Annotated in this window: 65 protein-coding genes and 1 riboswitch (2 of these 66 only partly in view); of the genes, 16 read left to right on the forward strand and 49 right to left on the reverse strand. The window is 35.4% G+C overall.

What is annotated here, in order from left to right; all coding sequences use genetic code 11:
* The 7 genes from O3617_RS01060 to O3617_RS01090 all read left to right on the forward strand — a co-directional run.
* On the forward strand, positions 1 to 754 hold the 3' portion of the coding sequence (locus tag O3617_RS01060; protein WP_371448135.1) for a bifunctional 3,4-dihydroxy-2-butanone-4-phosphate synthase/GTP cyclohydrolase II. 449 nt of this gene lie to the left of the window's left edge; 754 of the gene's 1,203 nt are visible here — the last part of the coding sequence; its start codon lies beyond the left edge, outside the window; the stop codon is at positions 752 to 754.
* Between the two features lie 53 nt (positions 755 to 807).
* Complete coding sequence (gene ribE / locus O3617_RS01065; RefSeq protein ID WP_371448136.1) at positions 808 to 1,269, forward strand: 6,7-dimethyl-8-ribityllumazine synthase; 462 nt, start codon at positions 808 to 810, stop codon at positions 1,267 to 1,269.
* 195 nt (positions 1,270 to 1,464) lie between these two features.
* Positions 1,465 to 2,343 carry an Hsp33 family molecular chaperone HslO gene (gene hslO / locus O3617_RS01070; protein WP_371448137.1) on the forward strand — a complete coding sequence of 293 codons (879 nt, stop codon included), beginning with the start codon at positions 1,465 to 1,467 and terminating at the stop codon, positions 2,341 to 2,343.
* A 76-nt stretch (positions 2,344 to 2,419) separates the two neighbouring features.
* Positions 2,420 to 3,214, forward strand: coding sequence for an S-methyl-5'-thioadenosine phosphorylase (mtnP, locus tag O3617_RS01075; RefSeq protein WP_371448139.1), 795 nt, complete (start codon positions 2,420 to 2,422; stop codon positions 3,212 to 3,214).
* Positions 3,215 to 3,257: 43 nt separating this feature from the next.
* A complete protein-coding gene (gene mtnA, locus O3617_RS01080) occupies positions 3,258 to 4,316 on the forward strand; it encodes an S-methyl-5-thioribose-1-phosphate isomerase (RefSeq protein WP_371448141.1) in 1,059 nt (352 codons plus the stop codon).
* A gap of 91 nt (positions 4,317 to 4,407) precedes the next feature.
* Positions 4,408 to 5,652 carry an adenosylhomocysteinase gene (locus O3617_RS01085; protein ID WP_371448143.1) on the forward strand — a complete coding sequence of 415 codons (1,245 nt, stop codon included), beginning with the start codon at positions 4,408 to 4,410 and terminating at the stop codon, positions 5,650 to 5,652.
* 72 nt (positions 5,653 to 5,724) lie between these two features.
* Complete coding sequence (locus O3617_RS01090) at positions 5,725 to 7,008, forward strand: amidohydrolase (protein ID WP_371448144.1); 1,284 nt, start codon at positions 5,725 to 5,727, stop codon at positions 7,006 to 7,008.
* A gap of 82 nt (positions 7,009 to 7,090) precedes the next feature.
* Here O3617_RS01090 and O3617_RS01095 read toward each other — a convergent pair whose 3' ends face one another.
* Positions 7,091 to 7,840: a class I SAM-dependent methyltransferase gene (locus O3617_RS01095; RefSeq protein ID WP_009661072.1), complete on the reverse strand. Its 750-nt coding sequence runs from the start codon at positions 7,838 to 7,840 to the stop codon at positions 7,091 to 7,093.
* Between the two features lie 148 nt (positions 7,841 to 7,988).
* Here O3617_RS01095 and O3617_RS01100 point away from each other — a divergent pair, with 148 nt between their 5' ends.
* The 3 genes from O3617_RS01100 to O3617_RS01110 all read left to right on the forward strand — a co-directional run bounded on the left by O3617_RS01100 (position 7,989) and on the right by O3617_RS01110 (position 10,746).
* Positions 7,989 to 8,927: a DUF1848 domain-containing protein gene (locus O3617_RS01100; protein ID WP_371448146.1), complete on the forward strand. Its 939-nt coding sequence runs from the start codon at positions 7,989 to 7,991 to the stop codon at positions 8,925 to 8,927.
* Between the two features lie 149 nt (positions 8,928 to 9,076).
* Positions 9,077 to 9,991 (forward strand): HAD family hydrolase, encoded by a 915-nt coding sequence (locus O3617_RS01105; protein ID WP_371448147.1) that lies wholly within the window; start codon positions 9,077 to 9,079, stop codon positions 9,989 to 9,991.
* Between the two features lie 11 nt (positions 9,992 to 10,002).
* On the forward strand, positions 10,003 to 10,746 hold the full coding sequence (locus O3617_RS01110; RefSeq protein ID WP_371448149.1) for a DUF4241 domain-containing protein: 744 nt from the start codon (positions 10,003 to 10,005) through the stop codon (positions 10,744 to 10,746).
* Between the two features lie 90 nt (positions 10,747 to 10,836).
* Here O3617_RS01110 and O3617_RS01115 read toward each other — a convergent pair whose 3' ends face one another.
* Positions 10,837 to 10,986 carry a hypothetical protein gene (locus O3617_RS01115; RefSeq protein ID WP_005377529.1) on the reverse strand — a complete coding sequence of 50 codons (150 nt, stop codon included), beginning with the start codon at positions 10,984 to 10,986 and terminating at the stop codon, positions 10,837 to 10,839.
* A 222-nt stretch (positions 10,987 to 11,208) separates the two neighbouring features.
* On the opposite strand from O3617_RS01115, the gene O3617_RS01120 reads away from it, so the two are divergent.
* Positions 11,209 to 12,510 (forward strand): WG repeat-containing protein, encoded by a 1,302-nt coding sequence (locus tag O3617_RS01120; protein WP_371448288.1) that lies wholly within the window; start codon positions 11,209 to 11,211, stop codon positions 12,508 to 12,510.
* A 170-nt stretch (positions 12,511 to 12,680) separates the two neighbouring features.
* Here the strand turns inward: O3617_RS01120 and O3617_RS01125 are convergent, their stop codons facing one another.
* The gene (locus tag O3617_RS01125; RefSeq protein ID WP_371448151.1) at positions 12,681 to 13,295 is read right to left on the reverse strand and encodes a phosphatase PAP2 family protein; all 615 of its coding nucleotides are present in this window, start codon (positions 13,293 to 13,295) and stop codon (positions 12,681 to 12,683) included.
* Between the two features lie 157 nt (positions 13,296 to 13,452).
* Complete coding sequence (locus O3617_RS01130) at positions 13,453 to 14,811, reverse strand: VanW family protein (RefSeq protein WP_371448152.1); 1,359 nt, start codon at positions 14,809 to 14,811, stop codon at positions 13,453 to 13,455.
* Positions 14,812 to 14,923: 112 nt separating this feature from the next.
* Here O3617_RS01130 and O3617_RS01135 point away from each other — a divergent pair, with 112 nt between their 5' ends.
* Complete coding sequence (locus O3617_RS01135; RefSeq protein WP_371448153.1) at positions 14,924 to 15,934, forward strand: site-specific integrase; 1,011 nt, start codon at positions 14,924 to 14,926, stop codon at positions 15,932 to 15,934.
* Between the two features lie 75 nt (positions 15,935 to 16,009).
* On the opposite strand, the gene O3617_RS01140 is transcribed toward O3617_RS01135, so the two are convergent.
* A complete protein-coding gene (locus O3617_RS01140; protein WP_371448154.1) occupies positions 16,010 to 16,312 on the reverse strand; it encodes a LysM peptidoglycan-binding domain-containing protein in 303 nt (100 codons plus the stop codon).
* A gap of 212 nt (positions 16,313 to 16,524) precedes the next feature.
* Here O3617_RS01140 and lexA point away from each other — a divergent pair, with 212 nt between their 5' ends.
* Positions 16,525 to 17,202, forward strand: coding sequence for a transcriptional repressor LexA (lexA, locus tag O3617_RS01145; RefSeq protein ID WP_371448155.1), 678 nt, complete (start codon positions 16,525 to 16,527; stop codon positions 17,200 to 17,202).
* Between the two features lie 33 nt (positions 17,203 to 17,235).
* Here lexA and O3617_RS01150 read toward each other — a convergent pair whose 3' ends face one another.
* The 29 genes from O3617_RS01150 to cobU all read right to left on the reverse strand — a co-directional run bounded on the left by O3617_RS01150 (position 17,236) and on the right by cobU (position 41,787).
* Positions 17,236 to 18,171 (reverse strand): bile acid:sodium symporter family protein, encoded by a 936-nt coding sequence (locus O3617_RS01150; RefSeq protein WP_371448157.1) that lies wholly within the window; start codon positions 18,169 to 18,171, stop codon positions 17,236 to 17,238.
* 12 nt (positions 18,172 to 18,183) lie between these two features.
* Positions 18,184 to 19,026, reverse strand: a complete 843-nt coding sequence (gene panC, locus O3617_RS01155; RefSeq protein ID WP_371448158.1) for a pantoate--beta-alanine ligase — start codon at positions 19,024 to 19,026, stop codon at positions 18,184 to 18,186.
* Between the two features lie 69 nt (positions 19,027 to 19,095).
* Positions 19,096 to 19,488 carry an aspartate 1-decarboxylase gene (gene panD, locus O3617_RS01160; protein ID WP_371448159.1) on the reverse strand — a complete coding sequence of 131 codons (393 nt, stop codon included), beginning with the start codon at positions 19,486 to 19,488 and terminating at the stop codon, positions 19,096 to 19,098.
* A 258-nt stretch (positions 19,489 to 19,746) separates the two neighbouring features.
* Entirely contained in the window at positions 19,747 to 20,634 is an 888-nt protein-coding gene (gene dapA / locus O3617_RS01165) for a 4-hydroxy-tetrahydrodipicolinate synthase (RefSeq protein WP_371448161.1), read from the reverse strand.
* A gap of 23 nt (positions 20,635 to 20,657) precedes the next feature.
* The gene (locus tag O3617_RS01170) at positions 20,658 to 21,689 is read right to left on the reverse strand and encodes an aspartate-semialdehyde dehydrogenase (RefSeq protein WP_371448162.1); all 1,032 of its coding nucleotides are present in this window, start codon (positions 21,687 to 21,689) and stop codon (positions 20,658 to 20,660) included.
* Between the two features lie 36 nt (positions 21,690 to 21,725).
* Positions 21,726 to 22,523 (reverse strand): 4-hydroxy-tetrahydrodipicolinate reductase, encoded by a 798-nt coding sequence (dapB, locus tag O3617_RS01175; protein ID WP_371448164.1) that lies wholly within the window; start codon positions 22,521 to 22,523, stop codon positions 21,726 to 21,728.
* A gap of 78 nt (positions 22,524 to 22,601) precedes the next feature.
* A riboswitch (Lysine riboswitch) is annotated at positions 22,602 to 22,775 on the reverse strand.
* Between the two features lie 41 nt (positions 22,776 to 22,816).
* Entirely contained in the window at positions 22,817 to 24,481 is a 1,665-nt protein-coding gene (gene recN, locus O3617_RS01180; RefSeq protein WP_371448165.1) for a DNA repair protein RecN, read from the reverse strand.
* 4 nt (positions 24,482 to 24,485) lie between these two features.
* Positions 24,486 to 24,941, reverse strand: coding sequence for an arginine repressor (gene argR / locus O3617_RS01185; RefSeq protein ID WP_005378897.1), 456 nt, complete (start codon positions 24,939 to 24,941; stop codon positions 24,486 to 24,488).
* 340 nt (positions 24,942 to 25,281) lie between these two features.
* The gene (locus O3617_RS01190) at positions 25,282 to 25,857 is read right to left on the reverse strand and encodes a class I SAM-dependent methyltransferase (RefSeq protein ID WP_371448166.1); all 576 of its coding nucleotides are present in this window, start codon (positions 25,855 to 25,857) and stop codon (positions 25,282 to 25,284) included.
* A gap of 15 nt (positions 25,858 to 25,872) precedes the next feature.
* The gene (locus O3617_RS01195) at positions 25,873 to 26,757 is read right to left on the reverse strand and encodes an NAD(+)/NADH kinase (protein ID WP_371448167.1); all 885 of its coding nucleotides are present in this window, start codon (positions 26,755 to 26,757) and stop codon (positions 25,873 to 25,875) included.
* Positions 26,758 to 26,768: 11 nt separating this feature from the next.
* Positions 26,769 to 27,572 (reverse strand): TlyA family RNA methyltransferase, encoded by an 804-nt coding sequence (locus O3617_RS01200; protein ID WP_371448168.1) that lies wholly within the window; start codon positions 27,570 to 27,572, stop codon positions 26,769 to 26,771.
* Positions 27,569 to 28,054, reverse strand: coding sequence for a divergent PAP2 family protein (locus O3617_RS01205; protein WP_371448170.1), 486 nt, complete (start codon positions 28,052 to 28,054; stop codon positions 27,569 to 27,571). Before O3617_RS01205 ends, O3617_RS01200 begins: the two co-directional genes overlap by 4 nt.
* 20 nt (positions 28,055 to 28,074) lie before the next feature.
* Positions 28,075 to 28,953 carry a polyprenyl synthetase family protein gene (locus O3617_RS01210; protein ID WP_371448172.1) on the reverse strand — a complete coding sequence of 293 codons (879 nt, stop codon included), beginning with the start codon at positions 28,951 to 28,953 and terminating at the stop codon, positions 28,075 to 28,077.
* A 6-nt stretch (positions 28,954 to 28,959) separates the two neighbouring features.
* Positions 28,960 to 29,166 (reverse strand): exodeoxyribonuclease VII small subunit, encoded by a 207-nt coding sequence (gene xseB, locus O3617_RS01215; RefSeq protein ID WP_005378912.1) that lies wholly within the window; start codon positions 29,164 to 29,166, stop codon positions 28,960 to 28,962.
* Positions 29,141 to 30,364 carry an exodeoxyribonuclease VII large subunit gene (gene xseA / locus O3617_RS01220; RefSeq protein WP_371448173.1) on the reverse strand — a complete coding sequence of 408 codons (1,224 nt, stop codon included), beginning with the start codon at positions 30,362 to 30,364 and terminating at the stop codon, positions 29,141 to 29,143. Before xseA ends, xseB begins: the two co-directional genes overlap by 26 nt.
* 7 nt (positions 30,365 to 30,371) lie before the next feature.
* The gene (locus tag O3617_RS01225; protein ID WP_371448175.1) at positions 30,372 to 31,310 is read right to left on the reverse strand and encodes a metallohydrolase; all 939 of its coding nucleotides are present in this window, start codon (positions 31,308 to 31,310) and stop codon (positions 30,372 to 30,374) included.
* Positions 31,310 to 31,714 (reverse strand): transcription antitermination factor NusB, encoded by a 405-nt coding sequence (gene nusB / locus O3617_RS01230; protein ID WP_371448176.1) that lies wholly within the window; start codon positions 31,712 to 31,714, stop codon positions 31,310 to 31,312. The genes O3617_RS01225 and nusB overlap by 1 nt, the downstream gene beginning before the upstream one ends.
* 9 nt (positions 31,715 to 31,723) lie before the next feature.
* Positions 31,724 to 32,095 (reverse strand): Asp23/Gls24 family envelope stress response protein, encoded by a 372-nt coding sequence (locus O3617_RS01235; RefSeq protein WP_105084117.1) that lies wholly within the window; start codon positions 32,093 to 32,095, stop codon positions 31,724 to 31,726.
* Positions 32,096 to 32,106: 11 nt separating this feature from the next.
* Positions 32,107 to 32,496 carry an Asp23/Gls24 family envelope stress response protein gene (locus O3617_RS01240; RefSeq protein ID WP_371448178.1) on the reverse strand — a complete coding sequence of 130 codons (390 nt, stop codon included), beginning with the start codon at positions 32,494 to 32,496 and terminating at the stop codon, positions 32,107 to 32,109.
* A 131-nt stretch (positions 32,497 to 32,627) separates the two neighbouring features.
* The gene (gene efp / locus O3617_RS01245; RefSeq protein ID WP_005378924.1) at positions 32,628 to 33,185 is read right to left on the reverse strand and encodes an elongation factor P; all 558 of its coding nucleotides are present in this window, start codon (positions 33,183 to 33,185) and stop codon (positions 32,628 to 32,630) included.
* Between the two features lie 15 nt (positions 33,186 to 33,200).
* Positions 33,201 to 34,274: a M24 family metallopeptidase gene (locus O3617_RS01250; protein ID WP_371448179.1), complete on the reverse strand. Its 1,074-nt coding sequence runs from the start codon at positions 34,272 to 34,274 to the stop codon at positions 33,201 to 33,203.
* Positions 34,275 to 34,344: 70 nt separating this feature from the next.
* Positions 34,345 to 35,043: a pseudouridine synthase gene (locus O3617_RS01255; RefSeq protein WP_371448181.1), complete on the reverse strand. Its 699-nt coding sequence runs from the start codon at positions 35,041 to 35,043 to the stop codon at positions 34,345 to 34,347.
* Between the two features lie 35 nt (positions 35,044 to 35,078).
* A complete protein-coding gene (gene cobC / locus O3617_RS01260; protein WP_371448182.1) occupies positions 35,079 to 35,717 on the reverse strand; it encodes an alpha-ribazole phosphatase in 639 nt (212 codons plus the stop codon).
* A gap of 9 nt (positions 35,718 to 35,726) precedes the next feature.
* A complete protein-coding gene (locus O3617_RS01265; RefSeq protein ID WP_371448183.1) occupies positions 35,727 to 36,857 on the reverse strand; it encodes a histidinol-phosphate transaminase in 1,131 nt (376 codons plus the stop codon).
* A gap of 13 nt (positions 36,858 to 36,870) precedes the next feature.
* Positions 36,871 to 37,749 (reverse strand): GHMP kinase, encoded by an 879-nt coding sequence (locus O3617_RS01270; RefSeq protein WP_371448184.1) that lies wholly within the window; start codon positions 37,747 to 37,749, stop codon positions 36,871 to 36,873.
* 47 nt (positions 37,750 to 37,796) lie between these two features.
* Positions 37,797 to 38,684 (reverse strand): adenosylcobinamide-GDP ribazoletransferase, encoded by an 888-nt coding sequence (cobS, locus tag O3617_RS01275; protein WP_371448186.1) that lies wholly within the window; start codon positions 38,682 to 38,684, stop codon positions 37,797 to 37,799.
* A 7-nt stretch (positions 38,685 to 38,691) separates the two neighbouring features.
* Complete coding sequence (gene cbiB, locus O3617_RS01280; protein WP_371448187.1) at positions 38,692 to 39,684, reverse strand: adenosylcobinamide-phosphate synthase CbiB; 993 nt, start codon at positions 39,682 to 39,684, stop codon at positions 38,692 to 38,694.
* Positions 39,685 to 39,689: 5 nt separating this feature from the next.
* The gene (locus tag O3617_RS01285; RefSeq protein WP_371448188.1) at positions 39,690 to 41,216 is read right to left on the reverse strand and encodes a cobyric acid synthase; all 1,527 of its coding nucleotides are present in this window, start codon (positions 41,214 to 41,216) and stop codon (positions 39,690 to 39,692) included.
* Positions 41,209 to 41,787 carry a bifunctional adenosylcobinamide kinase/adenosylcobinamide-phosphate guanylyltransferase gene (gene cobU / locus O3617_RS01290; RefSeq protein WP_371448190.1) on the reverse strand — a complete coding sequence of 193 codons (579 nt, stop codon included), beginning with the start codon at positions 41,785 to 41,787 and terminating at the stop codon, positions 41,209 to 41,211. Before cobU ends, O3617_RS01285 begins: the two co-directional genes overlap by 8 nt.
* A gap of 64 nt (positions 41,788 to 41,851) precedes the next feature.
* Here cobU and O3617_RS01295 point away from each other — a divergent pair, with 64 nt between their 5' ends.
* A complete protein-coding gene (locus O3617_RS01295) occupies positions 41,852 to 42,190 on the forward strand; it encodes a hypothetical protein (protein WP_371448191.1) in 339 nt (112 codons plus the stop codon).
* Positions 42,191 to 42,232: 42 nt separating this feature from the next.
* Here the strand turns inward: O3617_RS01295 and O3617_RS01300 are convergent, their stop codons facing one another.
* From O3617_RS01300 to O3617_RS01350, 11 genes are all read right to left on the reverse strand, one after another.
* On the reverse strand, positions 42,233 to 42,748 hold the full coding sequence (locus O3617_RS01300; RefSeq protein WP_371448192.1) for a cob(I)yrinic acid a,c-diamide adenosyltransferase: 516 nt from the start codon (positions 42,746 to 42,748) through the stop codon (positions 42,233 to 42,235).
* Between the two features lie 21 nt (positions 42,749 to 42,769).
* On the reverse strand, positions 42,770 to 43,177 hold the full coding sequence (gene ndk, locus O3617_RS01305; RefSeq protein ID WP_371448194.1) for a nucleoside-diphosphate kinase: 408 nt from the start codon (positions 43,175 to 43,177) through the stop codon (positions 42,770 to 42,772).
* 18 nt (positions 43,178 to 43,195) lie between these two features.
* Entirely contained in the window at positions 43,196 to 44,056 is an 861-nt protein-coding gene (gene htpX, locus O3617_RS01310; RefSeq protein ID WP_371448195.1) for a zinc metalloprotease HtpX, read from the reverse strand.
* Between the two features lie 47 nt (positions 44,057 to 44,103).
* Positions 44,104 to 45,030 (reverse strand): homoserine kinase, encoded by a 927-nt coding sequence (gene thrB / locus O3617_RS01315; protein WP_371448197.1) that lies wholly within the window; start codon positions 45,028 to 45,030, stop codon positions 44,104 to 44,106.
* Positions 45,031 to 45,034: 4 nt separating this feature from the next.
* Positions 45,035 to 46,324, reverse strand: a complete 1,290-nt coding sequence (locus O3617_RS01320) for a homoserine dehydrogenase (protein WP_371448198.1) — start codon at positions 46,322 to 46,324, stop codon at positions 45,035 to 45,037.
* Between the two features lie 43 nt (positions 46,325 to 46,367).
* Complete coding sequence (locus tag O3617_RS01325) at positions 46,368 to 46,817, reverse strand: ACT domain-containing protein (RefSeq protein ID WP_059362422.1); 450 nt, start codon at positions 46,815 to 46,817, stop codon at positions 46,368 to 46,370.
* A 16-nt stretch (positions 46,818 to 46,833) separates the two neighbouring features.
* The gene (locus O3617_RS01330; RefSeq protein WP_371448200.1) at positions 46,834 to 47,820 is read right to left on the reverse strand and encodes a YbhN family protein; all 987 of its coding nucleotides are present in this window, start codon (positions 47,818 to 47,820) and stop codon (positions 46,834 to 46,836) included.
* A complete protein-coding gene (locus O3617_RS01335) occupies positions 47,817 to 48,671 on the reverse strand; it encodes a ChbG/HpnK family deacetylase (protein ID WP_371448202.1) in 855 nt (284 codons plus the stop codon). Before O3617_RS01335 ends, O3617_RS01330 begins: the two co-directional genes overlap by 4 nt.
* Positions 48,672 to 48,924: 253 nt before the next feature.
* Positions 48,925 to 49,719 (reverse strand): TrmH family RNA methyltransferase, encoded by a 795-nt coding sequence (locus O3617_RS01340; RefSeq protein WP_371448203.1) that lies wholly within the window; start codon positions 49,717 to 49,719, stop codon positions 48,925 to 48,927.
* Positions 49,701 to 51,431, reverse strand: coding sequence for an ABC transporter ATP-binding protein (locus tag O3617_RS01345; protein WP_371448204.1), 1,731 nt, complete (start codon positions 51,429 to 51,431; stop codon positions 49,701 to 49,703). Before O3617_RS01345 ends, O3617_RS01340 begins: the two co-directional genes overlap by 19 nt.
* The gene (locus O3617_RS01350) at positions 51,431 to 53,146 is read right to left on the reverse strand and encodes an ABC transporter ATP-binding protein (RefSeq protein WP_371448206.1); all 1,716 of its coding nucleotides are present in this window, start codon (positions 53,144 to 53,146) and stop codon (positions 51,431 to 51,433) included. Before O3617_RS01350 ends, O3617_RS01345 begins: the two co-directional genes overlap by 1 nt.
* 197 nt (positions 53,147 to 53,343) lie before the next feature.
* Here O3617_RS01350 and tpx point away from each other — a divergent pair, with 197 nt between their 5' ends.
* Together tpx and O3617_RS01360 are read left to right on the forward strand one after the other, a co-directional pair.
* Positions 53,344 to 53,859, forward strand: a complete 516-nt coding sequence (gene tpx / locus O3617_RS01355; RefSeq protein ID WP_371448207.1) for a thiol peroxidase — start codon at positions 53,344 to 53,346, stop codon at positions 53,857 to 53,859.
* Positions 53,860 to 53,918: 59 nt separating this feature from the next.
* A complete protein-coding gene (locus O3617_RS01360; RefSeq protein ID WP_371447085.1) occupies positions 53,919 to 54,314 on the forward strand; it encodes a phosphate-starvation-inducible protein PsiE in 396 nt (131 codons plus the stop codon).
* A 77-nt stretch (positions 54,315 to 54,391) separates the two neighbouring features.
* Here O3617_RS01360 and O3617_RS01365 read toward each other — a convergent pair whose 3' ends face one another.
* From O3617_RS01365 to O3617_RS01380, 4 genes are all read right to left on the reverse strand, one after another.
* Positions 54,392 to 56,293 (reverse strand): glutamine synthetase, encoded by a 1,902-nt coding sequence (locus O3617_RS01365; RefSeq protein ID WP_323725814.1) that lies wholly within the window; start codon positions 56,291 to 56,293, stop codon positions 54,392 to 54,394.
* A 161-nt stretch (positions 56,294 to 56,454) separates the two neighbouring features.
* Positions 56,455 to 56,898, reverse strand: coding sequence for a GatB/YqeY domain-containing protein (locus O3617_RS01370; RefSeq protein ID WP_005379010.1), 444 nt, complete (start codon positions 56,896 to 56,898; stop codon positions 56,455 to 56,457).
* Between the two features lie 122 nt (positions 56,899 to 57,020).
* On the reverse strand, positions 57,021 to 57,200 hold the full coding sequence (rpsU, locus tag O3617_RS01375) for a 30S ribosomal protein S21 (RefSeq protein WP_004695751.1): 180 nt from the start codon (positions 57,198 to 57,200) through the stop codon (positions 57,021 to 57,023).
* Between the two features lie 189 nt (positions 57,201 to 57,389).
* Positions 57,390 to 57,671, reverse strand: partial view of a histidine triad nucleotide-binding protein gene (locus O3617_RS01380; protein ID WP_316580245.1) — the 3' portion only. The gene runs 63 nt beyond the window's last position; the window shows 282 of its 345 coding nt (coding positions 64–345); its start codon lies beyond the right edge, outside the window; its stop codon occupies positions 57,390 to 57,392.

Raw genomic sequence — 57,671 nt, forward strand, 5'->3', positions numbered from 1 at the left:
CCTTTGTCGTCTTGCTGGTTTACAAGAAGCTGCTGTTATCTGTGAAATCACTAAAGATGATGGCGATATGGCACGTTTACCAGACTTAATCGAATTTGCTAAGGAACATGATTTAAAAATTGCATCCGTAGCAGAACTCATCGAATATCGTAAACAACATGAAGACATGATTGAATTGGGCGCTTGCTCCAAATTACCAACAAAATTTGGCAATTTCAATATTTTCGTATTTAAAAATGATTTGGATCATAAAGAACATCTTGCAATCGTTAAGGGCGATGTACAAGATTGTGAAGATGTGCTTGTACGCATTCACTCCGAATGTTTAACAGGTGATGTATTTGGTTCTAAACGCTGCGACTGTGGCGAACAATTAGAAAATGCATTACGCTCCATCGAAAAAGAAGGCAAAGGCGTTGTTGTGTATATGCGTCAAGAAGGCCGTGGCATTGGCTTAACAAATAAAATTAAGGCCTATGCATTGCAAGAACAAGGCCTTGATACGGTAGAAGCGAATGAACAATTAGGTTTTCCTGCAGATATGCGCGAGTATTCCTTAGCGGCTCAAATTGTTCGATTCCTAGGTATTAAGAGTATCCGTTTATTGACGAATAACCCTGAAAAACGCCATGGATTAGAACATTGGGGTGTTGATGTACACAAACGTGTACCTCTCATTATTCCTGCCAACAAATTTAATGCAGGCTATTTAAAAACAAAAGAAGAAAAAATGGGTCATATGTTAGAGGACTAATTTTTCTTTACTAACTTAGATATGTAAACTAATCATTCATAGGAGGCTATAACATGATGGTTCAAGAAGGTAATTTGGTTGGTACTGGTAAAAAATTTGCTATTATCGGTTCTCGTTTTAATGAGTTCATTACATCTAAATTAATTGGTGGCGCAGAAGATTGTTTATTGCGTCATGATGTTAAACAAGAAGATATTACAGTCATTTGGGTTCCTGGTGCTTATGAAATTCCTTTGATTGCAAAAAAGGCAGCTTTATCTGGTCGTTATGATGCTGTTATTTGTGTAGGTGCTGTAATTCGTGGGTCTACTACACATTATGACTATGTTTGTAATGAAGTGGCAAAAGGTATTGCTCATGTTTCTTTAGAAACAGGTATCCCTGTTATGTTCGGTGTAGTAACAACTGAAAATATCGAACAAGCTATCGAACGTGCTGGTACAAAAGCGGGTAATAAAGGTTACGATTGCGCTATGGGTGCTATCGAAATGGTTAATCTTATCGATCAAATCTAAATCAACCTTTGAAAACACTCGGTATCGTATGATACTGAGTGTTTTTTATATCGAAAGTTTGTTCTTTTATTTAAAAAATCATCTAAACAAACATATGTTCCTATATAATGGAAAATATACATATATCATGCTATACTATATAGGCACTAAAGAGTGTAATACATAATAATTTGATTATACATAAGGAATGATTGAATGGATTATATAAAACGTTTTACTACCCGTGAAGGGGTTCGTATGTCATTAGCCGTTACGACGGATACGGTAGAGACCGCTCGCGTACATCATGATTTATGGCCGGTCGCAACAGCTGCTCTAGGACGTGTCATGACGGGCGCTCTATTATTGGCTGGTGATTTTAAAAATCATGAAAATGTAAGTCTTCGCATTAAAGGTGATGGCCCGCTCGGTGTTGTACATGTCGATGCATTTTCCGATAATACTGTTCGCGGTTATGTAGATGAGCCACATGTGGATGTGCCATTAAAACGTGCTGGAAAACTCGATGTAGGTGGTGCAGTCGGCCACCATGGGGAAGTACAAGTTACAAGATTCACTAAATTGGCCCAAGATTATACATCTACTAGCCCTATTCAAAGTGGTGAAGTAGCAGAGGATTTAGCGTACTATCTTTATACATCTGAACAGGTGCCATCTACGATTAGCTTAGGCGTTCTCGTAGATCCCGATTATCATACCATTGTAGCTGGTGGTTTTATTGTTCAAGCTTTACCTGATGCTACCGATGCTGCATTGGCTATGGTAGAAAAGAATATCAATGAATTAGGACCTGTTACAGAATATTTAAAAGAACATCCTGATGGTAAGGGCCTTGTTGAAAAAGTGCTAGACGGCCTTACTGTTAATGAAGTTTATAATGAACCAGTATCTTTTAAATGTCGTTGTAGTCGAGATCGATTCGCTGGCGTTCTTATGACATTGCGTGAAGATGATAAGAAATCCCTTTTAGAAGATGAAACAACAGAGCTAGTTTGTCATTACTGTAATGAAAAGTATCATTTCTCTAAAAAAGAACTAGAAGATATGTTTACGCCTAAAGGACCCATTCAATAATAGATCTTTTTCTATAGATTGTTTTATCATTATGTGAGAAAATATAAAAATAGAGTATTTTTAATAGGAGGCAACTATGAGTGCAATCGGTGTAATTGGCGGAACAGGTGTTTATGATCCGTCTATATTTGAAAATATTCATGAAGAATCCTTGATGACTCCTTATGGAGAGATTGATTATGTTCAAGGAACATATAAAGGTAAAACTGTAATTTTTGTGGCTCGTCATGGTAAAGACCATACGATTCCTCCACATAAAATTAATTATCGTGCCAATATTTGGGGCCTAAAAAAGCTAGGTGTTAAATTCATTATTTCTACAACTGCTGTAGGTTCTTTGAATAAGAATTTTGAGCCTGGTCATTTTGTCTTAACAGATCAATTTCTTGATTTTACAAAAAACCGCGTCACTACATTCTATGAAGGTGGCGATCGTCCAGTAGCACATTTAGATGTGACCAATCCATATTGCCCTGAGCTTCGTCAAATCATTGAATCTGTAGGTAAAGAACAAAAGTTATCTATCCATAATGGCGGTACCTATGTATGTACAGAAGGTCCACGTTTTGAAACACCTGCAGAGATTAAAATGTTCCATATGCTTGGTGGTGATACGGTTGGTATGACGAATGTACCAGAGGTTAATCTAGCAAACGAAGCTGAAATGGCGTACACAACAATCTCCATGATTACGAACTACGCTGCTGGCATTTCTGAAAGTGCCCTTACTCACAGCGAAGTTGTGGAAATGATGGGCGAAATGGCATCTCAATTGAAAGCGCTTATCTTAGGCACAATTGAGGCTATTGATATGAATGCAGACTATGCAGCTCATCATCGCATGGCTGAATACGGCGGATTTAAATTATAAGAGATCGTATCCATTTTGATATGACAATGTGGAGGGAGGTCTCATGAAAAATATCGAATGGCGTGATGGTACGCTCATTTTATTAGATCAAACAAAATTGCCAACTGAGGTGAAATATATACATTGTACTGATTGGCGACAAGTGGCCGAGGCTATAAAGATGCTTCGTGTCCGTGGAGCTCCTGCTATCGGCGTTGCTGCTGGTTATGGTCTTATTTTAGCGGCTGTAGAGGCAAATCGTTTAGAGGTTCCCTTTTCTGAACAGCTATCAACCTTTTATGAGTGGAGTGAAGAATTAAAGGAAACTCGACCGACGGCCATTAATTTAGCTTGGGCTGTTAATCGTATTATAGCGATTGTGAAAGCTGGTCCATTTGCGTCTATGCATGAAATTATAGACCGCATCACGCATGAGGCCATTGTTATCCATGAAGAGGATGTACAACTTAACACACGCATGGCTATTAATGGGGCCACTTTATTTAAAGGAAAACAGAATTTACGAATTTTAACGCATTGTAATGCTGGTGCTTTAGCGACAGGTGGCCTTGGCACTGCACTTGGTGTGATTCGTAAACTACATGAACAGGGTCAATTGGAAATGGTGTATGCCGATGAAACACGTCCGTTGTTGCAAGGTGCCCGTTTAACGGCTTTTGAACTCCATGAGGATGGAATTCCTGTTACATTAGAGACTGATAATATGGCGGCCTATGCAATGCAACAAGGTTTAATTGATGCCATCATAGTTGGTGCTGATCGCATCACAACGGAAGGTGATGTAGCTAATAAAATTGGTACTTATGGATTAGCAGTGCTTGCAAAATTCCATAATATTCCATTTTATGTAGCTGCTCCATATAGTACATTTGACTTTACACTCAAAGATGGTAAGGATATTCCTATTGAAATGCGCGCTGATGATGAAGTGATGGCGTTCCAAGGTGTGCCATCTGCGCCTACGGGTATTCATGTATTAAATCCTGCTTTTGATGTAACACCTCATGAACTAGTAACAGCTATTATTACTGAAGAAGGTGTTTTAACACCAAACTATCAAGAGTCTATTGCTCGCTTGCAATCCGTTGTTGATAACAAGTAGATGTTATTACGGATGTATATAAAACTTATCATGTTAAAGTAAGTTCTTTTCACAACCTGTATATTATTAATTGAAGAATGAAGGGGTACATATGCAATCATTAATTAAAGATATAAATCTCGCTGCTGAAGGCCGTAAAAAAATCGACTGGGTTTCTAATTTTATGCCTACACTAAATACATTGGGCGATCGTTTTGAAAAAGAACAAACTTTCAAAGGCCAAACAATTGTTGTTTCCGTTCACTTGGAAGCTAAAACTGCATACCTTGCAACTGTGTTAAAGCGCGGTGGTGCTGATGTTATCGTTACAGGTTCAAACCCTCTTTCTACACAAGATGATGTAGCAGCAGGACTTGTTGACATGGGTCTTACTGTATATGCTTGGTACGATTGCACCGATGAAGAATATTTTATGTTCCTTAATAAAGCATTAGATCATAAACCTCATATTATCATCGATGACGGTGGTGATCTTGTTAACCTATTACATACAACACGTACTGATGCTAAAGAACGTTTGTTAGGTGGTAGTGAAGAAACTACAACAGGTGTTCATCGTTTGTATGCATTGGAACACGCTAAACAATTGACATTCCCTATGATTGCTGTTAATGATTCTAACTGCAAATACTTATTCGATAACCGCTATGGTACAGGTCAATCTGTATGGGATGGTATCATGCGTACTACCAACCTTACAGTAGCAGGTAAAAACGTTGTAGTTGCTGGTTATGGCTGGTGCGGTAAAGGCGTTGCAATGCGTGCTAAAGGTTTAGGCGCTCACGTATTCGTTACAGAAGTTGACCCTATTAAAGCTATTGAAGCTGTATTTGATGGTTTCACTGTATTGCCTATGATAGAAGCTGCTAAAATTGGCGATATCTTCTGTACGGTAACAGGTTGTAAAGATGTTATCGTAAAAGAACATTATGAAGTTATGAAAGATAAAGCTGTTCTTTGTAATGCTGGTCATTTTGATTGCGAAGTTAATGTTCACGATTTAGAACATGTTGCAGTTAGCCATGAACGTGTTCGTCAAAATATTGAAGGCTATACAATGGCTGATGGCCGTAAACTCTATGTATTGGCTGAAGGCCGTCTTGTAAACTTAGCAGCAGGCGATGGTCATCCTGCTGAAATCATGGACTTGTCCTTTGCTATGCAAGCATTGGCTGCTGAACATGTATTAAACAATGGTAAAAACATGGAACCAAAAGTGTATGTATTGCCTCGTGAACTTGATGAAGAAGTAGCAAAAATTAAATTACACTCCATGGGCTACGATTTAGATGCATTAACACAAGACCAAATCGATTACTTAACAAAGGTAAACTAATATAATCTTTAACTTGAACATCTTATTAACCGAGTCTATATAGACTCGGTTATACCTATACAAGGAGGCATTATGTCAGATTTATTAATTACCAATGTAGATGTTCTTACCGACAATGGAACATTAAAAAATCATGCTGTTGCAATCGAAAATGGTTATATTACTGCTATCTTAACCGGAGAAGAAGCAAAATCTGCACAATCAAAGGAAACACTAGACGGTAAAGGTCAATTGGCCGCTCCAGGTCTCGTCAATACACATACGCATATAGCGATGGGATTATTCCGTAATTATGCGGATGATTTAGAACTTATGGATTGGCTTGAAACAGCGATTTGGCCAACAGAGGCTAAATTGAATGACAATCTGGTTAAATGGGGGACACAACTAGGTATTGCAGAGATGCTACGTTCTGGTACGACTACATTTAGCGATATGTATTTCTTTATGAATACAACAGCTGACGTGGTGAAAGAAACCGGTATTCGTGCTGTATTGTCCCGTGGTCTTGCCGGTGTTTCTCCTACAGCTGATCAAGCGCTTGTGGAAAATGCAGATTTGTTCCATACCTATCATGGTTATGATAACGACCGCATCAAGGTTCTATTAGGACCACATGCGCCATATACTTGTCCAGATGCGTATATGGAAAAGGTTATTGCTTTATCTCATGAACTAAATTGTGGCATTCATATGCACTTATCCGAAACAAAAGGGGAAGTGGAGAATGTTATAAAAGCGACTGGCAAGACACCAATCGATCATATGCATGATTTAGGTTTGTTCTGGAATACTACATTAGCAGCTCACTGCGTACATGTAACAGAAGAAGATATGGCTATTATGGCTGAAAATAATGTAGCTGTAGCTCATAATCCACAATCTAACTTGAAATTAGCTAGCGGTATTGCGCCTATTCCTGAAATGATAGAAAAAGGGATTACTGTAGGTCTTGGTACAGATGGTTCTGCATCAAATAACAATGCGGATATGCTTGAAGAAGTTCGTTTAGCAGCTACTTTACATAAAGCTCGTCTCTATGATCCAAAGGCTATTCCTGCACAAGCGGCTTGGAATATGGGGACTGTAAAAGGGGCCAAAGCTCTTGGTTATAATGACCTCGGTAAAATTGCAGTAGGTCAACGTGCCGATATCGTGTTGTATGATGTATCTGGTATGCATTGGATGCCTCGATATAATGATGTGGCAGCACTTGTATACTCAGCTAATAGCTCTGATGCGAATACAGTTATTGTAGCCGGCAAGGTTCTTATGAAAAATAAAGAACTATTGACTATCGATGAAGAGAAATTGCGTAGCGAAATCGGTAAGGCTCAAGAGTATTTTAAAAACTAAAATTATATACCTCATATAACGAAAACCCACTCATGATATAGTTCATAGAGTGGGTTTTGTGTTGTCTAGCGTAATACGAATTCTATTTAATAGCTTTCACCAAAAACATAGGCACTGGGATATAAAATTCATCCTCTTCGCTGTATATACGAGGACCTACAGTAGGATCAATAGATACAGAACTAGCACCCATCTTAGTGAGCAATTCTATGTCCCATTGTGGACGTGTAAAGGAAGAAATATCGAGCATATGATAAATGGTATGACAACGTTCCTTTAGTTCATTACTCACATGTTCATGTGCATGATGTACAGATTGTGGTAAATTATGATGATTGCGTGCATGTTCCGCATCATAGTTTAAAATTAATCCGCCAGGACGGATGACACGCAACCATTCAGCATAGGCTTTATCTGGATGTGGTAAATTCCATGTTACATTACGAGCTACAACGATATCAAATGTATTCGTATCAAAACTTAAATTTTCAGCATCCATAACAGAGAAGGTAGCATCAGAATCTAAGGATTGGGCTAATTGCTTTGCCTCTTCAATCATATTAGGTGTGATGTCAATACCATGTACTGTATGACCCAATTCAGAGAGAATAATACTGAAAAAACCTGCACCACAACCAATATCTAAGATACGTAAAGAACGGTCAGAATCAAAAATATGACTCATTAACTCATCACGCCAAAGTTTAAGTTTAGGGCTTTCTAATTCTTTAGCTCGTAAAGAGCCAAAATCACGAGCACGGTCACTCCAATAGGATGTAATAAACTTTTTATCATCTTTCATAGGATGATTTTTTTCAAATATATCATTCATTTTTTCAGTTCTCCTCATTTTTAATACACTTAATAGTACCATAAAATGAGAATGTACCATACTATAAATATCACACTTACTCCATAAATAATTAATATTGAGTATGATATAATACATCTATATTTTTGTTTTATGAAAGGACAGGATAATGATTTTACAGACTGGACAGCGCACGGATATTCCTGCCTTTTATGGGCAATGGTTAATTAATCGCGTCCGCCAAGGATTTGTAGATGTACGCAATCCCTATAATCCGATACATATAACACGATATCCTATCAATCATGAGGTTGTAGATGGTATTGCGTTTTGTACAAAGAATCCGTTGCCTTTCATTCCGCTCTTACATGAAATAAATGATTATAGACAGTATTGGCATATGACTATAACTCCGTATGGAGCAGATATAGAGACTAATGTACCACAAGTGGATTTAGTAATAGACGGATTTAAACGAATATCTACAAAATGTAACCCTCAGTCCATGGTGTGGCGTTATGATCCTATTATTTTAACCCACAACTATACAGTTGATTTTCATTTTGAAAGCTTTTATAAAATGGCTAAGTCTTTAAAAGGATACACAGATACTGTAGTTGTCAGTTTCATAGATATATTTGATAAGGTAGCTCATAATTTTCCTGAAGGTTATAGACCAAGTTTAGATATTCAAAAGAAGATCATTAAAGAATTAGTATCTATAGCGCATTCTCATCATATGATACTTAAAACCTGTGGAGAAGGGAACGTTTTCAAAGAATTAGGTGTTAATACGGAGGGCTGTCTTACGCTAGATTGTTATGAACGGGCCTGGAACGTAAAATTAAAAGCTCCTAAACGTACACCAGCTAGACCTGAGTGTAATTGTTATCTACATGGTGATATAGGTGCCTATGATACTTGTAGCCATTTTTGTCGCTATTGTTATGCTAATAGGAATCAGGCTGCAGTTCATCAAAATCGCTTATTACATGATCCGAACTCTAGCTTGCTTATTGGTACACTTTCAAAAACAGCAATTATTAAAGAGAGTGTGGAAAAAAGCTGGATTGTAGATACAAATTACACACAAGATTCTTTATTTTAAGGAGAATTATAAACTGCTTTTACGCCTATAGCGTTGACGTATCGTGTAAAATATAGACAAAAGGGCTTATCAAAGGGACATCTCAGGAATATAAGAGGGTGTAAAGCCTATTTTTTGTTTATTGTTTTATTATTACAAGGAGGTGGAGTATGATCACCTATAAGAATGAAAGTAAAGATTCATTACAATCACTAGAATCATCTATGCCAGTTCTTGCCATGTGTTATGATTTTGATAAGACCTTAACACCTGATGATATGCAGGCACAAGGCTTTATCCAATCTGTTGGCTATGATGAAGAGCAAATCAAACAGTTCTGGCAAGAATCTAATCAACTGGCTAAGAAAAATGATATGGATAATAACTTGGCTTATATGTACAAGATGATTCAAGAAGCAGTGGGCCGTTTTTATGTAACTCGAGAAAAGCTTATGGAATATGGCAATCAAGTGGAACTATATGAAGGTGTTCGCACTTGGTTTGAACGTATTCGTGAATATGGTTTAGAACACGGTGTACGCATTGAACATTACATCATATCTTCTGGTTTAAAAGAGATGATTGAAGGCACTGAAATGGCAAAAAATGGGGCTTTCAAAAAAATCTATGCCAGCGCATTTATGTTTGATGATAAAGGCGTAGCCGTGTGGCCTGCACAAGCCATCAATTACACGAATAAAACACAGTTCCTATTCCGTATACAAAAGGGCGTGTTAGATATAAATGATCCCGGTGTAAACGATTATATCCGCCCAGAAGAGCAACGAGTACCATTCCGCAACATGATTTATATAGGTGATAGTGATACAGATATTCCTTGCATGAGCCTTGTCAATATCAATGGTGGACATTCAATCGGTGTATACGATCCAGATAGCAAGAATAAGGATAAGGTTTATAAAATGATGCAACATCATCGCATTCGTTATTACGCATCGGCAGATTATACAGATGGATCCGATTTAGATACTGTGGTTAAACAAATCATTCAAAAAACAGCAGCTTATGAGGCGCTAGAACAGCAATATGTACGTAATAAGCATGAAGCGGAATCACATAGATAGGAGTTTCTATAATGAATACACAGGATATATCAAAAGAATGGATAGACACATTTAATCATCTCGGCAGTGAGGGGAAATTAAAAGCACCTGTTGATTATCATGCCATATTCGAAGCTGATGAACTATTTGGTAAAAAACTATATACATTGCCGATGGGATATATAACTTTACCAACAGGTCGTATTTTTGCGTGTGATCCATTAACACATTTAGCTGCTGTTGATAATAAGACATATATACGTACCGTAGATCCGGGAATATATCCAATAGAAACTAAAGTAGCTGAATTAGATACAGATTATTATCGTTATGTATTAACAAGAGTTTTGTTTAAGAATACAAAGCCTGTACAATATGAATTGGCCCTTAAAGGTCATGAGGATTTAAGCGAATTAGAAGATGATGGAAGTTATATTGGTTTTCCTGTAGATGCAGGATTGGCCACCATTGTTGATGAAGCAACTGTAACTGCGTATAGAGAATTTGATCGTCATTGGTATGAACAACATCCTAATGGCAATATTTATGATGATTACTTTGACGAGTTATTTAAATTAAATGCTATCGCTTATCCAAAATTTCAACGTCCAGGTGGCGATTGGATTAACTTTAAAATACCAAACACCGATTTGTATGTACCGATGATACAATCTGGATTTGGTGATGGTTTATATCCTGTATATTGGGCTTTTGATGAAGCCGGAGATATATGCCAAATTATTATTGAATTCATAAGTTGTAGCTCTAATGAGTAGTAATAAAAATAGTATATAAATCTATGGATAGAAAAATAAGGCGCTTAGCAATGCTAGGCGCCTTTAATGTATTAATTTTTTATTTGATTATTAGATGCCAAAAATCCAGTTAATAACTACACGTAAACAACTGAGACCTACAACGATTTCTGCAAGAAAACGCAAGGAATGTTCCATGCCATTTCCTAGATTTTTTAAACTGCCAATTTTAGCTTTACTTACGATATCACACCAGCACATATAATACCTCCATAAGAGTTAATATGAGTAAATTACATAATTTATATGCTTATTTTACAACTTAATTCTAAGAATTTCAATATATAGTTTTAGAAAATAGTAAGTTTTTATAAGATAGTTATAATTTGTAAACGTATATAAAGGAATCATTTAATTAAAAGAGTTAAATATGCTATTATGAAATTAATTATTATTGTGTTGTGTAATATTATGGAGAGATATATGAAAAAATTTATATTAGGATTAGCTATAGCCTTAGCTGCATGTAATATAACATCTGCAAAAGAATATATTACATTAGAATCCCCAGCTGGTAATACTATCGTCGATGAAAAAGGGACTTGGATACTCGGTCCTTATAATAACTTACACGTAGAGTATATAGACGAATATAATAATAAATACGTATATGGATCATTTTATGAAAATGGTCAAAAGCGGTATGTAAATTTAGTTGAATTAGCCTATTTACCAGCAGGCTATGAATATCAATTTGATTATGATTTGGCCAAGGCATTGACTAATGGAGGATTTAAACTAGTTAATTCTAATGGAACCTATGCTATTAATGATGTAGTAAATCAATATAGTACGATAAATAAAAATTTAATATTGGGAAAGAAAGGTGAATATTGGTATCTATACAACCAAAATAATGGTACTCAAATTCTTACAAATCCTATAACAAATGGTTGGGATAATATTGAATTTTACTGGTCAAAAAATGATAAGAAAAATTTATTTGAAATACATACTGCCGATGGTTTAATCAAATACGTAACAGATGAGGGAATATTACTAAGTGAAAGTGAAGCTCTGAACCTAATACATACAAATAACTATGAGAAATCAACTACAGGTGAAGGTACTGGATATGGTGACTTTTCTAGCGAGAAGTTTTTCAGTAGATCACCATCAAATGAATATGTTTTATTTACAGAAATAGATAAAAAAGGCAATACATTGTATGGAATGAGAACTAATGAGAATACGTTGGTAATTCCTGCAGTATATACATCAATCAAACATTTAGGTAAAAAGTTTGACTACTTTGTAGCTACTGATAAAAATCGTAAGTATGGTATTATTGATTCACTAAATAAAACAGTTGTTCCTTTTGAATTTGACTCCTATGAACGATTAAGTGATCGTAGTTTTGTATTGAAACATTCTAAAGGTGTTCAAATATTTAATGCGGATTTAGGTATTTTATATAATGATGGATATGATAGTATAGATACATCAAAGCCTAATTATGTATTAAACAAAGTGACGACCGCAACCAAAGGCCAAAGAAAATATGTCATAAATACTAACTCAGGATATGGATTATTCCAACTGCCGAATTATGATGACGATATAACATCGTTTTATAAAGATTTATTTGTATATAAATCTAATGGTAAATATGGTTTAATGGATTATGAAGGCAATATAATTATTGAACCTAAATTTGATAAAGTTACTATTGATGAGCCTGAGCTGGCTGAATATATAAAAACAATAGAGTCATATGATAAATAATGAGTGCATATCTTGTTATTTTTAGGAGTAACATACATAAACTAGCTTATAGAAATATAGGCTAGTTTTTCTTTTCTATATAATTACTTCCGATAACGATAATTTATCGGAAGTAATTTAAGACATAAAAATTGGGCCTAAGTCAGGCCCAATCATTAGTTTCAGGGTTTTTAGTTTTTACGTTTAAATGTATATGGTTCGTATTCTACTTCGTTTTTACGACCTGTCCACCAAGACCATAAGGCTTTGGCGATTTTCCATGCAATACAACCTACGATGATACCTAATACTAATCCAGTTAATACATCTGTTGGATAATGTACAAATAAGTATACGCGTGCAAATGCTACTACACAGGCACCAATTAATGCTATAACGCCCCAGAATTTCTTTGCTGGACATATATTACTTAATCCTAAGTACAATGCTGTTGCAGCTGCAAATGATCCAAAACTATGCCCTGATGGAAATGAATATGTCGTTGCTGCTGGTGGCGGTGCTACCAATGGTACTTCAGGGAAATCCACAAACGGTCTTAAACGCGCTACATGAGGTTTTAACCCTTGGTCGCCTATGATGAATACTAAGACTAAGGAAATGAACATTCCAAGGCCAATTACGCGATATTTCTTTTGAATCATTAATATAATAGAAATTAAGATCCATAAAGCACCTGCACTAGTTATTTTGGATAACCAGTACATGATTGGTGTTAAATATGAACTAATAAAATGTTGTTGTATATAAAATATGACTGTATGGTCAAATTGTAAAATTGTATCCATAGTGAACCTCAACTTATGATTTTAATTGATAATTATTGAGAATGAAATGTGTGATTTTAGCGCTTTTAGGTATAAATACCTTACTACAAGTTAAAATAATAGCCTAATCTATGCATTCGGTCAATAGATTAGGCCATATTTAATAGAATGTTAATATTTATCTTTTTGTTTTACTCTTTGGTGAGTCTTTTTTTGCAGATTCTGGTGCTGCAGGTTTCTTAGTAATAATCGTATCTACTGGATCATATGTGGACTCAAATACATCTGTTGTAGTGACCCAATTACCATATGTTATTGTACGATACGTATTAATTCTAAATCCAATATGACCTTCTTCTGTACTATCCTCTTTGGCAGAAGGGTCGATTTTGGTAATCGTTTGATTAGGAATATCCGTGCGGTCGCCAACGCTGATGGAAACAGACTTCGGTACGTCTTCTGGTACACCTATGATATATATAGTTAGTTGGCCATTATTCATAATACTTAATACATATATATTATGGGCATATGGATTTCTAAATTGAAAGTCTAAATAACCATAAGCAACGGTTGCATCACGTCCTGCAGGAATATAGCTAACAGGTTCAAAATGAGGTGTCCGCTCAATGATGTTCATACCAGATAGTAATGTAGTGTTAAATAATGTAGAGCTAACTTGGCAAATACCGCCACCAATACCTGGTACTAATTTTCCATCAACAATAACTGGTGCATCATCATAGCCAGCTTCTGCAGTGCGTTCACCAACAACATCATTAAAGGAAAAGACTTCACCAGGTTTGATCAGTGTACCACTAATTTTGGTTGAAGCTAATTCAATATTATGTGTTCTATTGGCATTAGATGCATCAAAATTTGTAGTATAACTACCAAGAACAGCTGTTAACGGTTTTACATCATCATTTGTCACACGAACTGTGTCCTTAGATGTAAATTCTATAGAAATATTGTTAAAATCATTTTCTTCTAGTTGAGTTTTTAATTGTTTAATTGTCTCATCAATATCAACGCGTTTTCCTTCTTTTGAAGGCGTCATCTTGACTTGACCATTTTCAACCGTTAATAACGCATCATGACCAGATACATCGATTTGCTTTGCTAGTTCTGTTAAATATGCTTTTGCAGTTACTTCATCCAATTTATATACTGGATTTATGTGCACTTTATAGATAAAGGCAGTGATTCTATGTATAAGGAGTGTTTTTAAATCATCTTCATAACCATAGGTAAAAATGTTAGATTCCGTACTATCTGTATCAAGCGTAATTCCTAAATCTTTTACTTTTACTTGTCGCGTACCTTGATTGGGAATTGTTATAGTAATTGTTTTATTATTACTAGCCTCTGTATGAATTAAGGAGCTAACAGCATCTCTTGAATATCCGGAGATATCTTGATCCTCATAATACAGGCCATATGTAATTGTGCCATCCGTAGGAATTAAGCTGCAACCACTAGTAAATAGACAAGAACCGATTAATACACTACATAATAATTGTTTTAAGTTCATCATTATATCTTTCAAATAAAATTCGAGAAATTTCGTTCAAAATCATCTAATTATAGCATAATTCCATGTTTCTATGTGATACAATAATAGCATAGTGTTAGTAAAAGGATTATATATGTCACAGTCTAAAGAAGAGAAAAAACATTTCTATTTGCGCCATAATGATGCGTTAATGAACAGTACAAAATTATCTATGAAAGCAAAACAAAGTATTTTACTTTCAAAGGCTGAAAATACGGTAAATGCCTATGAGTCAGATTGGGATGACTTCGTTGATTGGTGTAATTACCAAAAGGTATCCTATTTTCCCGCCACACCAGAAACAATCGTTAATTATATTAATGATCTAGCAGACTATGCAAAGGCCAATACGATTGCACGTCGAATTAGTGCTATATCAGAAAACTATAATGCTTCTGGTTCTAGAGAAAATCCATGTATGTCCCCTCTAGTGAAGCAAGCTCTGCGGGGAATACGACGTTTAAAGGGAACCTTTCAACAAGGTAAGACACCTATTTTATTGGATGATATTGAAGATATTTTAGAATGTATCGATGTTAGTGATAGTCCAAAGATTCAGAAACTACGAGATAAAGCAATTTTGCTCATTGGATTTATGGGTGCTTTTAGACGCAGTGAAATTGCAGCCTTAACTGTAGAGAATTTAAAGTTTTCTCCACAAGGCCTTGAGATATTTGTCGCTTCATCTAAGGCTGACCAAGAAGGCCAAGGTGCTATTGTAGCAATTCCAAGTCTACAAGGCTCTTCATTGGATGCCGTACGAGCTTTAAAAAAATGGTTAACTGCCAGTGGCATTACATCTGGACCTGTATTTCGAGGCTTTACTAAATCAATGTCATTACGGAAAACGGCAATTTCTGATAAGTCCATTGCAGAGATTGTAAAAAAATATATTTCTCTTATTGGTCTTGATCCTGCCATGTACGGCGCTCATAGCTTGCGTCATGGTTTTGCTACAACTGCGGCGGCCTATGGTGTTGAAGAACGTAATATCATGCGTCAAACACGCCATCATAGTGTAAATATGGTACGCCGCTATATTAATGAGGCGAATAAGTTTGTTGATAATCCTATTTCAACAATTTTCGAAAAAAGATTAAAATAATATCGTATAATGGAAATGGCTAGTATAGATGATTTTCTCATTGAAGAACATCTATACTAGCCATTTCGTATATATTTAATTTTGAGCTATATAGTCCATAGCTCGTGTTGGACTATCAGTTTTATATACAGGAACCTTTATTTTTGTTCCTGGTGTTAAATTCCCAGAATCAGAAATATTATTTAATTCCTTTACTGTATGTACTACCTCACGAACATCTACATTAGATGAAGTTGAACGTGATGCAATATCCCACAAGGTATCCCCAGATTTTACGGTAACCTCTTGAACACTGTGTGATTCCATAGCAGGAGTTGTTTGTTGATAACCTATAACCATTGCAAAACAGATACCAAGCATAATCATAATGTGTTTCATAATACATTACCTCTTTAATATATCGAACATAAAATTCAGAACGTTTGTTTGTTTACAATATGATAATAGCATACAAACGAATGTTCGGTCAAGCATTTTGAGAACAAATGTTTGCAAAAGTGTAAAAATACCTTTATAATAGGGATATAAAGAAAATAATTATAGTATATACTTTTACATATCCCATTTTTAGTACATATATGGAGGTTCCTGTGAGACGCCCAGCTACTGATATTAATACAAAACAACGTCGTATATTAGAGTTTATTCGAGATTCTTTACATAATGAATATCGTTGCCCTACTGTTCGAGAAATTTGTGCGTATGTAGGTCTTAGTTCTACGTCCACTGTTCAATCACATTTAAATACGTTAGAAAAATTTGGGTATATTAAACGCGATCCTAATAAAAATCGTGCCATTACGATTTTAGATGAAGGAAAACCGAAGGTTTCTGTATCAAAAGAGAATAATGAAACCACTAGCTCTGATAATTTTGAATTCCTTGGTGCTGGATTAAAACAAGTTCCCCTCATTGGTACTGTACAAGCGGGTACACCAATTACAGCAGTTGAAAATTTGGAGGCTACTTTGACATTACCAGTTCAACTTACAGGTGATTCTGATTGCTTTATGCTTCGTGTTCAAGGCGAGTCGATGATGAATATTGGTATGTATGAAGGTGATATGTTAATTGTACGCCATCAAAATACAGCTAATAATGGCGATGTTGTAGTGGCTCGCATCGATGATGAAGCTACTGTAAAACGTTTTTATAAGGAAAATGGTCATATTCGTTTACAACCTGAAAATGATAACTTTGATTCTATCATCGTTGATGATTGTCATATAGAAGGCCTTGTGATTGGGTTAGTACGAGATAGAATATAACAAAAACCGGCAACGTATGTTGCCGGTTTTTTGTTATATTGAAATTTTGTCTCTACGTATACTAGCAAATATGGCACCTGATATGTTATGCCATACACTAAAAATAGCACCCACAAGAGTTGCAAGCGGATTTAAAGCGAAATTAGTTGCTGCTAATGTAACGGCTAACCCACTATTTTGCATACCTACTTCTATTGCTAATGCAGTGGTTTTATCGTATTTTAATTTAAGAATTTTTCCTACACTTAAACCTAATAGTAATCCTAATATATTATGTATACCAACCACAATAAGTGTTAGTAAACCAGAAATTAATAGTTTATCCCTATTAACTGCTATAATAGCTGCTATTAATAAGATAATAGCAATCATTGAAAATATAGGGCTTATACTGGTTAATGTATTAATATGTGATTTACAAATATATTGAATAACACCACCTAATAAGATTGGTACAATGATGACTTTCACCATTGTAATCATCATTGGTAGCAATGCAACATCTACCCAAGCACCGCCAATATATAATATTAATAATGGTGTTACAATGGGAGCTATTAATGTCGATGTAATTGTCATTCCTACTGATAGAGGTACATCACCTTTAGCGATATAGGTAATAACATTACTAGCTGTTCCTCCAGGACAACAGCCAACTAATATAACCCCAATTGCAATATCTGGAGGTAAGGTAAATACATGGCAAATTCCCCATGCTAACAAAGGCATAATTGTATATTGTGCAAGAACACCAATGCAAATATCTTTTGGATATCTAAAAATATTACATAGATTTTCAAACTTAATAGTGAGACCCATACCAAACATAGCGATTCCCAGTAGAAAAGGTGTATAAGCAATAGCCCATGTAAAATATTCGGGCAAAATATAGGCCAAACATGAAAAGCCTATGATAAGAATCATTAAGTACTTGGAAATTAAATGAGTTAGTGTTTGTAAATAGTTCATAACTTCTCCTCTCTAATTTGCATCAAAAGAGAAGTTATCTATAAGGCGTGTAGATCCAATATATACAGCCATTGCAACCAATACTGGAGATGTAATCTCGTGAACTGGTTGCATTGTGATAGCATCAACAACTGAAATATAATCAATTTTTGCTAATGGCTCTGTAGCAACTATATTCGTCATAGTATCAATAATACTATCAGCAGAGACTCCACGTTTTATAGATTGTTTTCCTGCTTGAATAGCTTTATATAATATTGTAGCTGCTTTTCTCTCTTCTTTAGATAAATATGTATTGCGAGAAGATTTTGCTAACCCATCTGATTCACGAACAATTGGAACTCCAATTATATTGACTGGGAAATTTAAATCAAAAACCATTTTACGAATAATAGCTAATTGTTGTGCATCCTTTTCACCAAAGTAAGCATTGGTAGGTTGAATTATATTAAAGAGTTTCGCTACTACGGTACAAACCCCTTGAAAGTGTATTGGTCTACGAACACCACACAATGTATCAGATAATTCGATAATATTTACAAAGGCTTTTTTATCATGATACATTTCATCTGGACTAGGCGTAAATATTATATCAACGCCATGCGATTCACATAGTGCTGTATCTCTATTTAGATCACGTGGATATGAACTTAGGTCTTCATTTTCACCAAACTGAGTTGGGTTGACAAATATAGATACTACAACTTTATCATTATTTTTTCTCGCTTCATCAATTAATGCAGCATGACCATCATGTAAATATCCCATGGTAGGAACAAATCCAATTGAATACCCTTGTTTTTTCCAAGTGTCTATTATATTTCGTACTGTTTTTATTGTAGTTAAAACTTCCATAAGAATTCCTCCGTTTTTGTAAATATGAAGATAGTCCTATACAGTCTACTGTAATTCGATCAATGACAATTATTTTTGATCAACTAATAAACCATGTTTTTCATAGTTTTTTATATGACTTATCTTGTTCTTTTCATCTACAAATACAACGAGAGGCTTATGGCTCTCAACTTCAGTTTCGTTATATGCTGCATAGCACATGATAATTATTTTATCATTAACTTGTACATGACGTGCAGCAGCTCCATTTAAACAGATAACACCACTACCAGAATCTCCAGCAATCGTGTATGTATTAAATCGTGCTCCATTATTAACATTTACAATTTGAACTTGCTCATATTCTCGTATGCCAGATGCATTCAAAAGATCTGTATCAATAGTAATGCTCCCTACATAATCAAGTTCAGCTTGTGTCACAGTTGCTCTGTGAATTTTACTTTTTAACATTGTTAGTTCCATGTTAAACTCCTTGTGTTTTAAATGTAACCGCCATATGGTCGGTTCTAACGTTCACAATTTGTGTGTTTATCATGAATTAACAGTAGACTAGAGTATAGTTAAAATAAATACTATCTCCATGTGAGATTATATCATAATACACTGTTTATACATATAAAATATATTTATAGTTGTCAGGTTAAATATTTATCATATTATATTATAAATGTAAAAAACCAGTAGCTACATATTGTAGTTACTGGTTTTTATACGCATAAATTATTTTTGATATTCAGCTAATGCCTTATCAATGTATGCGGCTTCTTCTTGAGAAGGTTCACACATAGGTAAATTGAATATACCCGCTGGTAAACCCAATTTACGAGCTGCATATTTAACTGGAATTGGATTTGTTGTAATGAACATAGCCTTAGAAATGTCAGCTAATTTTTGATGTAATTGGGTTGCTTTTTTATTATTTCCTTCTTCAAAAGCAGCAATCATATCATTCATATCTTGTCCTGCCACATGTGATACTACAGAAATAACACCGGTGCCGCCAACGGAAAGAATTGGTAATGTAAGACCATCATCTCCGCTATATACCATGAAATCATCACCAGGCATTAAACGCTTGATTTCAGAAGCAATCATCAAATTACCACTAGCCTCTTTAATGGCACAAATATGTGGATATTCTTTATGGAGACGAGCTAATGTAGCTGGAAATATTCCAGTTCCTACACGACCAGGGACATTGTATACCATGATTGGCAACGTTGTAGCCTCAGCAATGGATTTAAAATGTAAATATTGACCTTGTTGATTAGGTTTATTGTAATACGGTACAACAACTAATAATCCATCAATACCAGGAATCGCAGATACTTCTTTTACAAGGTCTACAGAACCTTTTGTATCATTGGAACCTACGTTAGCTATGATGGTACCTTTATCTCCGCAGGATTCAGCAACGGCTTTAAATAAAGCAATCTTGCTTTCACGGGACATAGTAGGATTTTCACCTGTGGTACCACTAACAACTAAGCCATCAGACCCATGATTCAATAGATGTTCTGCAATGGCTACGGTATTTTCAATGTTGACTGATCCATCACCATTAAATGATGTAATCATAGCCGTTAATACACGACCAAAGGTTTTCATATGTTTCTCCCCCTTGATAGATATTAAAACGCTTCCTTTTCTACCAAGTATTCTGCAATTTGCAATGCATTTAATGCAGCACCCTTACGGATTTGGTCACCTACAATCCAGAAATTCATGCCTTTATCATTGTATAAATCTTTACGGATACGACCGATTTCACAGTCATTTTGATTAGATGTATATAGTGGCATAGGATATTCTTGTTCTGCTGGATTATCTTTTACTATTAATCCTGGAAATGCGGCACAAGCCTTGCGGAATGCTTCCACAGATACTGGTTCTTCTGTTTCTACTAGTACAGATTCAGAATGAGAGCGATATACTGGTACACGAACAGTTGTTGGCACTACTTGAATCGTGTCATCATGAAGAATTTTGTGTGTTTCATTTACCATCTTCATCTCTTCTTTAGTATAATCGTTTTCTAAGAATACATCAATTTGTGGTAACAAATTGAAAGCAATTGGGAAATGTTTAGGTGCAGAACCTGTTGGCAATAAATTTGCTGTCATTTCTTTACCTTCAGCATATTCTTTTACTTGGTTTTGAAGTTCTTCAATACCTTCTTTACCAGCACCAGATACAGCTTGGTATGTAGATACTACAATGCGTTTAATTGGAGAAATATCATGCAATGGTTTTAAGCCAAGGCTCATGATGATTGTAGAACAGTTTGGATTGGCAATGATACCCTTATGTTTCAAAATATCTTCAGGGTTAACTTCAGGCACAACGAGTGGTACTTCCGGATCCATACGGAATGCACTGGAGTTATCAATAACAATAGCACCGCGTTTAGCTGCTTCTGGCGCTAATGTTTTAGAAATAGAGCCACCTGCAAATAAAGCGATATCGATGCCATCAAAGGATTCAGGTTTTGCTTCTTCGACCACATAGGTTTTCCCGTTAACTGTAAGTTCAGTACCAGCAGAACGAGCAGAAGCCAATAGTTTTAAATTTTCATAAGGAAAATTACGCTCTTCAATAAGTGTAATGAATTCTGCCCCTACTGCACCAGTAGCACCAAGAATTGCAAGATTAGGTTTTTTCATTGTGTATCTCCTCAATTAATCAATTGTAGTTCAGTATTATAAATAATGTTCTAAGCCATATGTTAAACCTGGTTTAGAGGCAATTTTCTTACATGCTAGAACGACACCAGGCATGAAGGATAAACGGCTTAAGCTATCATGACGAATTGTCAATGTTTCATCATAGCCGCCAAATAATACTTGTTGGTGTGCTACATAACCAGGAAGACGAACACTATGGATAGTTACATTGTCGACTTTTGCACCACGTGCACCTGGTAAACTTTCACGTGTTAAATCTTTAGAGCCTGTCACATTAGCAGCCTCTTTTGCATCATTGATTAATTTAGCCGTCAAAATAGATGTACCAGATGGAGCATCATATTTATGGTTGTGATGCAATTCAATAATTTCTACATCAGGGAAATATGGCGCTAATTCAGCAGCCACTTTCATCATCATAACAGCGCCTAATGAGAAATTAGGTGCTACCAAACAATTGGCATTATGTTGTAAACCGATTTCATTCAATTCGTTTCGTTGTTCTTCAGTTAGGCCTGTTGTGCCTATTACAATATGCACGCCAGCACTAAGAATTTTTTTAGCATTTTCGAAAATAACAGCAGGATTTGTGAAATCAACGATAACGTCAGGTTTATTATCGCCTAATACTTCGTCAATAGTTTCAGCCATTGTGATATGTAATGGTTCAATTCCTGCTACAGTGCCCACATCTTGACCTGCTTTAGATGGATCGATGCCACCTACTATTGTCAATTCAGAATCTGCATGTACTGCTTTTACGACTTCGCGGCCCATTTTGCCGCCTGCACCGTTTACCATTACTCTAATCATATTTACCTCCAAAAAAGCCAGTGGAGGCATCCACTGGCTTAATATATACGATATATGACACATCGTTCATTAAACAAGAATTATGATAGCACTCCACCAATGTAATATTGGTGACAGTCGTCTACCTATTAAATAGACAACCAGCACGATGATTTGGCTGTCATCCCACTTCGGCAAGTACACCTTTTATCATGAATCAATGTTTGCCGGCTCCTCATGATGACTATTTATACCCGCGCCTCTACCTTATTATTGAGTTAATATAATAAGTATAAGTAATTATGCGTATTTAGTCAATGAAAATGGTCAATAAGTTCTTGCGCAGCAGCAAGTGCTGTATGAGACATTCCCTTGCCGGACATCATGGATGCGATTTGTGAAAGCCGTTCTTCCTTGCTTAATTCAGATAATGTTGAAATAGTACGGCCTTCTTGTTCTTGTTTAGATAAATGATAATGCTGTTTTGCAATACTTGCTGTTTGTGGTAAATGAGTAATACAAAATACTTGATTTGTCTTGGAGAGAGCTAAGATTTTTTCAGCTACCTTCAATGCTATATCTCCACTTATACCGACATCGATTTCATCGAATACAAGTGTTTTGTGATTGTCTGTACGGAATACGGATTTTAGTGCCAGTGCAATACGAGCTAATTCACCACCAGATGCAACTTTATGTAATGGTAGCAACTGTTCCCCTTTATTAGCGGTAAATAATAATTCAATTGATTTAGCGCCTAATGGTAAGAGTTCTTCACTTTCATCTATGAAAAAACGAATATCCCCTTTTTCCATACCTAAATCAACAATTTCTGCTCGTAGTTGTTTAGCAATGACATCTGCATTTTCACGACGTATAGCAACTAATGTTGCTAAAGCTATTTTTGCAACTCTTTCTTTTTCCACGAACTGTTGTTCTAAAGCACCTTGTTCACAAACTTCGGATTCTAATTCCTCTAAGCGTTGTTGTGCCTTTTCTTCATAATTTAATATATCTTGGACTGTTTCGCCGTACTTCTTTTTAAGACCATAGATTACAGAGTCTCTATCTTGGCAGTAAGCATAGCGTTCTTCGTCATAACTAATAGAATCTCGGTAGCGATCAAGAGATTGAGCAGCTTCTTCTAATTGAAAGTATGCGGAATTAACGAGTTCAGAGATTTCTTTAACCTCATCATCATATTTTACTAGATCATTTACTTCTACCTTGATAGCATTAACCGTGTCTAATAATGGATGCCTGCCTCCATAAAAAGCATCATAGCATGAACCAAGTACCTTATCGATGTGATCGAAGCTATCTAAACGTTTCAGTTCTTCCGCAATAGCTTCATCCTCGCCTATTTGTAGTCCTGCCTCTTCTATTTCATCGATTTGAAAACGAAGCATATCAAGTTCACGGGCTCGTTCAGCCATGTGTTCAGATAAATTATCTAGCGCTTGCTTGGCTGCTTTATATTCTTTATAGGCTGCTTTATATTCTTTATAAGCCTTACTACCAGCTTGGTTATAACCATCTAAATACTCATGATGTGAATCAGGATTTAATAATTTTTGATTACTGTATTGACCATGAATATCCGCTAATAATAGACCAATCTCTTTAAGCGCCTTTAGAGGAATGGGTTGATCATTTGCCAATATGATAGATTTACCAGATGTATTAAAGGACCTAGATAGAATTAGTTGATTGTCCTCTGCCAATATATTTTTTGATTGTAATAAATCTAATAAACTTTGGTGATCGGCAATATCGAATATGCCATCTATAACAAAACTATCTTTACCATGACGAATAAACTCGCTGCTAGCGCGTTCTCCTAATAGAATACTGAAAGCATCCATTAATATGGATTTACCTGCCCCAGTTTCGCCGGTAAAGATAGTTATGCCATCTTTAAATGAAATATTCATTTGCTCAATCAACGCAAAGTTGCGAATGCTCATTTGCGTTAACATATAATTAATCCTTCATTAAATCTTGAATTCTAGAAAGAATTGCAGGTACCTCAGCTTCGGAGCGTGCGATAAGTAAAATTGTATCATCCCCTGCAAGTGTACCAATTAATTCAGACCATTTTGCATGATCAATAGAAAATGCTACAGATTGAGCAGAGCCAGGAATCGTATGTAGCACGACCTGATTTAAGCTATGGTCAACCTTGATTAAGGAGTCTTGGAATAAACGGTTAATACGACTACGTGATAATACTACATTTTCTTCTGGAGATAATGCGTATCGATAATGTCCATCGCCAGTAGGTATTTTAATTAACATTAATTCTTTGATGTCACGAGAGACAGTAGCCTGTGTTACTTCTATGCCTTCTTGTAATAAAGCAGCTGCTAACTCCTCTTGTGTTTCAATCGCTTTAGACTGAACAATTTCCTTAATTTTGTTATAGCGATAGCGTTTCATTTTTTGCTCCCTTTTTTAAACTTGCACATAAAAGAGAATAGTATCTTTCTTACATTATTATACCATATATTCAAAATTAATATATGGTATATTCCGTATATACCATACGTGTTATGCATATTGTACTAATAATTAATAATTTATTAATTTATGGAAATTTCACATCTTATAAACACACATAATATATGGTTCATCTATTTATACAGAATTTATGATTAACGATTTTTACAGGTCTGTTGCATAAATAAAAGACCCATTAATGGGTCTTTTATTTCGTATTATGCATTTTTAGTATAGTAAAAGTATAGAAAATTTTACTATGGAATACATGTTATCACAATTATCGCTTTTGAATTAAATATAATTCAGGTGGATTGTTAGCTTGATTAATTGGTTGCCAATGACACACATTATACTTAGCTTGATCTAATTGAGAAATATGTGTATGTAATGCTTCTTTCTCTTCCATTCCTTCAGGTGTACCTGGATACGCTACAATAGTTATAATTCCATCTTTAGCCAATTTACAAAATGCATTATTAAGTGCTTCAATCGTATTTTTAGGTTGTGTTACGATACTATGATCTCCACCCGGTAGATATCCTAAATTGAATATAATTAAATCGATAGTATTTTCTTTTATTGCTTGATGAAGCGCAATATCATGAGAATTGTGTAGAAATGTAATTGTTACATTAGATTGTAATTTTTTAGAGGCCAATAATTCCCTACTAGCACTAAGTGCTTGTTCTTGAATATCTATGCCATATAAATGACATTCAGGTTGTGCTCGCTCCGCTAAATACAGTAGATCATGTCCATTACCACATGTTGCATCTACTACAACAGATGCAGACTTCATAATACGGTCCCAGATGAGATGTTGAAATTGAACTGCATTGTTGATATTAATCATACAGCTTCACACTCCTTATAATAACTCGTCCCTACGAGAAGCTAATTTTTTAAATAATGTGCCAAAGAAACATTGATCTTTAAATCGTACGAATAAACAATACACAGGATTCGATGAAACATGTAACGCTTCTTTGTTAGTAAAGGAATAGTCAAATGTACCATCAATACAAATATGTAGTTTAGGCTCGCGTTCTGGCATAGTTACTTGAATGGTATCGTGTTCTTCTAATACCATTGAAATTCCTTGGATTAAATGTGGCGCTACAGGCGTTACAATAATGGAACGATTATCTGGTTTCATTATAGGACCACCAGCGGATAAATTATATCCTGTAGACCCTGTAGCTGATGAAATAATCAGTCCATCAGAAGGATACATCTGCGTATGTTGTCCATTTACAGCTAAATTGATACGCGCCATTTTAGCAGGTTCAGAACGTGTAATAACGACTTCATTAATAATTGGGACTAAGTCTTCTCTTGTTCCGTCTTCCCTATCTATATAGGCATGAAGATGGCCTCGTTTTTCAATTGTATAGTCACCTTGAGCAATGCGTTTAATATGACTTTGTAATTGATGGACTTCAATTTGATTTAAGAAACCAAGTTCCCCTAAGTTAATACCACATACAGGAATATTATAAGAGAAAATTTGACGTGCTAAATGGATGATGGTGCCATCGCCACCAAAACTAAATGCTACATCAATATGTTTAAAAATCTCTGGCCTAGGAAGTACATTTTCCTTTGGTATTTGTAATACCTTGTAAGTATCAGGTCTTTCAAGATCATCTGGTAAATATACTTCTATTTGCTCCTCTCTACAGATATGAGCTGCCATTTTAAGGACGGCCATGATTGTACTTTTACCCATATTAGGGAAAAAACCAATACGCATATATCTATCTCCTATAGCGTGTGAGCCTCATCTACAACTGCTGTAATTAATTCATTAGTTATAGATAATGCACCTTCTTCAGATTTAGTAAAATATCCTAAAAACTCAATATTGCCTTCTGTCCCTTTAATTGGTGAGAAGGTTAATCCATGTAAATATAATTTGCAATCATACGCAACCTGTAATATACGTGAAAGCACCTCTTCGTGTACGGCTCTATCTCGAACAATACCTCCCTTGCCAACCTTTTCTTTACCGGCTTCAAATTGAGGCTTGATGAGAGCTACTAATGAACCTGTATCTTTTAATAGTGTTGTCGCTACAGGCAACACCTTATCAAGAGATATAAAAGCTACATCAATAGAAATAAAATCTACTAGCTCACCTAATTGTTCTGCAGTAACCGCACGTATATTTTGCTTTTCCATGTTGATTACGCGTTCATCTTGACGTAGTTTCCAAGCTAATTGGTTATAGCCTACATCAATGGCAAACACCTTGGATGCACCATTTTGTAATGCACAATCTGTAAATCCACCCGTGCTAGCTCCAATATCAACCATAACAGCACCAGTTAGATCAATAGGATATATTTGAATAGCTTTTTCTAATTTCAGCCCCCCACGACTTACATATGGTAAGGTATTACCTTTCACTGTAATATTTGCATCTACAGGAATTTTAGTACCAGCCTTATCAATTCGTGTTGTATCCATAAAGATTTGACCAGCCATAATAGCGGCTTTTGCTTTTTCACGACTTTCAAATAAGCCTCGGTTAACAAGGAGAATATCTAAACGTTCTTTATTACTCATATGACACCATTATATATATAGAAATATTGAATATAAGCTATTAGAATACCTAATACTAAACCACCGAATACTTCAACTGGCGTATGACCTAGTAATTCTTTTAAAGCAATTTCTCGGTCTTTTAAAATAACAGGAATATTTCGTTTACTAAAATACTCCACAATTTGGTTTAATATTTGTGCTTGGCGACCTGCTTGGCGACGTACACCAGATGCATCATACATGACTACAATCGAAAATACTAATGCTACCACAAATATATCAGTAATACCATTATTTTTAAAGTACAGTGCGGCAGTAGTGGAAATAACAAAGGATGTATGTGAGCTAGGAAACCCTCCTGAACCTACTAAACGTTCAAAGCGCAATGTACGATAGCGGACAAGTTGCCATAAGAATTTAATGGCTTGTGCTGAAAACCAGCCCCAAAATGCCGCTTGCGCTATATAATTATGACAAATTTCCTCTAAAATATGGTACATATAACTTCATCCTTTAATGTTTAATGTGTACGATCCATTAAATAATCAATAATAGCACTTAATATTTGAGTATCATCTTCAATTGTTGCTAGAGCAGCATGTGCTTTTTGTGCGACCACATGCGCTTCATTACGTGCCTCATCTAGCCCCAATAATGAAACATAAGTAGATTTATCTTGTCGTATATCACTACCAGGTGTTTTACCTAACTCTTCAATGGTTCCCGTTACATCAAGAATATCATCTGTAATCTGGAATAGCAAACCGAGACAATTAGCATATGTCATATAGGCTGCATATTTTGCTTGGTCAGCATTAGATAGGATAAGTCCTAATTCAATAGCCGCATTAAATAAAGCGCCTGTTTTTCCACTATGCAAAACTTTTAATTCCTCTAGTGGGATATGTTTACCTTCAGATAGTAAATCGAAAGCTTGTCCACCTACCATACCTTCAGGACCAGCAGCAGTCGCTAAACATTGGATAGCCTTGATTTTTTGCTCAGCTGATGCGGTTGTATTTTCAGTACAAAGTTGAAATGCATAGGTCAATAAACCATCACCTGCTAAAATTGCCATACCATCTCCGTATACCTTATGGTTAGTTAAATTGCCTCGGCGATAATCATCATTATCCATGGCTGGTAAATCATCATGAATTAGTGAATATGTATGAATACATTCCAATGCACATAAGAACTCTTTATATAATGATGCATCAACCTTCATTGCATCTAAAACGGCTTTGGTTAAGATGGGACGAATCCGCTTCCCCCCTTGTAATAAACTATAGTTCATGGATTCATATAAACGTTTATATTCTGGTATAGGCGAATTTAATACGGTACTTAACCATTGCTCAATCGATTGTTTGCTAGATTCTAAATATGTCTTTAACATAGCTCATTACTCTCCGATGCGTACCTCTTCGATAATCTGTTGGATTTCACCTTCCACAGAATCCAGCATATCTGCGCATTCCTTCACTAAGGTTAAGCCTTTTTTATATTGATTTAACAGCTCTGACATAGATAATTCACCATCGTCGAGTTGGCGAACGATATCTTCAAGAGCTTTATATTTTTTTTCATAACTTTTCAGTGATGTTGCCATCCGGTAATACCTCCTCTACAACTGCTTTTATAGAACCATCACGCAATGTAATTTTAAATACATCTCCTTTGGCCATATTTTGAATTGAACTTATGGTGTGTCCCTCTTTTTCTATTTTAGAATAGCCTTTCACCATTAAATGGATTGGATTTTGTAGTGATAATTCCTGTGTTAATAGTGAAAGTTTATGCTTTTCCTGTTGCCATCGTTGTGACGCTAGGGATTGCAATTTCTCCTTATAGGATTGTAGGAGAGAATTTTGCTTATGCAGTAATTGTAATGCAGGAAACCCGAGGCGACGATTAAAAATTGTACTTAATTCAATACGTTTTTGCTGTAATGTTTGATCCATTACATACTGTAAATAATCAAGTTTTTGTTGTAAATTCTGTTGTAGTGTAGTCAATGGAAGCACTGCGATTTCTGCGGCATGACTAGGTGTAGCACCACGCATATCAGCAGCGTAATCAGCTAATGTATAATCTGTTTCATGACCAACTGCGGAAATAATAGGTGTAGATGCATTGTAAATAGCTTCGATAACAACTCTATCGTTAAAGCACCATAAATCCTCCATTGAACCGCCACCACGACCGACGATAATGACATCAACATCTGGATCTTTATCTGCAGCTTCAATTCCCTTAGCTATGATTGGACCTGCTGTTGTTCCCTGAACTGGTACAGAGAATAATTTAAAGTGCATAAGCGGATTTCTATGTTCACTAATATGCAATATATCGTGTAAAACAGCACCTGTAGAGGATGTGACAATACCGATACAACTTGATAGAACTGGTATTGGTTGTTTATGAGCATCATCAAAATAGCCCAATGCGGATAATTCTCTTTGTAGAGCATCGAATTCAAGCTGCAACGGGCTTTTAGAGCCAACCTGCATATCTGATGCGATTAGATTTAAACGGCCCATTTTGTTATAGAAATTAACGGATGCCTTGATGGTTACCAATAATCCATTTTGGAATGCATTAGCGAGTCCTTTACTTTGAACCGTACTAGACCACATTGTTACATCTATAGATGATTCCTCATCCTTTAAGGAAAAGTACACATGACCACTACTATGACGCTTAGCATTTGTTATCGTACCACTAACATAGACATTTTTTAGGAGATACTCCCTATCTATTGTTCGTTTTATTAAGTTATTTAATTGGGTGATACTCAATACATTCACGATATACCTACTTTTGTGTTGCTAAAAATGCCCCATAAGCATTGCCTGTAGCATTGTCGACAGAGAATTTAGGATTAGCAAAATGAACTGTTACGTTATTCTTATGACAGAAACCATTAAGACGATTGCGTAGTAAAGAATTACTCATTACACCACCAACGGCAATTAATGTTGATACTGGTGTATGTTTGAGATGATAGGTTAATAATTTTTCTAGGGAATTTCCTATGCAGGTAAATAGTGCCCTACTCATAGATGCCGGAGATGCACCTTTTTCAATATTACGTAGCGCAGCACTACAAGGGCCAGCAAAACTAATCCATCCTTCTTTAACAGAGGAAGGTAACGGATCATACGTATCTGTTTGTGCAGCAAGTAATTCTAATTCTTTGCCACAAGGAAATTGAATACCTAATGCAACACCTACACGATCGACAAATTGTCCACCTTGTAAATCCTTTGAACCACCGATAATAGAGCTTTCAAAAATCCCCTTACCTTTATATTCTGTTAAAACAAGTTCTGTAGTACCACCAGAAAGATGTAAGCTATAGAATGGATGCGTAGGGACATGTCCAATTTCCCTTAGGGCTGCTAAAATATGATTTTCTTGATGAGCAAATTCATACATTGGCACTTGCATCATATGACTTAGTGCTCTACCGAAACCATGACCAACAAGAAAGGCCGGCATATAAGAATCATCAGAGCGTCTAGGAAAAGCACTAACACCAATACCCGATAATGGAACTTGAGGTAGTTCTTCTATAAGACGAGGCAGTACCTTCGTATGTTGAAACACCATATTAGATTGTTGAAGTCCCTTCATTCCGGGCTTTACATCTAAAATTTTTCGAGCTTCCCCTACTATATTTAGTTCATCATCAATAATGGCACAGCTTGTCGTATAACAGCTCGTGTCAATTCCTAGAAAATATCGTTTCATTATTTACTCTTATTATAAGCATCTAGAATTGCATTAATTAATTTATAAGATGCATCAGATCCAAAGGATTTTGCTAATTGTACAGCCTCATTGATAACAATAGATGGAGATACATCTTCACTATTGTAGTTAAGCTCCCAAATCGCAAGACGTAAAATGGCGCGATCTACTTTATCCATAAGTTCAAATTTTCGTTTTGTACAATATGGTTCAACTATTGTGTCGATTTCTACAAGATGAGATAATACACCATCGATTATTTGGTTTGCATAGGCAATATCCATAGATAACGAGATTTCTCCATCTGGAAAGATTACATCATCCTTAGAAGTGTGAAATTCATTAGCATATAGAACTTGGAATGCATATTGACGTGCTTCACGTCTATTTATCTTTTTAGACATATTGTCTCCTTATTCTTTGATAATTCCTTCAATATGTACATCAACCTTTACGTGATCAAGGTCAAGCGTATTCTTTAGTGTTTGTTTAATTTCAGACTGCAATTGTTTCGCAATATCTATTACATTATATCCGTATAGACAACGTACATACACATTAATCTCTATAAAGCCTTTTCTATGCTTTACATTAATGCCTGGTAAATTTTTTTGTCCAAAAGCGTTCGTTATACCATCTACAATTTCATCATATAAGCGTGGACTTAAGGAATGAATACCAGGAATTGTACTTAATGGTTTAATAGCAACATCAATGATAACGGAATCGGCAATATCTACTGTTGCTGTATCTAATCCATAGTTTAATTTATCGTCTTGACTCATATGCCCTCCTATTATTCATTACGCTGAATTGGTTCAGGTGTAAAATCATCAAAAATAATATCTTGGACTACGATGTCAATTGTTTCGACTTCTATTTCTGTGTAATTGACGAGTGCAGTTTTAATTCGCTCTTGTAAGCGCAGTGCAATATCAGGTATGCGATATCCATAGGAGATATTCACATATAATGTAACTGAAATTGCTCCGTCATCGTTAAAGGAAATCTTAACACCTTCATGAGCATTTTTACGACCAAAAAAGGTATTAACACCATCATTAAAGGTAGAACTCATATGATGAATTCCTTTAGTATCTAGTGCGGTCATACTAACAATAGTAGCATATACATTGTCAGCAATTTTAATTTTACCAGTTTCTAACTCAGTATTTTTCTTAGTCATATAGGCCTCTTTCAAAAAAGAGCACCTGTCCCTATATAATGACATAGACGACAAGTGCTCAGCTTAACAAAGATATATGGGGGACTATATTACATTTAAAAGATCTGGCCCACTATATCAATGAAATAGTTTTAGGCACGTTCGATGTATTGACCGGTACGAGTATCAATACGAAGTACATCATCTACTTCGATAAAGAGAGGTACTTTTACAGTGTAGCCTGTTTCCAATACAGCTGGTTTATTACCACCTGTTGCAGTATCGCCACGGATACCAGGATCAGTTTCAACTACTCGAAGTTCTACAGCTACAGGTAAGTCAATACCGATTACAATACCTTGGAAGAACATGATGGATACTTCCATGTTTTCAAGAAGGAAGTTTTTAGCATCACCTAGTTGTTCAACATTCAATTCCACTTGATCATATGTTTCGTTGTCCATGAATGTGTATGCACCATCAGCTTCGTATAAGTATTGCATACGACGACGGTCAACATGTGCTTTTGGAACTTTTTCACCAGCGTTGAAAGTACGTTCTACTACGGAACCAGTTTGCAAGTTTTTCATTTTTGTACGCACGAATGCAGCACCTTTACCTGGTTTAACGTGTTGGAAATCAACTACTTGCCATACATTACCGTCGATTTCAACGGTTACACCTGGACGGAAATCATTACTGGAAATCATCTAACTCTTCTCCTTCTAAATACCTATTTCGATTAACTCTTTTGGACTATGTGTTAATAATTCACAGCCATCAGCTTTAACAATAACACTATCCTCTATTCTCAATCCGATTTCACCAGAAAGATAAATACCTGGTTCTACCGTAATGATCATATTTTCGGAAAATACCGTATCGGATTTTAGATTGGCCACTGGTTCTTCGTGGATTTCTAGTCCTACACCATGTCCCGTACCATGATTAAACTCCTTGGTATATCCTTGTTCTCGTATATAGTCACGACATACTGCGTCAAGTTCTTTGCCTGTAATTCCTGCACGAACTGCTGCAACACCTCGTTTTTGAGCTTCTAAAACTATACTATACAATTTCTTTTGTTGCTCTGATGCAGGGCCCATAACGACTGTTCGAGTCATATCTGAATGAAACCCTTTATACACGGCGCCAAAATCAAAGGTGATAAAATCACCGGCCTCTATAATCTTATCACTAGCCACACCATGAGGCATACTAGATCGATTGCCTGAGGCTACAATTGTTGCAAAAGAAGGTTCCTCTGAACCTCGTTTTAACATTTCTGCTTCGAGTATGATACGCGCTTCATTCTCCGTCATACCCACCTTTAATTGCGGTAATAATGCTGCAAATGCATCGTCTCCAATTTTAGCAGCTTTTCGCATTAATTCTAATTCATCTTCACGTTTTACAGCACGTAATTTTGCAAAATGTATGGATGTAAAATTAAAGCGTTCATCTAATGTATCACATAGGGTTTCATATGTATCAACAGGCATATATTTTCCTTCAATACCAAAGAGACCTTCGTGGATGTGATTGTCATTAAAAATATCTACAAGAGTATCCATAACTGATGTTTCATATTGAATAACCTGATAGCCTTCACATTGTTTTGTGGCTTGCTCTGTATATCTGAAATCGGTAATCATGAATGCTTTATCTTGTGTGACAATAGCAAATCCTGTGGTACCTGTAAAACCAGCAAAATAATGTAAATTTATAGGGTCAATTAAAACGACACCAGTTAATTCTTGTTCTTTAATATACTTTTGTAGCTGATTTAGTCCGTTCATAATCATGCTCCTAGTCTATAAAGTACATCTTATAATACCATAAAATGCCTATATTGAATAGATTTTCATGCTATTTTTTAAAGTCTACTACATCTTGGTCGTCTATTTCTGAATATGTATTAATAGCCTCAATGCCATTTAATGTAAAATGACCTATGGATAATCTCTTTAAATAGGTAACTTCGCCTCCAGCGGCCCCAATCATACGTTTAACTTGATGGTACTTGCCTTCTTCAATGGTGATATGTAGAGACTGTTCAGAAAGAACGTCTATTTTTGCCGGTTTACATTGGGTTCCGTCCCCTAATACTAGCCCTTTTTCTATACGTTCAAGGCCCTCTTTAGTGAGTTTACCATTAAATTCCACATAGTATACCTTCGGTATATGTTTGTGACCATTAATGATAGAATGCGCCCAAATACCATCGTTTGTGAGTAATAATAGACCTTCTGTATCTTTATCTAGGCGTCCCACAGGAAATACACCCATTTTCTTAAACTCAGGTGGTAATAAATCCATCACTACAGGATGCGTAGGATCTTCTACAGCCGTAATATATCCAGCAGGTTTATGAAATTTAATATAGTACTGTTGTTTTGTTGATATTTGTACGCCATCAACTGCAATGATATCATCATCTATATGTATGGATTGGTCTTTTTTTAGGATAACAGTGCCATTTACAGTAACACGTCCATCCTTTATAAGTTGGTGAACTTCTTTGCGACTACCAAAGGCTTTATTGGCTAATAGTTTATCTAATCGCATCTTAATTCCTCTTTCATAGTGTTTGAAAGAATCAATTATACATGCCCTCTTAAGTTATCTACGTGAGCAGTATCATTTAATAAGTTTAAAATATTATGGTCCGATGGTTCCATACCATTGTAAAACACGCGATTAATCGACGTATTACCTTGACTGAAATTCCAACAGTGACTAATGGGAATATCAAGCATTTTACATAAAAGTGTACGAATCGTCCCACCATGACAGGTTATTAAAATTGTTTCGTCATCATCATTTTGACTTAAAAATTCTGAAAGACCATCCCATGCACGATTTTGTACCTCTTGAAAGCTTTCTCCATTTGGTAGCTTTACAATGTCAGGTTGGCGATACATTTGATCAATAAGGCCTGGCCATCGTTCTTCGATTTCTGAGAACAATAATTTTTCCCAGTCACCAAAATCAATTTCTCGCAACCGAGAATCTGTTGTAATATCGATATTTCGATTACCACGAATCGTTTCTGCTGTTACAAGTGCTCTAGATAGGTCACTTGATAAAATACGATCAAAATGTACATCCTTCAATGCATTAGCACAAGCTTTTGCCTGTGCTATTCCATTATCATTTAGAGGAACATCGGTAATACCTTGATAGCGACCGATTTTATTCCATTCTGTTTCACCGTGTCTAATAATATATAATGTCTTCATGTTAAATTCCTATTTTGTTAATATGTCACCTAGCAAACTAATGAGTGATACGTTATGGTCATGATCCTTAATAGCAATTCGCATCCACTGAGGGCCTAGGCCCTTATAATTGGTACAACTACGAATTAATGTATTATGATGTTCTAGTTCTGCTTGTATATCATTGACTGTTATTTGAGAATCATCGATGTTGGCTAAGATATAATTAGCAGATGGTTTATAGACGATTAGATTTTTAAAATTAGATAATGAATTGTACATATATTTTGATTCATTTGAAAGTAAGTTCTTAGTATCCTTAATATAGTTAGAATCATTTAGTGCAGCAACAATATAAGCTTGTGCCAATGTATTAACAGACCAAGCGGGTATAAATTGATGTAATGATTGAATCAATGTTGGGTTTGCAAAGGCTGCACCAATACGAAGCCCAGGTACAGCATAAAACTTCGTTAAAGATTGTACGATAATTACATTATCATAATCATTGATGAGATCCCGTAGGGAATTGCTATTATCACGCAACGATTCATTACCTATAAAGTCGATAAACGATTCATCGATAACAAGTAAACTGTTCGCATCTCTTAACATGTTAGCCAATATTTTAATCTGGATTTTGTCTAACAATGTGCCATCTGGATTGTTAGGATTTCCTAAAAACACAATAATGCGTCCATCTTGGCCTTTTAATTCTGCAGCAAAGGTTTGCAAGGCTAAATAAGGGACCTCAAAATATGGTATGCCATTGTCATATTGACGCTGACGATAGAAAATATCTCGTACAGGTATATTAGCAGCATTCATAGACGCGCGATATTCTGAAAACCCTGGTGCTGGAACAAATGCGCCCGTATATCCAGGTAAGCGACCAATTACATAAAGTAGTTCAGCTGCTCCATTTCCGATAAGTATGGATTCTTTATCTACACCATACACGTCTGCAATTGTATTAAGAACAGCATCATTGGTAACCTCTGGATAATGTGATATATAGTTTAATCGTTCATTAAGTGCATCTAATCCTTTTTTACTAGGTCCAAGGGGATTAATATTGGCACTAAAATCAGATATTTCAGAAATATGTATATGGTGATCATGGGCAAATTTAAAAATGTTGCCACCATGGGTATCGTGCATATGATATCCTCCTTTATCGTTTGATATATGTTAATCCTTCATTTGTTGTTTCTACGATATCGATATATCGTAGTGTAGGTATTTTTTTCTCTATATACGCTCTACATTCATCGATAGCCGTATAATCACTGGGAAATAAAAGCCCCATGATTGTACCGCTATGAGCAATAATAGTCCCTACACTATGAAACATATTGCCAATATCGTGAAACTCATAAAGATTTTGTTTATATAAAATACGTTGATTGGCAAAGGCGCTTAATGTAGCTGCTTGACCTATCAGTGTAATATCATGAGTTTTTAGCCCTCTCTTAAAAAGATCTAGAGCCTCTTTAATAATGGGTTCTTTCTCCTGTATTTTATAAGATAAATCTTTTTGTTTATTAAAGGAAATTGTATCAACAGTACCACCTTCATCAAAAATAAGAATCTTTAAAGGTGGACAGATTCCTAGAAAATTACAAATAGATCCATTAATATAATCAAATTGTGTAATACCCGGATAAAATGCTGCATCCGTTGGCTCTACGGCCAAACATATACGCTCTAATTCCTTTGGAGTTAATGTTTTATTTAAGGATAATGCGGTTGCCATTGCAGCAACCGCAATATCAGCAGAGCTAGATGCCATACCCTTTCCTTGGATAATGTCGGATCTAACATAGATGGCTGTATCATGGTGATTAGATAGTTTTAATGTATCTTTCACCAAATGACAAGCTAAATTAGCCTTAGGCTGAAGTGAGCAATAATAGTATGGCAGAGGATGCGTTACTTGGCTCAATGCATAGGAATAGCGATTAATTGGACAAGTTACAAGAAATGACTGTCCATCAATGGCCCCTTGAATAAATTCCCCACATGTACCGGGAGCCCTAACATAATAAGTCACTATATCCTCCTTATACAATAAAACTATCTACGTATAATCAACAAATGTTATAAAATAGGAGCTTTTACAACAGAAGATAAGAATGTTAACGTAATTATATAAATTAATAATAAAAGAATTTCTGTAAGTTCCACCACAAAACCATATGTATCACCAGTAGTACCACCAAGTTGCTTAACAATATAGTGATTAAGAATACGGTTAATAATATAGCTCATAATCATGGAAAAAATATTGATTTCTATTAATCCCACTAATGCGTAGGCTAAACCATAGATAGCAATAGTGAATGGTATAAACGGAATAGAAAGTAAACTAGTTATGCCCCATATTACTGCATAAAGTAGTGATAATACTAAGCATATAAAAATTGGCATACAGAATGTGGAAATTGTACTCCAAGTAATAACATATTTTGGCGCATATAAAGCAAAGGCCTGTCCCATGCCTGATTTGCGCGCGTATGGATAGGATCGAATGCTTAGAATTAATGTATATCTACTCATAAGTGGCATCATCAAAAGAATAATAGGAATAAATTCGGGCACCGGAATGGCAGTAAATAGTTGCCATTTTAAAAGCGTTACAAAAATAAAAGCTACAACGCCAAAGGACCCAACGCGGCTATCCTTCATTATTTCCAGTTTTTTCTCCCTCTCACGTCCAGAAAAGAGACCATCACTTGTGTCCATTAACCCATCGGCATGGAGGCCCCCAGTAAAAAGGAATTCGCTTATAACAATAATAAGCATCAATGGCATAGGGGCTAAAAATTGTGAGAATATAAAGTAGATTATCGTTAAAAAGATACCTATAATAAGTCCTACATAAGGAAATGTGGCAACGGATTTACCAAAATCTTCCATGGACCATTCGGTTTGATTAACGATTTTTAATCTGGTTAGAAATTGCAAGGCAATAAAGAAAGGTGTCATCTATTTACTACTCCATACATAGATAGGTTACAAAAGTTGTAATTATAATCATGAGTACTGTTGAAAGATACATCATATATATACATCGTGTAATGTGTAGTCGATTTAACGTTTCTAATGCATCCCCCATATATTCGCGGAAAGTCATCTTTTTAAAATATTGATTGTACCCACCGAGTCTAATGTGTAAAGCACCTGCTACAGGCGCTTCTGCATAGCCACCATTAGGACTAGGATGTTTATGGGCATCTCTAAGGCCAAGGCGAAATGCAGCTTTACCATCGAAACGTAATATAAACGCAGAAAGAACTAATAAAAGAAATGTAATGCGTGCAGGAATCCAATTTAATATATCATCAAATCGCGCTGCCACACGGCCAAAGAACATATATTTTTGATTCTTATATCCCAACATAGAATCCATAGTATTGGCCGTGCGATATAAAATGGCACCTATAGGGCCACCTAATATAAAGAAAAATAGCGGTGAAATAATTCCATCAATGGTGTTTTCAGCAATTGTTTCTACAGTAGCACGCGTTATTTCACTTTCATCAAGCTCCTCTGTATCACGGCCAACAATCCAGGAAACACGATGCCTAGCATCATCAATTTGACCTTGTTTTAATAATTTATTGATTTCAAAACCAGCTGCCCCTAATGAGCGTGGAGATATGGTAATATAAACAATTAAAACCTGAACTACATATTCAACCCATTCACTAATTAGGCCACCAATCCAAAGTAGTAAGGAAGCGATGATATACACTGTTAATAAGATAAAGCCTACCGTAATACCACCATACCAAAGTTTTTTGGTATCATTATCTGTTTCTTTGTAAAAAACAGCTTCATAAAAAGATATGATGCGCCCAATCAAGGCTACTGGATGAAACTTACTATTCGGATCTCCAATAATTGTATCAATTATAAACGCAAAAATTGGAATACACACATAGTTGTAGTGCTTAAACCAATCTAATAGAATACTTAAATCCATTACTATCACCCATTATCCTTTAATAGAGTCATAATATAATCCATATCAAGATGTTCTTCTACAATGTCTGCTAAACGATTATAGGCATTGTTTTTATGTTCAAAGTAATGGAATACTACAGGTGTTTCCTCTAATCCTTTGCGTAAACGCAATTGATTTATAATAAAGCGACGGAATTCATCGTTATCAAAGACACCATGAATGTAGGTCCCCATAACTTGATGATGACCATCAATAAACCCATCTACGACCATTATAGGAGTTTCACTACGTTTAGTAATAGTAAAACAACGTTTAACTGAGTCATCATTTGGGGTTGTATCACCCATATGAATTTCATAGCCCACAAGTTCAGTACCAGAGAATGTGCCATTTAAGAAATGTAGATTTTCCACATCAAATGTGACTTGATGCGTAGTTTTTTGATCTTTCATGGTTGTCGTTGAATTTACCAATCCTAGACCTTCACTTTCTTCGATATCTCCTTCCATATGATGTGGATCATAGATAGCAGTCCCAAGCATTTGATTGCCACCACATACGCCAATTACAGGCGTGCCTGTTGCAGCGAGGGCTTTAATCTCATTAGCTAGACCTGATTCTTTTAAATAGTTTAGGTCTGCTAAGGTATTTTTAGAACCAGGTAAAATAATCAAGTCAGGAGAGCCAATTACATCTCCAGGGCCTACAAAACGAACGGATACATCCGGTTCATAGTTCAATGCATCAAAATCTGTAAAATTTGAGATTTTAGGCGTTTGAATGACCGCAATTTGAATATCTTTGGAAACACTATTACGTTTGTTTTCTAATGCCACAGAATCTTCTTCATCAATATCAAGATTATCGATGGCAGGGATAACACCAACCACTTTTTTACCTGTTTTCTCTTCGATGAAAGTCAATGCTGGTTCTAATAAATTGATATCTCCACGGAATTTATTAATCACAATACCTTTTATTAAATCGCGTTCTTCAGGTTCTAATAATTCTAATGTACCTACAATAGAAGCGATAGCTCCGCCACGGTCTATATCAGCAATTAAGAATACTGGTGCTTGTGTCATTTTTGCAATGCGCATATTGACGATATCATTTGCTTTTAAGTTAATCTCAGCAGGGCTACCAGCACCTTCGATAACGATCATTTCAAAATTTTTATCTAAAAAAGCCAGTGATTCCTTAACTTTATCAAGAGCTGTTAAGGAGTAATGTGTATGATACTCTTTTGCGCTATAAATACCAACAGGTTTTCCCATCAATACGACTTGAGATGACTGATTACCTGTTGGTTTTAATAATACAGGGTTCATTTGTACGATAGGATCAATTCCTGCAGCCTCAGCTTGTGCGACTTGAGCGCGGCCGATTTCATCGCCCCATTTTGTGACATAGGAGTTTAAAGCCATATTTTGTGCCTTAAATGGTACCGTTTTATAACCCATACGATAAAGGATACGGCATAATGCAGTACAAAGAATACTTTTTCCTACATTTGAACTAGTTCCTTGGAACATAATTTTCTTAGCCATTTATATGAACCTCCTGAGATTTTAATTCTATAGTTATACCACTGACTGTAAAGTACATTTTATCAGCAGCGATAGCTACTTCACGATTTACACGCCCCATAATATCACGGAAAAATCTTGTTAATTTATTTTCTGGTACAATACCTAATCCGATTTCATTAGTTACAAAAATGACTGTTTTATTATCACTATTCTTTATATCTTGTAATAATAAACGCAGTTCTGTTAATATGACTGATTCCGCATGGTTCGCATCTTCTTGACTATCTATTTCACCACACGAAAAAAAATGATTAGATGTAAACATGGTGAGACAGTCAATTAGTACGATGTCGCTTACCTTGTTGATTTGTTTCCAATTATCATGTAAGTCACGTGGAATTTCAAAATTAATCCACTCTGATCCACGACGTAATTGATGTTTTTTGATGCGGTCTTTCATTTCCTCATCAAATGCCTGCCCCGTAGCTATATATGCCTTACGACCTTGTTTTGACAAAGCTAGTTGTTCTGCAAATTCACTTTTTCCGCTACGAGCCCCGCCGGAGCATAGAATAATTGTAGATTTCATAAATCACCTATACAAGTATATATAATTTCTGTATCATTATTAGTATAACAAAAGGAGATACACTATGGAAATTATGAATATGAAATTAAAAATAATGTCTACCTTATGGGAAAATACATATCGGGTAGCCATCGAAGACGGTCAAGACGGATATATCGCTACCTGTCGTGTAGTAGTCAATGTACCAATCGATCCATCAGAACTACCTCCTAATGCACCATCTGTAGAGCCTCAGATGTTCGTATTAGTTGAAGATTTTTCGTTTGATGCATCTAAGATTATAAATTTTGAGACTACATTGGCAGATTTATTGCGTGAGAAATTTAGATATCAAATTCCCCATATCTTCTTTTTCTATCCAAGTCCACATGATGTATTAAATCAAGAAATTACACAATCTTAATAAAGAAAAAAGCTATGTAATGAAAACATAGCTTTTTTTTATTTATTCTTCTCCGATTTCTTCTTCTACACGACTCAAGATAAAGCATAAATCAGAAAGTCGATTTAAATAGCGTAAATTAGACTCATGTACGCTTTCACCTTCATCTAATACGCGCCATAAATCACGTTCAGCACGACGAGCAACAGTTCTAGATACATGTAGATATGCAGAAGATTTATTTTCACCAGGTAAAATAAATTCTGCCAAAGGTTCTAATTTAGCATCAAAACGATCGATTACCTTTTCCAAATGTTTTACTTGTTGATCTGTAATTTGAGGCGCTTGATTTAAACTTGCAATATCTGCCATCAAAGTCCATAAAGAACGTTCTATATCAAGCAATTCAGCTTGGACCCTAACATTTTTGGCATATGCACGAGCTAAGCCTAAGAATGCTTGAAGCTCATCAATCGTACCATATGCTTCGACACGAAGAGACGATTTCTTAACCCGTTCTCCCGTATAAAGTCCAGTTGTACCTTGGTCGCCTGTTTTTGTATAAACGCTACTACTCATGGTTGTACCTCCTATTATATGTTATTTATATTCTGGAAACCATAATTGAATTTCACGTGCTGCTGATTCTACTGAATCAGATGCATGTACAACATTAGAATCCATAGTTAAGGCATAGTCACCACGAATACTACCTGGGGTGGCATCTATAGGATTAGTTGCTCCGTTAATGTTACGTACTGAAGTAACAGCATTCTTACCTGCTAGTACAAAAGCCAATACAGGCCCAGATGTAATGAAATCAACAAGTTCCCCAAAGAATGGTTTATCTTTATGTTCAGCATAATGCTCTTCTGCTAATTCGTTGGGAGCTTGAAGTAATTTCATAGCTTTAATTTGTAGACCTTTTCTTTCATAGCGTGTAAGAATTTCACCACATATATGACGTTTTACACCATCTGGTTTAATGAGAACTAAAGTTTCTTCCATAGTTAAACCTCCTCTATATTAGAATCTATAATGTGGATTTAAAGATAGTTTTTTGAGCTTAGCAATTCGATCTTGTGTACTTGGATGAGTGCTAAACAAATTGGATAAACTAGCACCAATACCCATCATAGGATTAATGATAAACATGTGAGCTGTTGCATTACTTGCATTAGGCAAAGTGCCATACTTGGAATATTCTTCTATTTTAGCCAATGCTGAAGCAAGTCCCATCGGATTTTTACTCAACATTGCGCCACCTTCATCAGCTAAGTATTCACGCGTACGAGAAATACTCATTTGAATCAAAGCAGCTGCTAAAGGAGCTAAAATAACCATCCCCAATAAGGCAAGTGGATTGACACTATCCTCTCTATCATCTGAACGGCCACCAAAAAACATACCAAAATGAGCGATTGTAGATATGGCACCAGCAATAATAGCAGCAATGGTACTAATTAAGGTATCACGATTTTTAACATGTGTTAACTCATGTCCTAACACACCTGCTAATTCATCATCAGTTAATAGACGTTGAATACCAGCAGTTACTGCTACAGCAGCATGTTCTGGATTTCGACCAGTAGCAAAAGCATTTGGTACATCCGTAGGAATGATATATACCCTTGGCATTGGTAAATTACCATTTTTCGCCAATTGTTCAACCATACCATAAAGTTTAGGATCTGATTGAGCTGTGACCTGTTGTGCATTATATTGCGCTAGTACGATTTTATCACTATACCAATATGATGCAATCGACATGCCTGCAGATATGATGAACATTAACATCATGCCCCGTGCACCGCCAAAAGCATCACCTAATAATACTAGTATCACTATTAAAGTAGCTAGTAACATTGTTGTTTTAAAATTATTCATAGAATCCTCCAACATAAGTTTTTGGACTATGCCTTAACTAAGATATATTATACCATATTTTGAATAGTTGTGGCTCCCACAGTGTCGGCCTCTAATACATATACCTTGTTCGCAATACCATGAAAATCAAAGATTTGTCCCATAGCATCAGCTACTGTTTGTACATGAGCTTTATCCGTATATGCAATCAGTGTAGACCCTGACCCACTAATCGTTGCACCATAAGCACCTGCCGCTTTTGCAGCAGCAAATACCTTATCACAATGTGGAATCAATGTTTTTCTATAAGGAACATGTAAATTATCTTCTAAGGCTACTTCTAAATTAGATAGTTTATTTGTAATCAAACTTGTTACAAATAGTGATGCATGGCTCACATTTTGAACGGCTTCTTTGAAAGGCACATGATTTGGTAATACAGAACGAGCATATTCTGTAGAGACTAATACCTCTGGCACCACTACGGCAAAATGTAATGATTCCGGTACAGGAATTACTGTATTCAATACCTTATCTTTCAAACCTGTAGCGCAGCATAGATTACCATAGATGGCGGGTGCTACATTATCAGGATGGCCTTCCATGCGATTTGCAATAATTAATAAATCTTCTTTTGAAAGTGGCTTTTTTACAAGATTATTGGCTAGTAATAAACCACCTACAATGGCAGTGCTACTACTGCCGAGGCCACGAGATGGTGGAATCAATGTTTCCGATGTTATATGTCCGTATTGAATTGGCTCTTGTGCCTTAGCAAACACTTGCTCTATAGCAATGCCAATAAGATTTTTTTTAGGATCTTCTTTTTCTAAGATATCTGCCCCATAACCATGAAATGTATAACTAAATGATGTAGCACTTTCATTAGGTGTAAATTCAAAAATATTATATAAATTTAAAGCTAGACCAAGGCAATCAAAACCAGGCCCGCAATTAGCACTTGTAGCGGGCACTTGTACACGAATAGTAGTCATAATGTTAGGCTTCCATAATTCTGATAACACTGCTTACTTCCTTCACAGAACGTAAGCTATTAAAGGAATCGATTAAGTTCAAAATATACGAGTGTGGACATTTAGATGTCACAATGGCTAGTACTGCAGTTTCAGGGTCTTTATTGCGTTGAACAATAGAGAGAACCGAGATTTTTTGCTCTGCCAATTTTGTAGCAATTTTAGCAAGAACACCTGTTTTATTATCAACTGCTAAGCGCATATAGTAGCTAGATTGGATTTTCCCTGGGGAGTATATATTTTTTTGATCAAAATAAAATGGTTTCAAGCGTCCTGTAGATTCAAAGGCAACATTCTTTGCTACTTCCATAATATCGCTCACAACGGAACTACCTGTAGGTAGACTTCCTGCACCACGACCATAGAACATAGCATCATCAATGCCATTGCCTTTAATATAAATAGCATTATACGAACCGCGTACAGATGCTAATGGATGTGTTAATGGTACAAAAGCTGGATATACATTAAGGGATAGGCCCTTTGAAGATTCTTTAGCAATACCAATAAGTTTAATATTATAACCAAACTCTTTACCGAAGGAAATATCCTCTGTATCTATTTTCGTAATACCTTCTACGGTTACATCTTCGAAGAATATACGACGATTAAAACTAATAGAAGCTAAAATAGCAAGCTTTCGAGCCGCGTCTAACCCTTCTACATCGGCAGTTGGATCCGCTTCCGCATACCCTAAATCTTGTGCTTCTTTTAATACATCGCTGTAGCTCAAACCTTCATCAGTCATCTTGGATAGGATAAAGTTTGTTGTACCATTCATAATACCAACTAGTTCGGTAATTCGGTTACCACCTAGAGATTCATATAATGTTCTGATGATTGGAATGCCACCTAGAACAGACGCTTCAAAACGTAAATCTACATTATTTTTATAGGCTAAATCAAATAAATATGGTCCAGCTTCAGCTAACAAATCCTTGTTGGCTGTAACAACGCTTTTGCCATGCTTTAATGCTGCTTCTACGCATTCCTTTGCAAAGGTGGTGCCACCCATTAATTCTACGACGATATCAATTGATTCGTCATTCATAACATCATCTATATTTGTTACATACTGCGCTGTACTAGGCAATGTAATATTGCTATATTTATCTGGCTTACGAACAAAAATCTTGGCAATCTCGATGTTAACACCACTTCGATTTTTTATTAATTCCACATTGTCTTGTAATAAATTAAATGTTCCTTGCGAAACAGTACCAAATCCTAATAAGGCTATTTTTATGGTCTTCATAATGGTTCTACTCTCTTCTAGATTGGTCTATGCATCAAAATAATTAAGCTTGACCTAAAATTTCTACTTTTATAATACCTTTCATATTTCGAATATCATGTAATAATTCCTCTAAAGAGCCTTGTAAATTTTTAGTTTCAAAGGAAATACTACTATTCGCAATGCCTTGTAATGGGATATCTTGATTGATAGTCAAAATACTGCCATTTTTATCGGCAATAGCTTTTAATACACTTGATAACATGCCAGATTCATTTGACATAGATACGGTAATACTAACAATTTTTCCTTGTGCAATTTCAAAAAATGGAAATACATAATCTTTATATTTATAATATGCAGAACGACTTAAATCCATTTTTTCAACAGCTTCATTTATTGTTTTTACTTCACCTAGTTTAAGAATTTCCTTTACCTTGATCGTTTTCTTGATTGCTTCTGGTAGAATATCTTCTTGAACTAAATAAAATTTATCTTTTTTTGGTTTTGACATACTAATTCTCCTTACCCTAATTCGATGTTTCTTGAGCAACAAATTGACGTCCATATAATGTTAATACCGCGTACATACCAATAAAAAATGGAAGATACTCTGCCATTACACGCCACGCAACAGCTATAATACCAACAGTACCACTTGGTACAAATGGTGCAAAAAGTATAATAAATAATCCTTCCGCTATACCTGTTCCCCCTGGTGTAGGTGCAAAATAGAGTATCAAATTTAACAGTATCATGCGATCTAATATAGTAACGACTGATACATCAGTGGTAAATGCAAACATCAATGCTGGTGCTATACAATATAAACACAATAGACTCAAGCCCGATTCAACAAACACAATAAACGATTGTGTGGGCTTTTTGTACAAAAGACCAAGACCTTGATTTAAGGTCTCTAGTTTTGCCAACCAATCCTTTGTTTTATGAGCCTTAAAACGCTGTGCTAAATTAAAAACGAATTTTCTCATATAAACTGTTTGAAGAATATATGTACCTAGCAAAGTAGCCAATACCGCTAAAAAAGAAAATAGTAGTAGCATATCTCTTGTGATGTACGGTATTTCTATAGCATCATATAAAAATACTATCGGTAACATAAGGACCAAAAACATGATTGAGAATACAGTTCGTATTAATACAATGGGAGTACCCCTACTGATAGGAACATTATAGCTTTTCAATACTAATACTTGTGCTACAGCACCACCACTAGCTCCTGGTGTAAGCATAGCCATGAAATAATTACTAAAAATAACACGTAGTACGGCTTTTATTGAAAGTTTATAACCACCTATTTTAACGAGTCGTTGTAGTCGCAATCCATCAAAATACATGCCTAATCCAAGAGCAAGTAATGCTAGTAATATAGATTCTCCATTAAAGGTAGAAATTGTTTTTAAAGCTTCTAGGTCAATGGTATAGTAAATGATTCCTAATGATACGGCAAATAGTAAAATAAACATACATATGCCGCGTCTCATCATCTTGCTCATATTATATCCCCATAATTAATGAGCTCTATTGCATGTTGATCAATGTATCTAAGAACGGTATCAGATGTCATAGCAGTCAATTCATCTTGCCAATGATAGTTCCATTTAAACTGCTCATTTAGCACTTTATTATTAATGCCAGGATGAGTCATAATTTCATGGGCACCAGATAGAGAGCTAACTTGTTTTAAAATTGATAATAACTCTGTTTCACCTAAAGCGCCACCATTAATCATACCCCAGAAGTATTGTGTAAAATAAATTCCTTTATCGCGAATGATAGGCAATGCTTGAGCAGCCACGGTGCTCAAACCACATTTCCCCATAATACGAACAGGATTATGCACACCATTCAAAAATGTTATTTTTTCATTTGGTACACGTATAGCTTTAATTTTATATCGCATAGCCTGTTCTAAAACTATAGGGAGAATGCTTGGTAGGACATGCATATGTTGGTGTCCATCAATATGAGTTACGTTTACACCAGATTCCATAATTTTGGAAACTTGATTTGTAATCTCTGTTCTCACTTCATCATAATTAATAGAGCCACTATATATGCGCTTCATAAACTCTATATAATTATCAACAAAAACACCTTCTTTTGTTACAAGACTAGGAATTTCACTAGGATCACTTACAGGGGCTATTCCTCCCACCAAAGCTATGTGAATACCTATACCCAACTTTGGATATTCCTTTGCCATATCTACTGCTTCTTTAAAAGCAGCACCACTTGCCAATATAGATGTGCTTGTAATAGCACCTTTAGTATGCCCTACGATAATACCTTCATTTATAGCTGAATGAAGGCCAAAATCGTCAGCATTTATAATTAATTTTGACATATGCGTGCCTCTTTATTCGTAAAAACGGGAAAACAATGTTCACCCAGAAAAGATATATGTTATTTTACCAAATACAGGTATATTAAATCAATACAAAATAGCAATACTTGTGTACTGGAAACGGACTTTTTATATCGTTTTCACATAATTTATATACCCTTCTATCATAGATAATCATATTTTATAGTACTATAGAAAATTATATACCCTGTCATCCAAAATGATCGATGACAGGGTATCGTTATAAGATATATTAAATTTGTTCTCTTACCTTATACATACATAGGGCGGCCGCAATTGATACATTTAAAGATTCTATATCACCATACATGGGAATTGTAATAGCCTGGTCACACATTTCAATAATGTCTCTAGACACTCCATTTCCTTCATTACCAAGTATAATCATGGTTCGTTTAGAATATGATATGGTATGATATGGCTTTGCATTGTCTAGTGAGGTAACATAGGTTTTTATCGTATTATCCTTTATAAAATCATAAAACTCAGATAATGTTACATCTTCAAAAATTGGAATATTGCAAAGCGCACTCATCGTACTGCGTACGCATTTTTCGTTAAAAGGATCTACGGTTCCTTTTAACAAGAATATACCTTTTGCACCAGCAGCCACAGCTGTACGAATTATGGTACCTAAGTTTCCCGGATCCTGTACACCATCTAGTGCGACATATAATCCATCCTCTACTATAAATGAATGCAAATCATTAACATATTTTTTCGCTATACCTAGTATACCCTGTCCATTTACAGAGTGCTCAATTTTATCAAATATTGGATCTTGTACTACATAGACGGAAGAAACAGTAAAACCTGTTTGCACTAATGGTTCCAATTCACTTCGCTTTGATTCTCTAATTAAAATAGAGCGCAAAAATCCTTTTTTTCCTATATCCGTTACAGCACGAATTCCTTCCACCGTATATTCACTAAATTTTTGCCGATATTTTCGCTGTTGTAAACTGATAATATGTTTTATAGTCTTATTGTCTTTCGATTGAATGTAATCTATTTTTGGTGATTCCATAACTCGTAAAAATCCCCCTTATGTTGCATAAGCTCATCAAATGTTCCATCTTCCACAATCTTACCATAAGAAAGAACTAGAATTCTATTTGCTTTTTGTACAGTTGATAAACGATGTGCTACATTTATAATTGTTTTTTCACCACGTATAGTTTCAATACTTTCTTGAATTTGTGATTCCGTATGACTATCGATATTTGCCGTAGCTTCATCAAGCAATAAAATAGGTCTATTTAAAATCAACGTTCTTGCAAAGGCTAATAATTGCTTTTGTCCATCTGATAATAGCGATCCCAAATATCCTACTGATGTTTGATATCCATCTGGCAAAGATTCAATCATATCGTGTAATTTGACCTTTTTGGTAGCGTCTATAATAGTATCCATAGAGATAGAGGAATCATATAAATTAAGATTATCTTGAATCGTCCCTTTAAATAAGTATGCATTTTGAAATACATAGCCCATAATATTTCTAATCATTGAAGAATCATATTGGCTAATATCATGACCATTAATATAAATGTTGCCTTTTGTAGGTCGCAATATTCCCATCAATAATGAAAGTAATGTTGATTTTCCACTACCAGATAGTCCTACAATACCAAGATACTCCCCTTTTTTTACTGTAAAAGAAATGTTATTCAAAGCATATACATCACTGTTATCATAGGAGTAATACACATCTCTTAATTCGATGGTATCAATCGTTTTAAATTCATTGGGAACAGTTGTTATCAACTCGCGCTTTGGTTCATCCAAAATAGGAATCAATCGTTCTGCACCGGCCAATGCACTTTGCAAGGAATTATATTTATCAGCAATTTCTTTCATAGGTTGAAAGAATCGATCCATATATTGTATAAATGCAAATACCGTACCTGCATCTGCTACGGATTCTAATAGATTTGTCATTGTAAAAATAACAATGAGTGCCACAAAGAACAAACCATTTACGAGAGGTCTAAAAATAGAAAAGGTTGTAACCTCAAATATACCGGCTTTTAAAAACTCACGATTAACAGAATCGTACCGTTGTTCAATACTTCTTTCACCTAAATAAGTTTTTACAATTAATATGTAATTCAACAATTCTTTGATGCTCGAATTAGATGCTGCTACAGAAGAACGAACTTGTCTAAAAGCTTTTCTGGAGAATTTTTGATACACCCAGATAATACATCCCATGATAGGAATTAACAAGGTCATAACAATTGCTAAGGGCACATTAATGGCATACATAAAAGCTAATATACCTAAAATCATCAATGCACTACTTATAAGTTTTAGCAATACATCTGTATATAATGTACGCAATGATTCTACATCATTAGTAATACGGGTTACCCAATTACCTATAGGCAAAGACTGAAAATCTTCAGCGGATTTATGAAGAATTTTTTCAAATACCGTACTGCGTATATGAAAAATAATCTTCTGCCCAAATGTAGATAATAAATAGTTTTGCAAGAGGATAAAGACAATGCTGCCAACTATAGTTAATGCATATAATCCAGCATAATGCTGAATAGTATTCAAATCTTTCATAGCAAAGCCTAAATCAATAGCTTGTTTCGAAAGATAGGGACGTATGAGTGAGCATAATAGATTGCTAATAAGAGCTATACTAGCTAAAATAAGGAGCCATAAATAAGGCTTAATATATCGCGTTAAGTATGCAAACAGACGCCAATCATTATATTTTAATTTCATTACTTGGCCTCCTTATTTTGAGCAGTATACATTTGATAATATAAACCTTTTAGATCCATTAATTCATCGTGTGTTCCTACCTCACGAATCATCCCATCGTCAAATACAATAATGCGATCTGCCTGTTTTATAACCTCTAGTCGTTGTGAGATGCACAAAATTGTTTTATCTGTTATGGATCGTAATGTGTGTAGTATTTCATCCACTGTTATAGTATCTAATGCAGAAAAGCAATTGTCTAACAATAAGTATGGTGCATTCTTATAAAATCCTCGTGCAATATTGATACGTTGTTTTTGACCACCTGATAAATCACGGCCTTCTTCAGCCAATACACTTAATGGATTTTCTAAATCTTCACCTAAGTCCCTGTATAGTTGAGCTTTATGTGCTGCCTCAGAGACTGTAAGATGATTTGGATTTTCATAACCAAAGCTGATATTATCCGCAATTGTAGAACTTAATAAATATGATTGTGTAGGCACATAAGACATGGAGTTTCGCACAGTTCCAATTGGAAGTGACGTAATATCTTGATTATTAATATATATCGTTTTTGCCGGTGCTTTTTGCAACCCTAGTAACAACTTAAATAATGTGCTCTTACCAGAACCTGGTTTCCCTACAATACCGATGAATTCACCTTTATTAAAGGTAATATTGACTTGCCGTAATGCAGGTGCTTTTGAGTCATCATGGGTGAATGTTAAATATCGAATATCTATATCGCCTAGTGATAGTTGTTTACCATCTGTATCATTACACTCTACGGGCAAACTCATAAATGCGACAATACGGTCAAGAGATGCAAGGCCCTTTTGAACGATAGCAACAAGAGAGCCAAGAGAGATTAAAGGTCCGATGATAAGCATAATAAAAGCATTGATTGTAACGAACTCACCGACAGTCATAAGACCTTCTACAGCTAACGTACCACATATATACATACTAATACTGATACAAATGAAAGGTGCAATCATGGTTAGAGGTGATAAGATAGCATCAAGAATAGCTACACTCATATTATCAGAATAATTTTTCTTGTTAATACGATTAAACAATCCTCCTATAATGGATTCTTTATTAAACGCCCTAATGACGTCCATACCTTGGAATAATTCTTGGCCAAACTCAGTCATATCACTATATGTGGTTTGCGCCTGACGTTGTTTCTTTCGTAAGCGTCGACCTAGTGTAAAAATTGAACCTAAAATAAAAATAACCGGTGTCATAATCTTTAAGGCTAAAATAAAATCTATTTTTTGAATTAATATGATAGAGCCCAATATAGAATATAAAATAATATCAACGACGATCATAACACCTAAACCTAGGGCAACGCGCAATGATGTAACATCATTTGTCATCAAAGCCATTACCTTACCAGGTCCATTAACATCATAATATGTAGTAGGGATTTCTAAAGCACGAGCACATAATTTTTGGCGGAATAAATACTCCATACGTCGGATAGATCCTAATAATGTTCTACGTGATATAACTTTCAATACAGTAATAATGATTAATAAACCAATAAAATACAATATATAATGGGTTAATCCCTCTTTATTATGACTCAATGTATCGATGGCACTACCAATTAATTGTGGTACGATTAAAAAAGCTACATCGATTGCGATTAGCATAGTTAATCCGATGAGATAATATATACCTTCACGACGAAAAAATTCCTTGAAAATTGCATATGGGTTCATCGACTACCTCCTGTTTTCTTTCTATCGTACCATTTACTACATAATTCTTCTACCAAAAACATTAAACTGAACTATATCCAAAATAATAGCAAACTATATCGAAAAAATTAGTTTACTAAAATGGATAGAAATGGTATACTAACCATAGAAACATTGTTTAATCTATTTAGTATATAAACTCTTAGGAGGAATGAAACATGGAAAAACGTACTGGTGTTGTAACATTTGCAGGTAACCCTATTACATTGGTGGGCCCAGAAATTAAAGTAGGTCAACAAGCACCTGATTTCACTGTATTATCTAATGATTTACAACCTAAAACTTTGAAAGATTATGAAGGTAAAGTAAAGGTAATTTCCGTAGTACCTTCTCTTGATACTGGCGTATGTGATGCACAAACTCGTTGGTTCAACCAAGATGCAACAGGTTTATCTAATGATGTTGTAGTATTGACAATTTCTATGGACCTTCCATTTGCTCAAAAACGTTGGTGCGGTGCTGCAGGCGTAGATAAAGTAGAAACATTGTCTGACCACAAAGATGCTTCTTTCGGTACAAACTATGGTTTCTTAATCGAAGAATTACGTCTATTATCTCGTGGTGTTGTAGTTATCAACAAAGATAACAAAGTAACATATGTTGAATATGTACCAGAAGTAACTCAAGCTGTTAATTTCGATGCAGCATTAGAAGCAATCAAAGCTGATATCTAATATCGCCTACTATTAAGGCCGTACAATGTACGGCCTTTTTCTTTTCATGGGAGTTATGTATGTGGATTAAATTTTCAAAACTATTATTAACGATAAAAAATATCGCCCTTCTCGGCGTTGGTATAGCCTTGTGTATCGCTTTAGTCAATTCACTTATTAATTTAGGTGTTATTACATGGGCAAATATTAATGGTGAAAGTACATATTACAATCTTATTGAAGAATTAATTACCTTCTTCCTCTATTTTGAGTTTATTGCGTTGATTGTAAAATACTTTAAAAATAATTTTCACTTTCCTCTAGACTTTTTCCTCTATATTGGTATTACGGCCATTGTTCGATCAGTAATTATTGCCCATGATACAGCCTTTGACATCCTCATATGGGCTATCTCTATTTTTGTGCTCGTATGTAGTTTAGTATTGGTAAAAAGATATATTGGTCACGATGAATAATATAATTATTTATGATTCTATAGTACGCAAAAAGGTCCTACCGGTATTCGGTAGGACCTTTCTTAATATCCAAAAGATTAGAAAATATTTTTGCTGTAATTAGCGTATTTAGCTTCTAATTCTTCCATTTTGTCATTCATTTCGATTTGTAATGCAGATGCAGTATCATAATCTTCAGATTGTAAAGCTTCTACAATACGTGTGAACAAGGATTTGCGATCATCGCTATCTTTTGCAAGATAGAAACGTAAGTCATTAACTTCTGCAAAACGTTTGTCATCAATGCTATTGCGGCTATCTGTGTGAATAGATACCATTTTACGTACTGTATCCATATTATCAGGAATGATACGGTGAGCCAATACGAGTTTCCAACGTTTCAAGATAGATGCAATGAAGGAATCCATTAAGTCATGAGCAAATGCATCACCTTGTGCTAATGTATTTACAAGTTCAGGATTATTTTTATAACCTTTAATGTTTTCCCATACTGTTGCAGGAGCTACGCCGAACATTTGATTACGTTCTTCTTGAGTGTAGTCTTCGAATACATCTTTTTCAGAACGGAATGCACGTTCTTTAGGTAAGTAATCTGCATCTTGACCAGCTTCTTTGGAAAGTTCTGCTTCCAATTGAGCTTGAGTTTTACCACTTGTAATGGCATATTTCATACCATCAAATGCAGAGATGAAAATCAATGCTAATGCAGTGTATGTATTTGTATAAGGGTTTGGAGAACGCAATTCGTAACGTGTAGCCATTGGATTGTCGATATCGCGAATCAAACCGCAAAGGATTGTACGGTTACGGCTTGGTTCAGAAGGATCGTTACCTAAGGAAGTTACGATACAAACTGGAGCTTCGAAACCAGGTTTCAAACGATTCAAGGAATCTGTTGTAGAACTGATGAATGGGTTAATAGCTTCATAGTGTTTCAATAGACCCATGATGGCACCAATACCCAAGGAGCTAGCAGATTCTTTTTTCATATCTTCTGGGCTGAACAAGTTAACAAGTTTGCCAGATTTTAATTTTGCCATTACCCCAAAGTGCGTATGTTCACCAGAACCAGCAACACCGATAATTGGTTTTGCATTGAATGTTACATCAAGACCATTTTCACGGAATACTTCACGAACGATAATACGAGCTTGTAATTCGTTATCTGCTGTTTGTAATGGGTTACCAGAGAATTTCCAGTCGATTTCCAATTGTTCCAATACAACGGATTCATGACCATCTTCATCAAGTTTAGCTTTTACACCACCAACTTCTTTATGGCCCATTTCAGCTTCCATACCGTATTGATCAAGACGTTCTACGGCTTGTTCCAATGCAGTCCGAACAGTGCCGTGTGTACGTTGCCAGTATTGTTCTTGCAAACGTTGAGAAACGGACAATTCTTTTTTAGTAACTGTTTTGGAAGGTGTTTTTACCCAGAATTCTAATTCAGTAGCAGATGTGAAAACGATATCTACCACATCATCAGCTTTCACATGAGGCATACCAGGTACACCTTTTTCTTTGATCAATGATAACAATTCTGCACGAACATAGTCACAGCTGCGTTTCAAGATAGAACGAGAATCTACATAGCGGTAATTATGCATCAAGAATGCTGGAATACGAAGTGTACCAGTTGGCAAACCTGTTGCTTCATCAATGTTTTCGTAGTTGTAATCAACAAACCAATTTACACTTGGGTCACCCCACATATCAACACGAGCGTTGTTCAATGTAGCGATGTTAGTCAATACTACAGAGGAACCGTCAGTTTGAACGGCACGGCCTTCAAAGAATGCTTCATAATCATCAAAGAATGCAGCCATTGGGATTTTTTCATCTGTATCATTACCAGCTAAGTCGATACCTACTAAAGATACGAATTTAATTTCTGGATGTTGTTCTAATAGAGATAAAACACCTTCTTTACCATATTGACCTGCAGGAATGTAATACAATAATTCTTTTGTAGCCATAATTGTTCCTCCTAAACTATAAAAATAGACTCCAACAATATAGATATACAAACTGCATACCTATCCAGTGGAGTCTTCATTGACTAATTATTTTCTTGAATACATATTACCATAGTGAGAAAATTCTTGTCAATAAATTTCTATAGAATTTTATATGAATATTAGCCTAATAGTTCCTTAACGATGGTATTTACTAATTTACCATCTGCACGGCCTTTAGTATGTGGCATAACATGTTTCATAACGTTACCCATATTTACATTATCTCCGCACTCAGCAATGGCTTTTTTTACAACATCGCGAATTTCATCTTCTGTCATTTGCGCTGGCATATATTTTTGAAGAACAGCTATTTCTTCCTTAACATGACTAATTAGATCTTCACGACCTGCCTTTTCAAATTCTGTAAGAGAATCTTGGCGTGTTTTCATTTCTTTAGCTAAAATGCCTAATACACCATTATCATCAAGTTCAATTTTATCATTTATTTCTGTATTTTTAATGGCACTATTGACCATACGAATAACAGATAAAGCTATTTTGCCTTCTTCTCGAGCCTTCATAGCAGCTTTCATATCTTCTTTTAATTGATCTTTTAAACTCATGGGAACCTCCTATACGACTCAAACATTAAATAAATATTAGTATCTTAAGAACTAATATATATAAAGAAACCCTAATTCTGGATTTCATGAAGCCATGAAAAGGCAGAATTAGGGTAATCATCTTATGCTCTGAATTTGCGTTTTCTTGCTGCTTCAGATTTTTTCTTTCTTTTTACGCTTGGTTTTTCGTAGTGTTCGCGTTTTCTTACTTCAGACAAAACACCTGCTTTTTGGCAGGAGCGTTTGAATCGACGAAGAGCACTTTCAAGCGTTTCGTTTTTACCGACTTTAATTTCAGACATCTATATCCCTCCCTCCAAAATTAATCTCAGGGAAGTGCTGATAATTTTATTTACGCACATATACATATTATATGTAGAACACTAGGTTCTGTCAATATATACCGCTATATTTTATAGGAATTTTATTACAAATCAATATTTTTTGATGTCTTACAACGTTAAAATCAATAATTTTCCTATTATAAGCTATTAAGCTTCAGGCCACCCCATTTCTTCGCCACCTAATAGGTGAGCATGCATATGGAATACACTTTGACCAGCTTTTTCGCCAGTATTAAAAATCAAGCGATAACCATCCTTGGAAATACCAAGCTCTTTTGCCACATCACGAACAAATGGTAATAGACCTTCAACATAATCTTCATTCTTCTCAGTAATATGAGCAATATTAGCTACATGATTTTTAGGAACGATGAGTACATGAACTTTTTTTACAGGTTCAATATCATAAAAAGCATAGAATTTATCGTT

It is taken from the genome of Veillonella sp. 27098_8_77, assembly GCF_041431535.1.
Classification (GTDB): Bacteria; Bacillota; Negativicutes; order Veillonellales; family Veillonellaceae; genus Veillonella.

Bases quoted from the DNA above. Each gene is read 5' to 3' on its own strand.
- ribE (WP_371448136.1), top strand. From the start codon at position 808: ATGATGGTTCAAGAAGGTAATTTGGTTGGTACTGGTAAAAAATTTGCT.
- hslO (WP_371448137.1), top strand. From the start codon at position 1,465: ATGGATTATATAAAACGTTTTACTACCCGTGAAGGGGTTCGTATGTCA.
- mtnP (WP_371448139.1), top strand. From the start codon at position 2,420: ATGAGTGCAATCGGTGTAATTGGCGGAACAGGTGTTTATGATCCGTCT.
- mtnA (WP_371448141.1), top strand. From the start codon at position 3,258: ATGAAAAATATCGAATGGCGTGATGGTACGCTCATTTTATTAGATCAA.
- O3617_RS01085 (WP_371448143.1), top strand. From the start codon at position 4,408: ATGCAATCATTAATTAAAGATATAAATCTCGCTGCTGAAGGCCGTAAA.
- O3617_RS01090 (WP_371448144.1), top strand. From the start codon at position 5,725: ATGTCAGATTTATTAATTACCAATGTAGATGTTCTTACCGACAATGGA.
- O3617_RS01095 (WP_009661072.1), bottom strand. From the start codon at position 7,840: ATGAATGATATATTTGAAAAAAATCATCCTATGAAAGATGATAAAAAG.
- O3617_RS01100 (WP_371448146.1), top strand. From the start codon at position 7,989: ATGATTTTACAGACTGGACAGCGCACGGATATTCCTGCCTTTTATGGG.
- O3617_RS01105 (WP_371448147.1), top strand. From the start codon at position 9,077: ATGATCACCTATAAGAATGAAAGTAAAGATTCATTACAATCACTAGAA.
- O3617_RS01110 (WP_371448149.1), top strand. From the start codon at position 10,003: ATGAATACACAGGATATATCAAAAGAATGGATAGACACATTTAATCAT.
- O3617_RS01115 (WP_005377529.1), bottom strand. From the start codon at position 10,986: ATGTGCTGGTGTGATATCGTAAGTAAAGCTAAAATTGGCAGTTTAAAA.
- O3617_RS01120 (WP_371448288.1), top strand. From the start codon at position 11,209: ATGAAAAAATTTATATTAGGATTAGCTATAGCCTTAGCTGCATGTAAT.
- O3617_RS01125 (WP_371448151.1), bottom strand. From the start codon at position 13,295: ATGGATACAATTTTACAATTTGACCATACAGTCATATTTTATATACAA.
- O3617_RS01130 (WP_371448152.1), bottom strand. From the start codon at position 14,811: ATGATGAACTTAAAACAATTATTATGTAGTGTATTAATCGGTTCTTGT.
- O3617_RS01135 (WP_371448153.1), top strand. From the start codon at position 14,924: ATGTCACAGTCTAAAGAAGAGAAAAAACATTTCTATTTGCGCCATAAT.
- O3617_RS01140 (WP_371448154.1), bottom strand. From the start codon at position 16,312: ATGAAACACATTATGATTATGCTTGGTATCTGTTTTGCAATGGTTATA.
- O3617_RS01150 (WP_371448157.1), bottom strand. From the start codon at position 18,171: ATGAACTATTTACAAACACTAACTCATTTAATTTCCAAGTACTTAATG.
- panC (WP_371448158.1), bottom strand. From the start codon at position 19,026: ATGGAAGTTTTAACTACAATAAAAACAGTACGAAATATAATAGACACT.
- panD (WP_371448159.1), bottom strand. From the start codon at position 19,488: ATGGAACTAACAATGTTAAAAAGTAAAATTCACAGAGCAACTGTGACA.
- dapA (WP_371448161.1), bottom strand. From the start codon at position 20,634: ATGAAAACCTTTGGTCGTGTATTAACGGCTATGATTACATCATTTAAT.
- O3617_RS01170 (WP_371448162.1), bottom strand. From the start codon at position 21,689: ATGAAAAAACCTAATCTTGCAATTCTTGGTGCTACTGGTGCAGTAGGG.
- dapB (WP_371448164.1), bottom strand. From the start codon at position 22,523: ATGATTAGAGTAATGGTAAACGGTGCAGGCGGCAAAATGGGCCGCGAA.
- recN (WP_371448165.1), bottom strand. From the start codon at position 24,481: ATGTTAACGCAAATGAGCATTCGCAACTTTGCGTTGATTGAGCAAATG.
- argR (WP_005378897.1), bottom strand. From the start codon at position 24,941: ATGAAACGCTATCGCTATAACAAAATTAAGGAAATTGTTCAGTCTAAA.
- O3617_RS01190 (WP_371448166.1), bottom strand. From the start codon at position 25,857: ATGATTAATATCAACAATGCAGTTCAATTTCAACATCTCATCTGGGAC.
- O3617_RS01195 (WP_371448167.1), bottom strand. From the start codon at position 26,757: ATGCGTATTGGTTTTTTCCCTAATATGGGTAAAAGTACAATCATGGCC.
- O3617_RS01200 (WP_371448168.1), bottom strand. From the start codon at position 27,572: ATGAGTAATAAAGAACGTTTAGATATTCTCCTTGTTAACCGAGGCTTA.
- O3617_RS01205 (WP_371448170.1), bottom strand. From the start codon at position 28,054: ATGTACCATATTTTAGAGGAAATTTGTCATAATTATATAGCGCAAGCG.
- O3617_RS01210 (WP_371448172.1), bottom strand. From the start codon at position 28,953: ATGTTAAAGACATATTTAGAATCTAGCAAACAATCGATTGAGCAATGG.
- xseB (WP_005378912.1), bottom strand. From the start codon at position 29,166: ATGGCAACATCACTGAAAAGTTATGAAAAAAAATATAAAGCTCTTGAA.
- O3617_RS01225 (WP_371448175.1), bottom strand. From the start codon at position 31,310: ATGAAACGATATTTTCTAGGAATTGACACGAGCTGTTATACGACAAGC.
- nusB (WP_371448176.1), bottom strand. From the start codon at position 31,714: ATGTCTAAAAAGATAAATAGACGTGAAGCACGTCAATATGCATTCCAA.
- O3617_RS01235 (WP_105084117.1), bottom strand. From the start codon at position 32,095: ATGAGTCAAGACGATAAATTAAACTATGGATTAGATACAGCAACAGTA.
- O3617_RS01240 (WP_371448178.1), bottom strand. From the start codon at position 32,496: ATGACTAAGAAAAATACTGAGTTAGAAACTGGTAAAATTAAAATTGCT.
- efp (WP_005378924.1), bottom strand. From the start codon at position 33,185: ATGATTTCCAGTAATGATTTCCGTCCAGGTGTAACCGTTGAAATCGAC.
- O3617_RS01250 (WP_371448179.1), bottom strand. From the start codon at position 34,274: ATGAACGGACTAAATCAGCTACAAAAGTATATTAAAGAACAAGAATTA.
- O3617_RS01255 (WP_371448181.1), bottom strand. From the start codon at position 35,043: ATGCGATTAGATAAACTATTAGCCAATAAAGCCTTTGGTAGTCGCAAA.
- cobC (WP_371448182.1), bottom strand. From the start codon at position 35,717: ATGAAGACATTATATATTATTAGACACGGTGAAACAGAATGGAATAAA.
- O3617_RS01265 (WP_371448183.1), bottom strand. From the start codon at position 36,857: ATGCACGATACCCATGGTGGCAACATTTTTAAATTTGCCCATGATCAC.
- cobS (WP_371448186.1), bottom strand. From the start codon at position 38,684: ATGACACCTTTCTTTATTGCCTTGCAATTTCTAACCAGATTAAAAATC.
- cbiB (WP_371448187.1), bottom strand. From the start codon at position 39,684: ATGGATTTAAGTATTCTATTAGATTGGTTTAAGCACTACAACTATGTG.
- O3617_RS01285 (WP_371448188.1), bottom strand. From the start codon at position 41,216: ATGGCTAAGAAAATTATGTTCCAAGGAACTAGTTCAAATGTAGGAAAA.
- cobU (WP_371448190.1), bottom strand. From the start codon at position 41,787: ATGAAATCTACAATTATTCTATGCTCCGGCGGGGCTCGTAGCGGAAAA.
- O3617_RS01295 (WP_371448191.1), top strand. From the start codon at position 41,852: ATGGAAATTATGAATATGAAATTAAAAATAATGTCTACCTTATGGGAA.
- O3617_RS01300 (WP_371448192.1), bottom strand. From the start codon at position 42,748: ATGAGTAGTAGCGTTTATACAAAAACAGGCGACCAAGGTACAACTGGA.
- ndk (WP_371448194.1), bottom strand. From the start codon at position 43,177: ATGGAAGAAACTTTAGTTCTCATTAAACCAGATGGTGTAAAACGTCAT.
- htpX (WP_371448195.1), bottom strand. From the start codon at position 44,056: ATGAATAATTTTAAAACAACAATGTTACTAGCTACTTTAATAGTGATA.
- thrB (WP_371448197.1), bottom strand. From the start codon at position 45,030: ATGACTACTATTCGTGTACAAGTGCCCGCTACAAGTGCTAATTGCGGG.
- O3617_RS01320 (WP_371448198.1), bottom strand. From the start codon at position 46,324: ATGAAGACCATAAAAATAGCCTTATTAGGATTTGGTACTGTTTCGCAA.
- O3617_RS01325 (WP_059362422.1), bottom strand. From the start codon at position 46,817: ATGTCAAAACCAAAAAAAGATAAATTTTATTTAGTTCAAGAAGATATT.
- O3617_RS01330 (WP_371448200.1), bottom strand. From the start codon at position 47,820: ATGAGCAAGATGATGAGACGCGGCATATGTATGTTTATTTTACTATTT.
- O3617_RS01335 (WP_371448202.1), bottom strand. From the start codon at position 48,671: ATGTCAAAATTAATTATAAATGCTGACGATTTTGGCCTTCATTCAGCT.
- O3617_RS01340 (WP_371448203.1), bottom strand. From the start codon at position 49,719: ATGGAATCACCAAAAATAGATTACATTCAATCGAAAGACAATAAGACT.
- O3617_RS01345 (WP_371448204.1), bottom strand. From the start codon at position 51,431: ATGAAATTAAAATATAATGATTGGCGTCTGTTTGCATACTTAACGCGA.
- O3617_RS01350 (WP_371448206.1), bottom strand. From the start codon at position 53,146: ATGAACCCATATGCAATTTTCAAGGAATTTTTTCGTCGTGAAGGTATA.
- tpx (WP_371448207.1), top strand. From the start codon at position 53,344: ATGGAAAAACGTACTGGTGTTGTAACATTTGCAGGTAACCCTATTACA.
- O3617_RS01360 (WP_371447085.1), top strand. From the start codon at position 53,919: ATGTGGATTAAATTTTCAAAACTATTATTAACGATAAAAAATATCGCC.
- O3617_RS01365 (WP_323725814.1), bottom strand. From the start codon at position 56,293: ATGGCTACAAAAGAATTATTGTATTACATTCCTGCAGGTCAATATGGT.
- O3617_RS01370 (WP_005379010.1), bottom strand. From the start codon at position 56,898: ATGAGTTTAAAAGATCAATTAAAAGAAGATATGAAAGCTGCTATGAAG.
- rpsU (WP_004695751.1), bottom strand. From the start codon at position 57,200: ATGTCTGAAATTAAAGTCGGTAAAAACGAAACGCTTGAAAGTGCTCTT.